Origin of the sequence: Pseudomonas sp. Root71 (assembly GCF_001429045.1) — a bacterium.
GTDB classification, from domain to species: domain Bacteria; phylum Pseudomonadota; class Gammaproteobacteria; order Pseudomonadales; family Pseudomonadaceae; genus Aquipseudomonas; species Aquipseudomonas monachiensis.
Map to the genome: position 1 here is coordinate 171,447 of NZ_LMHY01000012.1, position 54,777 is coordinate 226,223.

59 protein-coding genes and 1 pseudogene (2 of these 60 running past the window's edge) are annotated in these 54,777 nt (G+C 61.2%); 47 read left to right on the forward strand and 13 right to left on the reverse strand.

Annotation, left to right across the window (positions count from 1 at the left end; translation table 11 throughout):
* From fliG to ASD95_RS10920, 31 genes are all read left to right on the forward strand, one after another.
* Positions 1-679 carry the 3' portion of a flagellar motor switch protein FliG gene (gene fliG / locus ASD95_RS10770; protein ID WP_007983391.1) on the forward strand. It extends 341 nt beyond the left edge of the window, so 679 of the gene's 1,020 nt are visible here — the last part of the coding sequence; its start codon lies off the left edge, out of view; the stop codon is at positions 677-679.
* Between the two features lie 4 nt (positions 680-683).
* Positions 684-1,481: a flagellar assembly protein FliH gene (gene fliH / locus ASD95_RS10775; protein ID WP_056721572.1), complete on the forward strand. Its 798-nt coding sequence runs from the start codon at positions 684-686 to the stop codon at positions 1,479-1,481.
* A complete protein-coding gene (gene fliI, locus ASD95_RS10780) occupies positions 1,471-2,829 on the forward strand; it encodes a flagellar protein export ATPase FliI (RefSeq protein ID WP_056721574.1) in 1,359 nt (452 codons plus the stop codon). Before fliH ends, fliI begins: the two co-directional genes overlap by 11 nt.
* A 6-nt stretch (positions 2,830-2,835) precedes the next feature.
* The gene (gene fliJ, locus ASD95_RS10785) at positions 2,836-3,285 is read left to right on the forward strand and encodes a flagellar export protein FliJ (RefSeq protein ID WP_056721577.1); all 450 of its coding nucleotides are present in this window, start codon (positions 2,836-2,838) and stop codon (positions 3,283-3,285) included.
* Positions 3,286-3,374: 89 nt separating this feature from the next.
* Positions 3,375-3,674, forward strand: a complete 300-nt coding sequence (locus tag ASD95_RS10790; RefSeq protein ID WP_056721579.1) for an STAS domain-containing protein — start codon at positions 3,375-3,377, stop codon at positions 3,672-3,674.
* Between the two features lie 5 nt (positions 3,675-3,679).
* Positions 3,680-5,386, forward strand: a complete 1,707-nt coding sequence (locus tag ASD95_RS10795) for an ATP-binding SpoIIE family protein phosphatase (protein ID WP_056721581.1) — start codon at positions 3,680-3,682, stop codon at positions 5,384-5,386.
* Between the two features lie 30 nt (positions 5,387-5,416).
* Positions 5,417-5,767 carry an Hpt domain-containing protein gene (locus tag ASD95_RS10800; RefSeq protein ID WP_056721582.1) on the forward strand — a complete coding sequence of 117 codons (351 nt, stop codon included), beginning with the start codon at positions 5,417-5,419 and terminating at the stop codon, positions 5,765-5,767.
* 100 nt (positions 5,768-5,867) lie between these two features.
* Entirely contained in the window at positions 5,868-7,214 is a 1,347-nt protein-coding gene (locus ASD95_RS10805) for a flagellar hook-length control protein FliK (protein ID WP_056721585.1), read from the forward strand.
* Positions 7,215-7,449: 235 nt separating this feature from the next.
* The gene (gene fliL / locus ASD95_RS10810) at positions 7,450-7,953 is read left to right on the forward strand and encodes a flagellar basal body-associated protein FliL (protein ID WP_056721587.1); all 504 of its coding nucleotides are present in this window, start codon (positions 7,450-7,452) and stop codon (positions 7,951-7,953) included.
* A gap of 9 nt (positions 7,954-7,962) precedes the next feature.
* A complete protein-coding gene (fliM, locus tag ASD95_RS10815) occupies positions 7,963-8,931 on the forward strand; it encodes a flagellar motor switch protein FliM (RefSeq protein WP_008052878.1) in 969 nt (322 codons plus the stop codon).
* A 65-nt stretch (positions 8,932-8,996) separates the two neighbouring features.
* Complete coding sequence (fliN, locus tag ASD95_RS10820; protein WP_056721589.1) at positions 8,997-9,443, forward strand: flagellar motor switch protein FliN; 447 nt, start codon at positions 8,997-8,999, stop codon at positions 9,441-9,443.
* A gap of 30 nt (positions 9,444-9,473) precedes the next feature.
* A complete protein-coding gene (gene fliO, locus ASD95_RS10825) occupies positions 9,474-9,887 on the forward strand; it encodes a flagellar biosynthetic protein FliO (protein ID WP_409078514.1) in 414 nt (137 codons plus the stop codon).
* Entirely contained in the window at positions 9,887-10,645 is a 759-nt protein-coding gene (gene fliP / locus ASD95_RS10830; protein ID WP_008052881.1) for a flagellar type III secretion system pore protein FliP, read from the forward strand. The genes fliO and fliP overlap by 1 nt, the downstream gene beginning before the upstream one ends.
* Positions 10,642-10,911 (forward strand): flagellar biosynthesis protein FliQ, encoded by a 270-nt coding sequence (gene fliQ / locus ASD95_RS10835; RefSeq protein ID WP_056721593.1) that lies wholly within the window; start codon positions 10,642-10,644, stop codon positions 10,909-10,911. The genes fliP and fliQ overlap by 4 nt, the downstream gene beginning before the upstream one ends.
* 3 nt (positions 10,912-10,914) lie before the next feature.
* The gene (gene fliR, locus ASD95_RS10840; RefSeq protein ID WP_056721595.1) at positions 10,915-11,697 is read left to right on the forward strand and encodes a flagellar biosynthetic protein FliR; all 783 of its coding nucleotides are present in this window, start codon (positions 10,915-10,917) and stop codon (positions 11,695-11,697) included.
* Between the two features lie 3 nt (positions 11,698-11,700).
* Positions 11,701-12,840 carry a flagellar biosynthesis protein FlhB gene (gene flhB / locus ASD95_RS10845; RefSeq protein ID WP_056721597.1) on the forward strand — a complete coding sequence of 380 codons (1,140 nt, stop codon included), beginning with the start codon at positions 11,701-11,703 and terminating at the stop codon, positions 12,838-12,840.
* Positions 12,841-13,069: 229 nt separating this feature from the next.
* A complete protein-coding gene (flhA, locus tag ASD95_RS10850; RefSeq protein ID WP_056721599.1) occupies positions 13,070-15,199 on the forward strand; it encodes a flagellar biosynthesis protein FlhA in 2,130 nt (709 codons plus the stop codon).
* Positions 15,200-15,210: 11 nt separating this feature from the next.
* Complete coding sequence (flhF, locus tag ASD95_RS10855) at positions 15,211-16,539, forward strand: flagellar biosynthesis protein FlhF (RefSeq protein ID WP_056721601.1); 1,329 nt, start codon at positions 15,211-15,213, stop codon at positions 16,537-16,539.
* Between the two features lie 116 nt (positions 16,540-16,655).
* A complete protein-coding gene (gene fleN / locus ASD95_RS10860) occupies positions 16,656-17,486 on the forward strand; it encodes a flagellar synthesis regulator FleN (RefSeq protein WP_008001746.1) in 831 nt (276 codons plus the stop codon).
* Positions 17,483-18,223 carry an RNA polymerase sigma factor FliA gene (fliA, locus tag ASD95_RS10865; RefSeq protein WP_007894214.1) on the forward strand — a complete coding sequence of 247 codons (741 nt, stop codon included), beginning with the start codon at positions 17,483-17,485 and terminating at the stop codon, positions 18,221-18,223. The genes fleN and fliA overlap by 4 nt, the downstream gene beginning before the upstream one ends.
* A 167-nt stretch (positions 18,224-18,390) precedes the next feature.
* Positions 18,391-18,762, forward strand: a complete 372-nt coding sequence (locus ASD95_RS10870) for a chemotaxis response regulator CheY (protein WP_003183998.1) — start codon at positions 18,391-18,393, stop codon at positions 18,760-18,762.
* Positions 18,763-18,783: 21 nt separating this feature from the next.
* Positions 18,784-19,572 carry a protein phosphatase CheZ gene (locus ASD95_RS10875; protein ID WP_056721603.1) on the forward strand — a complete coding sequence of 263 codons (789 nt, stop codon included), beginning with the start codon at positions 18,784-18,786 and terminating at the stop codon, positions 19,570-19,572.
* Positions 19,573-19,626: 54 nt separating this feature from the next.
* Positions 19,627-21,894 (forward strand): chemotaxis protein CheA, encoded by a 2,268-nt coding sequence (locus ASD95_RS10880; protein WP_056721605.1) that lies wholly within the window; start codon positions 19,627-19,629, stop codon positions 21,892-21,894.
* A gap of 48 nt (positions 21,895-21,942) precedes the next feature.
* The gene (locus tag ASD95_RS10885) at positions 21,943-23,073 is read left to right on the forward strand and encodes a protein-glutamate methylesterase/protein-glutamine glutaminase (protein WP_056721607.1); all 1,131 of its coding nucleotides are present in this window, start codon (positions 21,943-21,945) and stop codon (positions 23,071-23,073) included.
* On the forward strand, positions 23,073-23,813 hold the full coding sequence (locus ASD95_RS10890) for a flagellar motor protein (protein WP_056721609.1): 741 nt from the start codon (positions 23,073-23,075) through the stop codon (positions 23,811-23,813). The genes ASD95_RS10885 and ASD95_RS10890 overlap by 1 nt, the downstream gene beginning before the upstream one ends.
* Before the next feature lie 12 nt (positions 23,814-23,825).
* Positions 23,826-24,716 (forward strand): flagellar motor protein MotD, encoded by an 891-nt coding sequence (motD, locus tag ASD95_RS10895; protein ID WP_056721611.1) that lies wholly within the window; start codon positions 23,826-23,828, stop codon positions 24,714-24,716.
* A gap of 43 nt (positions 24,717-24,759) precedes the next feature.
* Positions 24,760-25,548 carry a ParA family protein gene (locus ASD95_RS10900; RefSeq protein WP_056721613.1) on the forward strand — a complete coding sequence of 263 codons (789 nt, stop codon included), beginning with the start codon at positions 24,760-24,762 and terminating at the stop codon, positions 25,546-25,548.
* A 117-nt stretch (positions 25,549-25,665) separates the two neighbouring features.
* A complete protein-coding gene (locus ASD95_RS10905; protein ID WP_056722288.1) occupies positions 25,666-26,625 on the forward strand; it encodes a CheW domain-containing protein in 960 nt (319 codons plus the stop codon).
* A 76-nt stretch (positions 26,626-26,701) separates the two neighbouring features.
* On the forward strand, positions 26,702-27,187 hold the full coding sequence (locus ASD95_RS10910) for a chemotaxis protein CheW (RefSeq protein WP_007980742.1): 486 nt from the start codon (positions 26,702-26,704) through the stop codon (positions 27,185-27,187).
* Positions 27,188-27,580: a DUF2802 domain-containing protein gene (locus ASD95_RS10915; protein ID WP_056721615.1), complete on the forward strand. Its 393-nt coding sequence runs from the start codon at positions 27,188-27,190 to the stop codon at positions 27,578-27,580.
* 310 nt (positions 27,581-27,890) lie between these two features.
* Positions 27,891-28,388: a DUF6622 family protein gene (locus ASD95_RS10920; RefSeq protein ID WP_056721617.1), complete on the forward strand. Its 498-nt coding sequence runs from the start codon at positions 27,891-27,893 to the stop codon at positions 28,386-28,388.
* 155 nt (positions 28,389-28,543) lie between these two features.
* Here the strand turns inward: ASD95_RS10920 and ASD95_RS10925 are convergent, their stop codons facing one another.
* Complete coding sequence (locus ASD95_RS10925) at positions 28,544-28,873, reverse strand: EscU/YscU/HrcU family type III secretion system export apparatus switch protein (RefSeq protein WP_056721619.1); 330 nt, start codon at positions 28,871-28,873, stop codon at positions 28,544-28,546.
* Positions 28,870-30,444 carry a flagellar hook-length control protein FliK gene (gene fliK / locus ASD95_RS10930; protein WP_056721621.1) on the reverse strand — a complete coding sequence of 525 codons (1,575 nt, stop codon included), beginning with the start codon at positions 30,442-30,444 and terminating at the stop codon, positions 28,870-28,872. Before fliK ends, ASD95_RS10925 begins: the two co-directional genes overlap by 4 nt.
* Positions 30,445-30,643: 199 nt before the next feature.
* On the opposite strand from fliK, the gene ccmA reads away from it, so the two are divergent.
* The 12 genes and pseudogenes from ccmA (at position 30,644) to phnN (ending at position 38,857) form a co-directional block, all read left to right on the forward strand.
* Positions 30,644-31,279, forward strand: a complete 636-nt coding sequence (gene ccmA, locus ASD95_RS10935) for a cytochrome c biogenesis heme-transporting ATPase CcmA (protein ID WP_046037681.1) — start codon at positions 30,644-30,646, stop codon at positions 31,277-31,279.
* The gene (ccmB, locus tag ASD95_RS10940; protein WP_056721623.1) at positions 31,276-31,944 is read left to right on the forward strand and encodes a heme exporter protein CcmB; all 669 of its coding nucleotides are present in this window, start codon (positions 31,276-31,278) and stop codon (positions 31,942-31,944) included. Before ccmA ends, ccmB begins: the two co-directional genes overlap by 4 nt.
* A 90-nt stretch (positions 31,945-32,034) precedes the next feature.
* Complete coding sequence (locus ASD95_RS10945; protein WP_056721625.1) at positions 32,035-32,790, forward strand: heme ABC transporter permease; 756 nt, start codon at positions 32,035-32,037, stop codon at positions 32,788-32,790.
* On the forward strand, positions 32,787-32,963 hold the full coding sequence (gene ccmD / locus ASD95_RS10950; RefSeq protein WP_056721626.1) for a heme exporter protein CcmD: 177 nt from the start codon (positions 32,787-32,789) through the stop codon (positions 32,961-32,963). Before ASD95_RS10945 ends, ccmD begins: the two co-directional genes overlap by 4 nt.
* Positions 32,960-33,415 (forward strand): cytochrome c maturation protein CcmE, encoded by a 456-nt coding sequence (gene ccmE / locus ASD95_RS10955; RefSeq protein ID WP_056721628.1) that lies wholly within the window; start codon positions 32,960-32,962, stop codon positions 33,413-33,415. Before ccmD ends, ccmE begins: the two co-directional genes overlap by 4 nt.
* A gap of 3 nt (positions 33,416-33,418) precedes the next feature.
* Positions 33,419-35,407, forward strand: a complete 1,989-nt coding sequence (locus ASD95_RS10960) for a heme lyase CcmF/NrfE family subunit (RefSeq protein WP_056721630.1) — start codon at positions 33,419-33,421, stop codon at positions 35,405-35,407.
* Positions 35,404-35,940, forward strand: a complete 537-nt coding sequence (locus ASD95_RS10965; protein ID WP_056721631.1) for a DsbE family thiol:disulfide interchange protein — start codon at positions 35,404-35,406, stop codon at positions 35,938-35,940. The genes ASD95_RS10960 and ASD95_RS10965 overlap by 4 nt, the downstream gene beginning before the upstream one ends.
* Positions 35,937-36,410, forward strand: a complete 474-nt coding sequence (locus ASD95_RS10970) for a cytochrome c-type biogenesis protein (RefSeq protein ID WP_056721633.1) — start codon at positions 35,937-35,939, stop codon at positions 36,408-36,410. Before ASD95_RS10965 ends, ASD95_RS10970 begins: the two co-directional genes overlap by 4 nt.
* Complete coding sequence (gene ccmI / locus ASD95_RS10975; RefSeq protein WP_056721635.1) at positions 36,403-37,605, forward strand: c-type cytochrome biogenesis protein CcmI; 1,203 nt, start codon at positions 36,403-36,405, stop codon at positions 37,603-37,605. The genes ASD95_RS10970 and ccmI overlap by 8 nt, the downstream gene beginning before the upstream one ends.
* A gap of 14 nt (positions 37,606-37,619) precedes the next feature.
* Entirely contained in the window at positions 37,620-38,027 is a 408-nt protein-coding gene (locus ASD95_RS28570) for a hypothetical protein (protein WP_082562888.1), read from the forward strand.
* 60 nt (positions 38,028-38,087) lie between these two features.
* A pseudogene (locus tag ASD95_RS29120) lies at positions 38,088-38,270 on the forward strand (alpha-D-ribose 1-methylphosphonate 5-triphosphate diphosphatase); the annotation flags it as partial.
* Positions 38,271-38,290: 20 nt separating this feature from the next.
* Positions 38,291-38,857, forward strand: a complete 567-nt coding sequence (gene phnN / locus ASD95_RS10980; protein ID WP_056721637.1) for a phosphonate metabolism protein/1,5-bisphosphokinase (PRPP-forming) PhnN — start codon at positions 38,291-38,293, stop codon at positions 38,855-38,857.
* A 68-nt stretch (positions 38,858-38,925) separates the two neighbouring features.
* On the opposite strand, the gene ASD95_RS10985 is transcribed toward phnN, so the two are convergent.
* Both ASD95_RS10985 and ASD95_RS10990 read right to left on the reverse strand, forming a co-directional pair.
* Positions 38,926-39,807, reverse strand: coding sequence for a LysR family transcriptional regulator (locus ASD95_RS10985; RefSeq protein WP_056721639.1), 882 nt, complete (start codon positions 39,805-39,807; stop codon positions 38,926-38,928).
* 248 nt (positions 39,808-40,055) lie between these two features.
* On the reverse strand, positions 40,056-41,261 hold the full coding sequence (locus tag ASD95_RS10990) for an MFS transporter (protein ID WP_056721641.1): 1,206 nt from the start codon (positions 41,259-41,261) through the stop codon (positions 40,056-40,058).
* 235 nt (positions 41,262-41,496) lie between these two features.
* Here ASD95_RS10990 and ASD95_RS10995 point away from each other — a divergent pair, with 235 nt between their 5' ends.
* Entirely contained in the window at positions 41,497-42,126 is a 630-nt protein-coding gene (locus tag ASD95_RS10995; protein ID WP_056721642.1) for a hypothetical protein, read from the forward strand.
* Between the two features lie 84 nt (positions 42,127-42,210).
* Here the strand turns inward: ASD95_RS10995 and ASD95_RS11000 are convergent, their stop codons facing one another.
* The 8 genes from ASD95_RS11000 to gcl all read right to left on the reverse strand — a co-directional run bounded on the left by ASD95_RS11000 (position 42,211) and on the right by gcl (position 51,930).
* Positions 42,211-43,209, reverse strand: a complete 999-nt coding sequence (locus ASD95_RS11000; RefSeq protein WP_056721644.1) for a sulfate ABC transporter substrate-binding protein — start codon at positions 43,207-43,209, stop codon at positions 42,211-42,213.
* Between the two features lie 173 nt (positions 43,210-43,382).
* Complete coding sequence (locus ASD95_RS11005) at positions 43,383-44,207, reverse strand: ion transporter (RefSeq protein ID WP_056721646.1); 825 nt, start codon at positions 44,205-44,207, stop codon at positions 43,383-43,385.
* 21 nt (positions 44,208-44,228) lie between these two features.
* A complete protein-coding gene (locus ASD95_RS11010; RefSeq protein WP_056721648.1) occupies positions 44,229-45,143 on the reverse strand; it encodes an urea transporter in 915 nt (304 codons plus the stop codon).
* 203 nt (positions 45,144-45,346) lie between these two features.
* Positions 45,347-46,762 (reverse strand): pyruvate kinase, encoded by a 1,416-nt coding sequence (pyk, locus tag ASD95_RS11015; protein ID WP_056721650.1) that lies wholly within the window; start codon positions 46,760-46,762, stop codon positions 45,347-45,349.
* Positions 46,752-48,032 carry a glycerate kinase type-2 family protein gene (locus tag ASD95_RS11020; RefSeq protein ID WP_056721652.1) on the reverse strand — a complete coding sequence of 427 codons (1,281 nt, stop codon included), beginning with the start codon at positions 48,030-48,032 and terminating at the stop codon, positions 46,752-46,754. The genes pyk and ASD95_RS11020 overlap by 11 nt, the downstream gene beginning before the upstream one ends.
* 180 nt (positions 48,033-48,212) lie before the next feature.
* Positions 48,213-49,103 (reverse strand): 2-hydroxy-3-oxopropionate reductase, encoded by an 891-nt coding sequence (locus ASD95_RS11025; RefSeq protein ID WP_056721654.1) that lies wholly within the window; start codon positions 49,101-49,103, stop codon positions 48,213-48,215.
* A 131-nt stretch (positions 49,104-49,234) separates the two neighbouring features.
* Positions 49,235-50,017 carry a hydroxypyruvate isomerase gene (gene hyi, locus ASD95_RS11030; protein WP_046037664.1) on the reverse strand — a complete coding sequence of 261 codons (783 nt, stop codon included), beginning with the start codon at positions 50,015-50,017 and terminating at the stop codon, positions 49,235-49,237.
* Between the two features lie 137 nt (positions 50,018-50,154).
* A complete protein-coding gene (gcl, locus tag ASD95_RS11035) occupies positions 50,155-51,930 on the reverse strand; it encodes a glyoxylate carboligase (RefSeq protein ID WP_056721656.1) in 1,776 nt (591 codons plus the stop codon).
* Between the two features lie 281 nt (positions 51,931-52,211).
* Here gcl and ASD95_RS11040 point away from each other — a divergent pair, with 281 nt between their 5' ends.
* Positions 52,212-52,652, forward strand: a complete 441-nt coding sequence (locus ASD95_RS11040) for a GlcG/HbpS family heme-binding protein (protein ID WP_056721658.1) — start codon at positions 52,212-52,214, stop codon at positions 52,650-52,652.
* Between the two features lie 211 nt (positions 52,653-52,863).
* The gene (locus tag ASD95_RS28575) at positions 52,864-53,322 is read left to right on the forward strand and encodes an REP-associated tyrosine transposase (RefSeq protein WP_082562889.1); all 459 of its coding nucleotides are present in this window, start codon (positions 52,864-52,866) and stop codon (positions 53,320-53,322) included.
* 126 nt (positions 53,323-53,448) lie between these two features.
* Here ASD95_RS28575 and ASD95_RS11045 read toward each other — a convergent pair whose 3' ends face one another.
* Positions 53,449-54,057 carry a TetR/AcrR family transcriptional regulator gene (locus tag ASD95_RS11045; protein WP_015096199.1) on the reverse strand — a complete coding sequence of 203 codons (609 nt, stop codon included), beginning with the start codon at positions 54,055-54,057 and terminating at the stop codon, positions 53,449-53,451.
* 134 nt (positions 54,058-54,191) lie between these two features.
* Here ASD95_RS11045 and ASD95_RS11050 point away from each other — a divergent pair, with 134 nt between their 5' ends.
* Positions 54,192-54,777, forward strand: the 5' portion of a protein-coding gene (locus ASD95_RS11050) for a DUF808 domain-containing protein (RefSeq protein WP_056721659.1). The gene runs 329 nt beyond the window's last position; 586 of the gene's 915 nt are visible here — the first part of the coding sequence; its start codon is at positions 54,192-54,194; its stop codon lies off the right edge, out of view.

A 54,777-nucleotide genomic window follows, 5' to 3' on the forward strand; every position in this document is an offset into this window, starting at 1 on the left:
CAGCCTGAAATGGATGGAGCCGCGCGCCGTCGCCGACGTGATCCGTTATGAGCACCCGCAGATTCAGGCGATCGTGGTGGCGTATCTCGATCCGGACCAGGCCGGTGAAGTGCTGGGCAACTTCGACCACAAGGTGCGGCTGGACATCATTTTGCGGGTGTCCTCGCTGAACACCGTACAGCCAGCGGCCCTGAAAGAGCTCAACCAGATTCTCGAGAAGCAGTTCTCCGGCAACTCGAATGCCTCGCGCACCACCCTGGGTGGCATCAAGCGCGCGGCGGACATCATGAACTTCCTCGACAGCTCGATCGAAGGCCAGCTCATGGACTCGATCCGCGAAGTCGACGAAGACCTGTCCGGCCAGATCGAAGACCTCATGTTCGTATTCAACAACCTGGCCGACGTCGACGACCGAGGTATCCAGGCACTGTTGCGCGAAGTGTCCTCCGACGTGCTGGTACTGGCCCTCAAAGGGTCGGACGAAGGCGTCAAGGAAAAGATCTTCAAGAACATGTCCAAGCGTGCGGCCGAACTGTTGCGCGACGACCTGGAAGCCAAGGGCCCGGTGCGCGTCAGCGACGTGGAAACCGCGCAGAAGGAAATCCTCACCATTGCCCGCCGTATGGCCGAAGCCGGGGAAATCGTTCTCGGCGGCAAAGGCGGCGAGGAAATGATCTAACACCATGGTCAAGAATGATGATGCACCCACTGACCTGATCCGGGCCAGGGATGTCAGTGGCTTCGAGTCCTGGGCGCTGCCCAGTTTCGACCCGCCGGAACCCGAGCCAGAACCTGCGCCTGAACCCGAACCGCCGGAAATGGAAGAGGTGCCGCTGGAGGAGGTCCAGCCACTGACCCTGGAAGAACTCGAAAGCATTCGCCAGGAGGCCTACAACGAAGGCTTCGCGGTGGGTGAGAAGGAGGGCTTCCACAGCACCACGCTCAAGGTTCGCCAGGAAGCCGAACAGGCGCTGGCACCGAAGCTTGCCGGGCTGGAACAGTTGATGGCGCACTTGTTCGAGCCCATCGCCGGGCAGGACACCCAGATTGAAAAGTCCCTGGTCGAGCTCGTGCAGCACATCACCAGGCAAGTGATCCAGCGCGAACTGGCCATCGACTCGACGCAGATCGAACACGTCATGCGCGAAGCACTCAAGCTCTTGCCGTTGGGCGTGGGCAATGTGCGGCTGTACATCAATCCCCAGGACTTCGCACAGGTCAAAGCCCTGCGCGAGCGTCATGAGGAAACCTGGCGCATCGTCGAGGACGAATCGCTGTTGCCCGGCGGTTGCCGGGTCGAGACCGAACACAGCCGCATCGACGCCACGGTCGAAACCCGTGTCGTGCAGGTGATGGACAAACTGTTCGATCAATTGCACGAGCAGGCCTTGCACCCGGCCGCGCCGGACCTGAGCCTGGAACTGCCGATCGACAGCAAGCCTGCGGCCGCGCCAGAAGCGGATGCACCTGATGCGCCTTGAACGCACCAGCTTCGCCAAGCGCCTGGGCAGTTACGCCGAGGCGACTGAATTGGCCGGCGCGCCGATCCTTGAGGGCCGCTTGTTGCGCATGGTCGGCCTGACCCTCGAAGCCGAAGGTCTGCGCGCCGCCATGGGTAGCCGCTGCATGGTGATCAACGACGACAGCTATCACCCGGTGCAGGTCGAAGCCGAAGTCATGGGCTTCTCCGGCAGCAAAATCTTTCTGATGCCGGTCGGCAGCGTTGCCGGTATTGCACCCGGCGCCCGCGTTGTTCCCCTGTCCGATACCGGTCGCCTGCCCATGGGCATGAGCATGCTCGGGCGGGTGCTCGATGGCGCCGGTCGGGCGCTGGACGGCAAGGGCGGGATGAAGGCCGAGGACTGGGTGCCGATGGATGGCCCGACCATCAACCCGCTCAAGCGCGAACCGATCAGCGAGCCGCTGGACGTGGGCATCCGATGCATCAACGGCATGTTGACGGTGGGGCGCGGCCAGCGTCTCGGGCTGTTCGCCGGTACCGGTGTTGGTAAATCCGTGCTGTTGGGCATGATGACCCGCTTCACCGAGGCCGACATCATCGTCGTCGGGCTGATCGGTGAGCGGGGGCGTGAAGTTAAAGAGTTCATCGAGCACATCCTCGGTGAAGAAGGGCTCAAGCGTTCAGTGGTGGTAGCGTCTCCGGCGGACGATGCGCCGCTGATGCGTCTGCGCGCGGCCATGTACTGCACGCGCATCGCCGAATATTTCCGCGACAAGGGCAAGAACGTCCTGTTGCTCATGGATTCGCTGACCCGTTTCGCCCAGGCCCAGCGGGAAATCGCCCTGGCCATCGGTGAGCCGCCAGCGACCAAGGGCTATCCGCCGTCGGTATTCGCCAAGCTGCCGAAACTGGTGGAACGGGCCGGCAACGCGGAGAAAGGTGGTGGTTCGATCACTGCGTTCTACACCGTGCTGTCCGAAGGCGATGACCAGCAGGACCCGATTGCCGACTCGGCGCGGGGCGTGCTCGACGGGCACATCGTGCTGTCGCGGCGCCTGGCCGAGGAAGGGCATTACCCGGCCATCGATATCGAGGCCTCCATCAGCCGGGTCATGCCGGCGGTGGTGTCGCCGGAGCACATGATGCGCGCGCAGTACTTCAAGCAATTGTGGTCGCGCTATCAGCAGAGTCGCGACCTGATCAGCGTTGGCGCCTACGTCGCCGGTGGTGATCGCGAGACCGACCTGGCGATTTCCCTGCAACCGCAACTGGTCAAATACCTGCGCCAGGGCCTCAACGACAGCATCAGCCTGGGCGAAAGCGAAGCGTATCTGGCCTCGATCTTCGCGCCCGCGGCAGGTGGTTAAGCGGTCATGGCCCTGAGTCGGGCGGGACGGCTGGCGCCGGTGGTGGAAATGGCCGAAAAGACCGAGAAAACCGCGGTCCAGCGCCTGGGGCACTTTCAAGGGCAGGTTCGCCTGGCACAAAGCAAGCTCGCCGACCTCGAAGCCTTCCGTCTCGACTATCAGGAACAATGGATCGTGCGCGGCAGCGGCGGCGTCTCGGGCCAATGGTTACTGGGTTATCAGGGCTTTCTCGCGCAACTGGGCACGGCCATCGACCAGCAGCGGCAAAGCCTGGCCTGGCATCAGAACAACCTGAACAAGGCGCGGGAGACCTGGCAGCAGGCGTTTGCCCGGGTCGAAGGCTTGCGCAAGCTGGTTCAGCGCTATGCCGACGAGGCGCGGGCGCTTGAAGACCGGCGCGAACAGAAACTGCTGGATGAATTGTCCCAGCGCCTGCCGCGTGATAACCCCTATTGAACGTGCTTTCAAAAAACAGGCTGGCTTGCCCCCATCCTCTTCAGATGCTAAACCTTCTAAACGTTTGCCAATGACAAGGAAGCCATTAAATGTCGGTGATTACAGAAGTGTCCGAGGATGGACAAAGGCTGACGATCTCGATCAGGGGACGATTCGATTTCGCCAAGCATCAGGAATTTCGTCAGTCCTACGAAGATAAACAGCTATCGGCGGTCGTGGTCGACCTGAAGGATGCCACCTACCTCGACAGCTCGGCCCTGGGCATGCTGCTTTTGCTGCGCGATCACGCCGGTGGCGACGACTCCGATGTGCGCGTCGTCAACAGCAGTACCGACGTGCGCAAAATCCTCGCCATCTCCAACTTCGACAAACTGTTCGACATCAGTTGATTGCCATGCAGCCACTGGAACCGCTGACAATCCTGATTGCCGAGGACAGCGCCGCCGATCGCCTGCTGCTGTCGAGCATCCTGCGCCGCCAGGGGCACGACGTGCTGACGGCGGCCAACGGCGCCGAAGCGGTCGAGGTGTTTGGCCAACAACAACCGCACATGGTGTTGATGGATGCAATGATGCCGGTCCTGGACGGCTTCGAGGCGGCCCGGCAGATCAAGGCCCTGGCCGGGGAAACCCTGGTGCCGATCATCTTCCTCACGTCGTTGTCCGAAAGCGAAGCCCTGGCCCGTTGCCTGGAAGTCGGCGGTGACGACTTTCTGGCCAAGCCCTACAACCAGGTGATTCTCGCTGCCAAGATCAAGGCGATGGATCGCTTGCGGCGCTTGCAGGACACCGTGCTGCAACAGCGTGACCAGATCGCCCGGCACCACGACTACCTGCTCAACGAACAGCGCGTGGCCAAGGCCGTTTTCGACAAGGTGGCGCACTCCGGCTGCCTGAATGCAGCGCCGAATATCCGTTATCTGCAATCGCCCTATGCGCTGTTCAACGGCGACCTGTTGCTGGCCGCGTTCACCCCGGCCGGAGACATGCACGTGCTGCTGGGCGACTTCACCGGCCACGGTCTGCCGGCGGCGGTGGGCGCCATGCCCCTGGCCGAAGTTTTCTACGGGATGACCGCCAAGGGCTACGGCCTGGCGGAAACCCTGCGCGAGATGAATGCCAAGCTCAAGCGCATCCTGCCGGTGGACATGTTCTGCTGTGCCACCTTGCTGTGCCTGAGTTTTCAGCGCCGTTCGGTGGAAGTCTGGAACGGCGGCATGCCCGACGGTTACCTGCATCGCGTTGCCAGTGGCGAGCGAACGCCTCTGCCGGCGCGGCACCTGCCTTTGGGGGTGCTGAGCCCGGACTCCTTCGACGAGCGAACCGACGTGTATCCCATGGCCATCGGGGACCGGGTATTTCTCCTGTCCGATGGCGTGATTGATACCTGCGACGCCAATGATCAGTTGTTTGGCGTGCAGCGATTGCAGTGGGTGTTTGCCGCCAATCGCCAGCCGGATGCACTGTTCGAAGAGATCGAGCAGGCGCTGCGTCATTTCGGCGGAGAAGCACGCGATGATGTCAGCATGGTAGAAATCAGCCTGCTGGAGAAGGCGCAGATCACGCCGCCGGCGTTGGTCTACTCCGACAGCGGCCAGTCCTGCCCGCTGGACTGGTCGGTGAGTTTCGAGTTTCGCGCCGCCACGCTCAAGCGTTTCAATCCGTTGCCCTATCTGTTGCAACTGTTGCTTGAGGTGCATGGTCTTCGGGCTCAGAGCGGTGCGCTCTACAGTGTGCTGGCGGAGCTCTATTCCAATGCGCTGGAGCATGGCGTGCTGGGGCTGGATTCGAGCCTCAAGCGCGATGCCTCGGGATTTGCGCGGTATTATCAAGAGCGTAATACCCGGCTGGACGAACTGCAGGATGGCTATGTACGGTTACATTTGCAGGTGACGCCAACGGACGACGGCGGTTGCCTGGCCATTCACATCGAAGACAGCGGCAAGGGTTTCGATGTCGAGCGGGTGATGGCAAGACCTTTGGAAGACGTCCGCCTGTCGGGGCGAGGGGTCAGTCTGATCCGCCAGTTGGGGCGTAATGCCCGCTGGAGCGACAATGGTCGAAGTGCACGCGTGGAGTTTATCTGGGAGGCTCTGGCATAATCCGCGCATTCTTGATCAAGGAGTGAGCAAGTGGACGACACACATGTGGATCGCGACGTGCTGAGTGCATTGCAGGAAGTGATGGAAGGGGGCTATCCGGATCTGCTGGATATCTTTCTTGCGGACTCCGAAGAGCGCCTGAAAGTCTTGAGAACAGCTGACAGTGCCGCACGGCTCGTAGAAACCGCCCATAGCTTCAAGGGCAGCAGCAGCAATATGGGCGCCTTCCGGCTGACAGAGCTCTGCCATCAACTTGAACAGCGGGCTAAAGATTTGCCATGGGCCGCCGTTCAGGAGCTGGTCGGCGAAATCGATCGCGAGTTCGCCGGTATCCGACCTCTGTACGAAGCTGAACGACAGCGTTGCCCGGCGAAAATCTGAGCATCCGCTGCATTGGGTCTTCTTCAAGTGAAACTGGCTCGACCTTTGCAGTCAACTCATCCAACTGTACTTACGAGCCCCGTGCAGCGGAGACCGTTTCATGCCCGTTACCCCCGATATTCTGCTTCCGGCCTCCAGGCAAGCCAAGACTCAGGCTGGCTCCGCCAATCCTGCGGCGCTGACCGCTGAGCCCGGGGGCAAGGCCGCAAGCTTCGCTCATGTCTATGCCAGCCAGGCCCAGGGCAAGCCCAATGTGTTGGCGGATGCTCCGGTCAGGCCGGGTCGCGACGCAACCTGCGATGTTGCCGGAAAAAAAGACGCCAATGACGACAAGTCTGCCGTCGAGGAACCGGTGGTTGCCGATGGCGGCAAATCCTTGCCTGCCGACCATTCGGCGCAGACTGACGACAAGACCGCCGGCGATGATGCGTCAGATGCCGCCCCGGCTCCTGTCGTCGATGCCGCACCGCTCGATCCGGCGCTTGATCCTTCATTGCAATCCGTCGTACAGGCACCGGTGGCCTTCGCCGTGGTCGACGCTGTGCAACCTGTCGTTGACGCGCCGGTAGCCGCCACTGCTACGGCTACGGCGGCTCCAGTGCTGGCCACTGCCGACGGTGATTTCGATCCCTCGACCGATCCCCTAGACGCCTTGCCGGCGGTGCGCCTGGCGATGGAGCAGGGTGGTCACGTATCGGCCTCCAGCCAGGCGCAGCCCAAGGCTGCACCGACACAGGCGCAAGCCCAGGCTGACGTTGAGCAGACGTCGGCGCAAAACTTTGCCGCCGGCATGGCGACCATGCTGGATGTTCAGGGCGACAAGAGCAGCACCGGCCAGGGTGACGACAAGGCTTTCAGCGGCTTGATCGACGACGGCCTGAAGGACCTCAAGTCCGCCAGCAGCGACACCCGTGTCGATGATTTCGCCAACCGTCTGGCAGCGCTGACCCAGGCCGCCACACCGAAGACTGCCAATGCCTTGCCGGTGAACCAGCCGATTGCCATGCACCAGAGCGGCTGGACCGAAGAGGTGGTGAATCGGGTCATGTACCTGTCCAGCGCCAATCTCAAAGCGGCGGACATCCAGTTGCAGCCCGCTGAACTCGGACGCCTGGACATTCGGGTGAGCATGGTTCCCGATCAACAGACCCAGGTCACCTTCATGAGTGCGCATCCGGGAGTGCGTGAGGCGCTGGATGGCCAGGTCCATCGCTTGCGCGACATGTTCGCGCAGCAGGGAATGGGCCAGGTCGATGTCAACGTTTCGGACCAGTCCCGTGGTTCGCAGCAAGGGCAGGAACAGGCCGGGCAAAGCCAGAGCGGACGAACCAGTGCCAGCGGCGGTCGCCTCGACTCGATGGATGACGACATCACCCCGAGCGTCGCTGAAGTAGCGGCCAATACCAGCAGCGTGATCGGCTCCAGCGCGGTCGATTACTACGCCTGATCAGGCCATACACCAAACCCTGTGGGAGCGGGCTTGCTCGCGAATGCGGTCAGTCATTCAAAATCTCTGTCGACTGACACTGCCCCTTCGCGAGCAAGCCCGCTCCCACAGTGGTTTTGCGCCGTCTTCAAATTGTGCCAAGCCCACCCATCCCCGCTCCCAGCCGTTCTGGCATAACACTTGCTCCTGCCTTGCCGTGCGACTGTGAAAACCCGAATAGTGACGGATTATTGGCATGGCGAAGAGCGACGCAGCAGTAGTAAAAGACCCCGCAACCAAAGGCAAACTCAAGCTGATCATCGTGATCGTGGCGGCCCTGCTGCTGGCGATCGGTTTGTCCGTGGGGGCGACCTGGTACTTCATGCACGGCGCCCAGAGCAAGCCTGCCGCCGCAGTGGAGCAGGCTCCCGCCGGCAAGCAGCCAGCGATTTTCGAATCGATGGCGCCGGCTTTCGTGGCCAACTTCAACCAGAACGGTCGCCAGCGCTACATGCAAGTGAGCATCACCATGCTCGGTCGTAACCAGGCGGATCTGGATGCGCTCAAGGTCCACATGCCGGTGATCCGCAATAACCTGGTGATGCTGTTCTCCGGGCAGGACTTCGCGACCCTCGCCTCGCCGGTCGGCCAGGAAATGCTGCGACAGAAAGCCACCGCCAGTGTCCAGGAAGTGGCGCAGAAAGAGCTCGGCAAAGTGGTGATCGAACAGTTGCTTTTCACTAATTTCGTACTGCAGTAGGAACACGACATGGCCGTGCAGGACCTGCTGTCCCAGGATGAGATCGACGCGCTGTTGCATGGCGTCGACGATGGTCTGGTACAGACCGAAAACGCTGCCGAACCCGGCGCCGTCAAAAGCTATGACCTGACCAGCCAGGATCGCATCGTCCGTGGACGCATGCCGACCCTGGAAATGATCAACGAGCGTTTCGCCCGCTATACCCGCATCAGCATGTTCAATATGCTGCGGCGCTCGGCGGACGTGGCGGTCGGCGGCGTGCAGGTGATGAAGTTCGGCGAATACGTGCACTCGCTGTACGTGCCGACCAGTCTCAACCTGGTCAAGATCAAACCCCTGCGCGGCACTGCGTTGTTCATCCTCGACGCCAAACTGGTGTTCAAGCTGGTGGACAACTTCTTCGGTGGCGACGGCCGGCACGCCAAGATCGAAGGGCGTGAGTTCACGCCGACCGAACTGCGCGTGGTACGCATGGTGCTGGAACAGGCGTTCGTCGACTTGAAGGAAGCCTGGCAGGCGATCATGGAAGTCAACTTCGAGTACATCAACTCGGAAGTGAACCCGGCCATGGCCAACATCGTCGGCCCGAGCGAAGCCATTGTGGTGTCGACCTTCCACATCGAACTCGATGGCGGTGGCGGCGACCTGCACGTGACCATGCCGTACTCGATGATCGAGCCGGTGCGCGAAATGCTCGATGCCGGCTTCCAGTCGGACCTCGACGACCAGGACGAGCGCTGGGTCAACGCCCTGCGCCAGGACGTGCTGGACGTCGACGTGCCGATCGGTGCGACGGTGGCTCGTCGTCAGTTGCGCCTGCGCGACATCCTGCACATGCAGCCGGGGGATGTGATCCCGGTCGACATGCCGGAAGAAATGATCATGCGCGCCAACGGCGTGCCGGCCTTCAAGGTCAAGATGGGCTCGCACAAGGGCAACCTGGCGTTGCAAGTGATCGAGCCGATCGAGCGCCGTTGACCGGCGCTTGTACCCGTTTGCGACTAACCGAATTCTGATTTTTTGCTCGCCGAGGACACAGACAAATGAACACGCAAGACGACCAGGCCCTGGCCGATGAGTGGGCAGCAGCCCTGGAAGAAACCGGTGATGCCGGGCAGGCCGATATCGACGCCCTGCTGGCCGCCGACTCCGGCAATTCCGCATCCGGCCGCCTGCCAATGGAAGAGTTCGGCAGCGTGCCGAAAAACAACGAGCCGGTCACTCTCGACGGCCCGAACCTGGATGTGATCCTCGATATCCCGGTGTCGATTTCCATGGAAGTGGGCAGCACCGACATCAACATCCGTAACCTGCTTCAACTGAACCAGGGGTCGGTGATCGAGCTTGATCGCCTGGCCGGCGAGCCGCTGGACGTGCTGGTCAATGGCACGCTCATCGCCCACGGCGAAGTGGTGGTGGTCAACGAGAAGTTCGGCATCCGCCTGACGGACGTGATCAGCCCAAGCGAACGCATCAAGAAGCTGCGCTGAGTGAAAAAGGTTCTCGGGTTTGTATTGGCGATGCCGTTCAGCGTGCTGGCGGCCGAACCTGTCGCAACGGCGACCACGGCCGCTGCGCCGGCGGTGAGCAGCGGTGTGGCCGGCCAGTTGACGCAGTTGGTGTTCGGCTTGCTGCTGGTGCTGGGGTTGATCTTCTTCCTTGCCTGGTTGCTGCGTCGGGTCCAGCAGGCCGGCCCGGCCGGCAAGGGGCAGGTCATCGAGATTGTCGGCTCCCGCGCGCTGGGGCCTCGCGATCGCCTGATGCTGGTGCAGGTCGGCAACGAGCAGATCCTGTTGGGCCTGAGCCCCGGCAACATCACTGCGCTGCACGTCCTCAAGGAGCCGGTGCAAGTGCCGAGCACCGAGAAGCCGACGCCGGAATTTGCCCAGCGCCTGTTGGAAATGCTGGGTAAAGATCACAAGGATAAGAAGTAATGGGTGCGCTGCGCATCGTCTTGACGCTGACCCTGATGCTGGCCGCGCCGCTGGCATTCGCCGCCGATCCGCTGTCGATCCCGGCAATCACCCTGGGCACCAATGCGCAGGGTGCGCAGGAATACTCGGTCAGCCTGCAAATCCTGCTGATCATGACCGCGCTGAGTTTTATCCCGGCGTTTGTCATGCTGATGACCAGTTTCACCCGGATCATCATTGTCTTCTCGATCCTGCGCCAGGCCCTGGGCCTGCAGCAGACACCGTCGAACCAGATCCTCACCGGCATGGCGCTGTTCCTGACCCTGTTCATCATGGCGCCGGTGTTCGACCGGGTGAATCAGGATGCCCTGCAGCCGTACCTGGCGGAAAAGCTGACGGCCCAGGATGCGGTCGCCAAGGCGCAGGTGCCGATCAAGAACTTCATGCTCGCCCAGACTCGCACCAGCGATCTGGAGCTGTTCATGCGCCTGTCCAAGCGCACTGACATCGCGACGCCGGATCAGGCGCCGTTGACCATCCTGGTGCCCGCTTTCGTGACCTCCGAGCTGAAAACGGCATTCCAGATCGGCTTCATGATCTTCATCCCGTTCCTGATCATCGACCTGGTCGTGGCCAGTGTGTTGATGGCCATGGGGATGATGATGCTGTCGCCGCTGATCATTTCCCTGCCGTTCAAGATCATGTTGTTCGTGCTGGTCGATGGCTGGGCGTTGATCATCGGCACGCTGGCCAGCAGCTTCGGTGGTGTCTCGCCATGACCCCGGAAGTAGCGGTCGATATCTTCCGGGAAGCGCTGTGGCTGACCACCATGATGGTGGCGGTGCTGGTGATTCCGAGTCTGCTGATCGGCCTGCTGGTGGCGATGTTCCAGGCCGCCACCCAGATCAACGAACAGACCCTGAGCTTCCTGCCGCGCCTGCTGGTGATGCTGGTGACGCTGATCGTGGCTGGCCCGTGGCTGGTGCAGACTTTCATGGATTACATCCTGCAGCTGTACGGCAGTATTCCTCAGGTCATCGGCTAAACCATGTCACTGCTAGCGCTGACCGATACCCAGATCAGCACCTGGGTGGCGACATTCATGTTGCCGCTGTTTCGCGTCGGCTCCTTGCTGATGGTCATGCCGGTGTTCGGCACAACCCTGCTGCCTCGGCGCATCCGTCTGTATTTCGCGCTGGCCATTACCGTGGTCATCGTGCCGGGCCTGCCGCCGATGCCGCCGGTCAACCCTCTGGATTTAAGCGGGCTGTTGCTGATTGCCGAGCAGATTCTCATCGGTGCCGTGATGGGGTTTTCCTTGCAGCTGTTCTTCCAGGCATTTGTGGTTGCCGGGCAAATCGTCGCCATCCAGATGGGCATGGGCTTCGCCTCCATGATCGACCCGGCCAACGGCGTATCGACGGCGGTGATCGGGCAGTTTTTCACGATGCTGGTGACGCTGCTGTTCCTGTCCATGAACGGTCATCTGGTGGTGTTCGAGATCCTCACCGAGAGTTTCACCACGTTGCCGGTGGGAGGTGGCCTGATGGTCAATCACTACTGGGAGCTGGCCGGCAAGCTCGGCTGGGTGCTCGGTGCGGCGTTATTGCTGGTGCTGCCGGCGATCACCGCGTTGCTGGTGGTCAACATCGCGTTTGGCGTCATGACCCGGGCGGCGCCGCAACTCAATATTTTCTCTGTCGGCTTCCCGCTGATCCTGGTACTTGGGCTGTTCATTGTCTGGGTCGGTCTGGCGGACATTCTCAACCAGTATCAACCGCTGGCCACCGAGGCCTTGCAGTTGTTACGTGAAATGGCGCGGGCGAGCTGAGCCATGGCCGAGAGCGAAAGCGGTCAGGACAAAACAGAAGACCCCACGGAGAAGCGCAAACAGGACTCCCGTGAAAAGGGTGAGATAGCGCGGTCCAAGGAACTCAACACCCTGGCGATCATGCTGGTCGGTGCCTCGGCGCTGCTGATTTTTGGCGGCGCCATGGCGCAGGACATGATGGAGCTGATGCGCATCAACTTCTCGCTGCCGCGGGAAGTAATCCTGGATCAGCGCTCCATGGCCACCTACCTGATGCGCTCGGGGCAAATTGCCCTGTGGTCGATCCAGCCGGTGATGATCACCTTGGTACTGGCCGCCATCATCGGTCCGATTTCCCTGGGGGGCTGGCTGTTCGCGGCGAGTTCCATGGCGCCCAAGTTCAGCCGCTTGAACCCCGGCCCCGGCCTCAAACGCATGTTCTCCACCAAGTCGCTGGTCGAACTGCTCAAGGCCCTGGCCAAGTTCATCATTATCCTGTTCGTGGCGCTGGCGGTACTGTCATCGGACATCGACGACCTGCTGCGCATCGCCCATGAGCCCCTGGACATGGCGATCATTCACAGCCTGCAAGTCGTGGGCTGGAGCACCCTGTGGATGGCGTGCGGGCTGATCCTGATCGCGGTGGTGGACGTGCCGGTGCAGCTCTGGGAGAGCCACAAGAAACTGCTGATGACCAAGCAGGAAGTGCGTGACGAGCACAAGGACCAGGAGGGGCGGCCGGAGGTCAAGCAGCGGATTCGACAGCTGCAACGCGAGATGTCCCAGCGACGGATGATGGCCGCCATTCCCGAGGCCGACGTGGTCATCACCAACCCGACCCACTACGCGGTGGCCCTCAAATACGACCCGGAAAAGGGTAATGCGCCGGTACTGCTGGCCAAGGGTAGCGACTTCCTGGCCCTGAAGATCCGCGAGATCGCGGCGGCCAACGAGATTTTGCTGCTGGAATCGCCGGCGCTGGCGCGGTCGATTTACTACTCCACCGAGCTTGAGCAGGAAATTCCTGGCGGGCTCTACCTGGCGGTTGCACAGGTGTTGGCTTACGTTTATCAGATTCGACAGTACCGGGCGGGCAAGGGCAAGAGACCTGATCCGCTTAAGGATGACCTGCCGATTCCACCGGATCTGCGCCGCGATTCCTGAGTTTCGCGCTGCTGCTGATGGCCCCTTCGCGGGCAAGCCCGCTCCCACAGGTTCGGCGATAACTTGTGGGAGCGTGGCTTGCCCGCGAAGGCGTCAGTCCAGGCGATGCATATCCCCCTGAAAAAACACTCTATTTCTCCTGCCGCAAAAGTTGGAAAGCTTCTTGCAGTAGCCGCCCTGCGCCTGCTTCAGGCGTCAAAAGTTTGCTTTAAAGGAACGGGGAAAACCGGTGGATCGCTCTCAGTTAATCAACAGTGCCCGCACAAACGTTGCCGACCTCAGTCGGGGCAATCTGGGCGTGCCGCTGTTGCTGCTGGTCATGCTGGCGATGATGATGTTGCCGGTGCCGCCGTTCCTGCTGGACGTGTTCTTCACCTTCAACATAGCCCTGTCCATCGTCGTGCTGCTGGTGTGCGTCTACGCCTTGCGGCCGCTGGATTTCGCGGTGTTTCCGACCATTCTGTTGGTGGCGACACTGTTGCGCCTGGCGTTGAACGTGGCCTCCACGCGGGTGGTGATGCTCCACGGTCAGGACGGCCATGCCGCCGCCGGTAAGGTGATCCAGGCCTTCGGCGAGGTGGTGATCGGCGGTAACTACGTGGTGGGTATCGTGGTCTTCGCGATCTTGATGATCATCAACTTCGTCGTGGTGACCAAGGGCGCGGGGCGGATTTCCGAGGTGAGCGCGCGTTTCACTCTCGATGCGATGCCCGGCAAGCAAATGGCGATCGACGCCGACCTCAACGCCGGCCTGATCGATCAGGCCCAGGCCAAGGCCCGTCGTTCGGAAGTGGCCCAGGAAGCCGAGTTCTACGGATCCATGGACGGTGCCAGCAAATTTGTCCGTGGTGACGCCATCGCCGGCCTGTTGATCCTGTTCATCAACCTGATCGGCGGCATGGCGGTCGGTATCTTCCAGCACGGCATGACCTTCGGCGACGCCGGCAAGGTGTATGCGCTGCTGACCATCGGTGACGGTTTGGTGGCGCAATTGCCATCACTGTTGTTATCGACAGCAGCGGCGATCATGGTGACCCGTGCTTCCGGTTCGGAAGACATGGGCAAGCAAATCAATCGCCAGATGTTCGCCTCGCCCAAGGCGCTGGCGGTGGCAGCGGGCTTGATGGCGGTCATGGGCCTGGTGCCCGGCATGCCGCATTTCTCGTTCCTGAGCATGGCGGCGCTGGCGGCCGGTGGCGCTTACCTGTTCTGGAAAAAGCAGAACGTCGCCAAGGTGCAGGTCCTGCAAGAGGTCAAGCGCCAGCAGGAGTTGCTGCCGTCGCCGGCCCGCGCCCAGGAAACCAAGGAGCTTGGCTGGGATGACGTGACGCCGATCGATATGATCGGCCTGGAGGTGGGTTATCGCCTGATTCCGTTGGTGGACCGCAACCAGGGCGGCCAGTTGCTGGCGCGAATCAAGGGCGTACGCAAGAAACTGTCCCAGGACCTGGGCTTCCTGATGCCCACGGTGCATATCCGCGACAACCTCGACCTGGCCCCAAGTGCCTATCGCCTGACCCTCATGGGGGTGATCCTGGCCGAAGCGGAGATTTACCCGGATCGCGAACTGGCGATCAACCCGGGGCAGGTCTACGGCACGCTCAACGGCATTACCGCCAAAGATCCGGCTTTCGGCCTGGAGGCGGTCTGGATCGAAATCAGCCAGCGCGCCCAGGCGCAATCCCTCGGTTATACGGTGGTCGATGCCAGTACAGTAGTGGCTACCCACTTGAACCAGATACTCTACAAGCATTCCAGTGAACTGATCGGTCACGAAGAAGTGCAGCAACTCATGCAATTGCTGGCCAAAAGCTCGCCGAAGCTGGCCGAGGAGCTGGTGCCGGGCGTGGTTTCGCTGTCGCAGCTGCTCAAGGTGCTGCAAGCGCTGCTGGCCGAACAAGTGCCGGTGCGCGACATCCGCAGCATTGCCGAGGCGATCGCCAACAATGCCGCCAAGAGTCAAGATACCGCCGCGCTGGTGGCTGCCGTGCGGGTTGGCGTATCCCGCGCAATCGTCCAAAGCATTGTAGGCACTGAGTCGGAGCTGCCAGTCATCACGCTGGAGCCCAGGTTGGAACAAATATTGCTCAATAGTCTGCAGAAGGCAGGACAAGGCTCGGAAGAGGGCGTTCTGCTGGAGCCAAGCATGGCTGAGAAGCTGCAACGTTCGTTGATTGACGCGGCGCAGCGTCAGGAGATGCAAGGTCAGCCGGTGATTCTGCTGGTGGCCGGTCCGGTTCGCGCGATGCTCTCGCGATTTGGCCGGCTCGCAGTCCCGGGTTTGCATGTGTTGGCTTACCAGGAAATCCCTGACAACAAGCAAGTGACCATCGTTGCGACAGTAGGGCCCAACGGCTGAGGTAGTGGTTTATGCAAGTTAAGCGTTTTTTCGCCGCCGATATGCGTCAGGCCATGAAGCTGGTTCGCGATGAGCTGGGCGCTGATGCGGCCATTATTGGCAACCGCCGGATCGCCGGGGGTGTCGAGCTGACGGCTGCGCTGGATTACAAGCTGTCGGCGCTGGCGCCGCGGGTTCCGAACATGGAACTCGAAGACGAGCTGCGCAAGACTCAGTCGCGGATCGTCACCGCCCAGGCCGAATTGAGTCTGCGTGGCGATGGCGAGAGCGACAATGCAACCAATCGCCAGTTGTTCGCCGGCTTGCCGTTGACCGCCGCCGAGCCGCTGATCGAACCGACCTACGCCGAACCCCGTCGTCCTGTACCGGCCGTTGCGCCAGCGTCCGCTGGCGTGGACCCGCGGGCGTTCGACTCGATGCGTTTCGAGCTCAACAGCCTGCGCGAACTCATGGAAGTGCAACTCGGCTCCCTGGCCTGGAATCAGCTGCAAGGCAGCCGTCCGGACCAGGCCAACCTCTGGCGTCGCCTGCAACGCATCGGCCTGTCCGGCCCGCTGTCGCGTGACCTTTTGGCGATGATCACCGAAATCGAAGAACCCCGTCAGGCCTGGCGCATGTTGCTCGCGCACCTGGCGCGCATGATCGTTACCCCGGAAGTCGAGCCGCTGGAAGAGGGCGGTGTGATTGCCATGGTCGGCCCTGCCGGCATGGGCAAGACCACCACCCTGGCCAAGCTGGCTGCCCGCTACGTGCTCAAGTACGGCGCGCAGAACATTGCGCTGGTGAGCATGGACAGCTTCCGCATCGGTGCCCAGGAGCAGCTCAAGACCCTGGGGCGCATTCTCAATGTGTCGGTGACCCACGTCGATCCGGGCCAGTCCCTGGTGCAGGCGCTGGAGCCATTGCTGCGCAAGCGCGTGGTGCTGATCGATACCGCGGGCCTTCAGGCCAGCGATCCGGCCCTGCGCATGCAGCTCGAAAGCCTGGCCGGTCGCGGCATCCGCTCGAAAAATTATCTGGTCCTGGCAACCACCAGCCAGAAACAGGTTCTAACGGCCGCTTATCACAGTTACAAGCGTTGTGGGCTCGCAGGCTGCATCCTGACTAAACTGGATGAAACGGCAAGTCTGGGCGAGGTGTTGAGCCTTGCCATCAGTCATGAACTGCCGGTGGCTTACCTGACCGATGGCCCGCGGATCCCGGATGATTTGCATCTGCCGCGTCGTCACCAGTTGGTCAGCCGCGCCGTGAGCGTACAAATGCAGGAAGAACCCAGCGAAGAAGCCATGGCTGACATGTTCGCTGACATCTACCACAGTCCGACCAAGCAGGTTGGCTGAGGTAAAAATGAACAGTTTTTGTACCTACATCGATGGTCTGCCATGCATTGTTCCGTTTGTGAACGCGCAGCCAGTAATGTGGCCTCCGTCTATGCAAGACAAGGTAAAGAAATAACATGGGCAGCATGCATCCCGTACAGGTGATCGCGGTGACCGGCGGCAAAGGTGGCGTCGGGAAAACTAATGTGTCAGTGAACTTGTCCCTGGCTTTGGCCGAGCTTGGCCGGCGCGTCATGCTGTTGGACGCCGACCTTGGACTGGCGAACGTCGACGTTCTGCTGGGCCTGACACCCAAACGTACCCTGGCCGACGTGATCGAAGGCCGCTGCGAACTGCGCGATGTACTGCTGCAGGGACCCGGCGGCATCCGTATCGTTCCGGCCGCATCCGGCACTCAGAGCATGGTGCATCTGAGCCCCGCGCAACACGCCGGCCTGATCCAGGCCTTCAGTGATATTGGCGACAACCTCGACGTACTGGTGATCGACACCGCTGCGGGCATTGGTGACTCGGTAGTCAGTTTCGTCCGCGCAGCCCAGGAAGTGCTGCTGGTGGTGTGCGACGAGCCGACCTCGATCACCGATGCCTACGCCTTGATCAAGTTGCTGAACCGCGACTACGGCATGAACCGCTTCCGCGTCCTGGCCAACATGGCCCAGAGCCCGCAGGAAGGACGCAACCTGTTCGCCAAGTTGACCAAGGTCACGGATCGCTTCCTCGACGTCGCCCTACAATACGTTGGTGCGGTGCCTTACGACGAAAGCGTGCGCAAGGCCGTGCAGAAGCAGCGCGCCGTCTACGAGGCCTTCCCGCGTTCCAAGTGCTCGCTGGCGTTCAAGGCCATCGCGCAGAAGGTCGATACCTGGCCGCTGCCGGCCAACCCGCGCGGACACTTGGAGTTTTTCGTCGAGCGGCTCGTGCAGCAGACAGCAGGACCTGTTCTATGACAGCCAGCGGCTACAACCTCTACAAGAAGTCGGCACGCGATGCGCAGTACGAGCTGATCGAGCGTTACGCGCCGCTGGTTAAACGCATTGCCTACCACTTGCTGGCGCGTTTGCCGGCCAGTGTCCAGGTCGAAGACCTGATCCAGGCCGGGATGATCGGCCTGCTTGAAGTGTCGACCAAATATGACGCCAGCAAAGGCGCCAGTTTCGAGACGTACGCGGGCATTCGAATCCGCGGCGCCATGCTCGATGAAGTGCGCAAGGGGGACTGGGCGCCACGTTCGGTTCACCGCAATACGCGCATGGTCAGCGATGCCATTCGCTCGATTGAAGCGAAAACCGGCCGTGACGCTAAAGATCACGAAGTTGCGGCCGAACTCCAATTGAGTCTCGACGATTACTACGGGATTTTGAACGACACCCTGGGCAGCCGGCTGTTCAGTTTCGACGATCTGTTGCAGGACGGCGAACACGAAGGGCTGCACGAGGATGGCGCGAGTGCTCATCTCGAGCCGTCACGCGACTTGGAGGATGAACGCTTCCAGGCGGCGCTGGCGGATGCGATTGCCAATTTGCCGGAGCGTGAGCGACTGGTGTTGGCGCTGTACTACGACGAAGAGTTGAACCTCAAGGAAATCGGTGAGGTCCTGGGGGTCAGCGAATCGCGGGTCAGCCAGTTACACAGCCAGTGCGCGGCCCGTTTGCGGGGGCGTTTGGGGGAGTGGCGAGCGCGCTGAAGGCAGTGTGGGGACACTGCGAACGAGGCTGGTGTGGTGTTGAACTGCGCCGGTCGCGATCTGTTGTGCTCCAGACAGTCATTGAGTGCTTTGCCGGATTGATTGAAATGGCGCGTCCAGGTGCTGGGCGCGTTTAAGACTGCTTGGAGGTCGAATTGGACAAGAACATGAAAATCCTCATCGTTGATGACTTCTCAACGATGCGGCGGATCATCAAGAACCTGCTGCGTGACCTTGGGTTCACCAACACCGTCGAGGCCGACGATGGCACTACCGCCATTCCGGTGCTCAACAGCGGAAGCATCGACTTTCTGGTAACGGACTGGAACATGCCTGGCATGACCGGTATCGATCTGCTGCGCCACGTGCGTGCCGATGAAAAGCTCAAGCACCTGCCGGTGCTGATGGTGACCGCTGAAGCCAAGCGCGAGCAGATCATCGAAGCGGCCCAGGCCGGCGTTAACGGCTATGTGGTCAAGCCCTTCACGGCCCAGGCGTTGAAAGAAAAAATCGAGAAGATTTTCGAACGCATCGGTTGATGAGTGCGCCACGGGGGAGCTATGGGCAATAACGAAACTTCATTGGGCGATTTTGAATCGACCCTGAAAAAACACGCCGTCGAATTGGTCGAGAGCCTTGAGAAAGGCAAGTTCGGCGACGCGGTGCAATTGATCCATGAGCTCAACCAGACCCGTGACCGCGGCCTGTATCAGGAAGTGGGCAAGCTCACTCGCGAGCTGCATAGCGCGATCGTCAATTTCCAGATTGACCCGCACATGCCGCAAGCCGAAGAAGTGTCGCAGATCACCGACGCCACCGAGCGCCTGGGGTATGTGGTCAAGCTGACCGAGGCGGCGGCCAACCGCACCATGGATCTGGTGGAAAATGCCACGCCGCTGGTCAATGGCCTGGCCGATGAAGCCAAGGTGTTGAGCGCGGACTGGGGGCGCTTCATGCGTCGCGAAGTCGGCGCCGAAGAGTTTCGTGAACTGGCCCGGCGGGTCGACGGCTTCCTGACGCGCAGCGGCACGGACAATCGCGCGGTGTCGGGCAACCTCAACGACATCCTGCTCGCCCAGGATTACCAGGACCTCACAGGCCAGGTGATCAAGCGTGTGACCCAGTTGGTCACCGAAGTCGAAAGCAACCTGCTCAAGCTCGTGCTGATGGCCAGCCAGGTGGACCGCTTTGCGGGCATCGAACATGACCGTGAAGCGATGCTTGCTGAAAAAGATCCACAAAAACATCTCTCTCAGGGTGAAGGTCCGCAGATTCATGCCGATAAAAGAGAAGACGTTGTGTCCGGTCAGGACGATGTGGACGATTTGTTATCCAGCCTGGGATTTTAGAGTTTTAGAATTTTAGGTTTTTTGGGTTTTTAGACCTGTAGGAGCACCCCCTTAATGAGCTTCGGCGCCGATGAAGAGATCCTTCAGGATTTCCTGGTTGAGGCCGGCGAGATTCTAGAGCAACTGTCCGAGCAACTGGTCGAGCTGGAAAGCCGTCCGGATGATGCGGATCTGCTCAATGCAATTTTTCGCGGTTTTCACACTGTAAAAGGGGGCGCCGGCTTCCTCCAGCTCAACGAGCTGGTGGAGTGCTGCCACATCGCCGAGAACGTGTTCGACATCCTGCGCAAGGGTGAGCGTCGCGTCGACTCGGAACTGATGGACGTGGTTCTCGAAGCCCTGGACGCGGTGAACAGCATGTTCAGCGAGGTCCGCGAACGCAGCCCGATCACGGCCGCGACACCGCAACTGCTCGCGGCGCTGGCCCGGTTGGCCGAGCCGCAATCGGCTGACGAAGTGGCGCCTGCGCCCGTCGCCGAGGTGATTGAAGAACCGGTGGCCGAATCCGGTTCCGACGACATCACCGACACCGAATTCGAACAACTGCTGGACTCGCTGAACGCCGTCAAGGCCCAGGCCGAGGCCCCGACGGTTGCTCCAGCGCCCGCCGGCAATGCCGCTGGCAGCGACGAAATCACCGATGCCGAGTTCGAGTCGTTGCTCGATCAACTGCACGGTAAAGGCCAGTTCGCCGTTGACGCGGTTGTCCCGGCGACCGCTGCGCCAGAAGTGCCGAAAGCGGCTGGCGACAGTTCCGATATTACTGACGACGAATTCGAAGCACTGCTCGACCAACTGCACGGCAAGGGTAACTTTGCTGTCGAGGCTTTGGAGTCGGCCATTGCTTCGGTGCCTGCACCTGCGGCACCAAGCGCGGTGGCGGCCGGCAGCGATCTGATTTCCGATCACGAGTTCGAAGCGCTGCTCGACGAATTGCACGGCAAAGGCAAGTTCACTGAAGTGGGCGCAACGGCTGGAACGGCAACCGGCGCCAACGCCTCGGTTGTGGCACCTGCCGCCAAGGCAGCCGCGCCGAAACCCGTGGCGAAGGCTCCTGAGCCAAAAGCCGAAACACCGGCCCCTGTGGCCGCCGCCGCACCGGCTGCTGCCCGCGCCCCGGCCGCGCCTGCTGCGGAAAAACCGGCGAGCGAAGCCGAGACCACCGTGCGTGTCGATACCGCGCGTCTCGACGAGATCATGAACATGGTCGGCGAGTTGGTGCTGGTGCGTAACCGCCTGGTCCGCCTGGGTCTCAACAGCGGCGACGAAGCCATGTCCAAGGCCGTGTCGAACCTCGACGTGGTCACCGCCGACCTGCAAACCGCGGTCATGAAGACCCGGATGCAACCGATCAAGAAAGTCTTCGGACGCTTCCCGCGCCTGGTCCGCGACCTGGCTCGCCAGCTCAAGAAAGAGATCAACCTGGAACTGGTCGGTGAAGAAACCGACCTCGACAAGAACCTCGTCGAGGCCCTGGCCGATCCGTTGGTCCACTTGGTGCGCAACGCAGTCGACCACGGCATCGAATCTCCGGAAGAGCGCGAAGCCTCGGGCAAGGCCCGTGGCGGCAAGGTCATCCTGGCGGCCGAGCAGGAGGGCGATCACATCCTGCTGTCGATCTCCGATGACGGCAAAGGCATGGACCCGAATGTCCTGCGCTCCATCGCGGTTAAACGCGGTGTGATGGACAAGGATGCCGCCGATCGCCTGAGCGACACCGAATGCTACAACCTGATCTTCGCCCCGGGTTTCTCGACCAAGACCGAGATCTCCGACGTGTCGGGTCGCGGCGTGGGCATGGACGTGGTGAAAACCAAGATTTCCCAGCTCAACGGCTCGATCAACATCTACTCGGCCAAGGGCCAGGGTTCGAAGATCGTTATCAAGGTGCCGCTGACCCTGGCGATCATGCCGACGCTGATGGTGATGCTCGGCAACCAGGCGTTCGCGTTCCCGCTGGTGAACGTCAACGAGATCTTCCACCTCGACCTGTCGACCACCAACGTCGTGGACGGCCAGGAAGTGGTGATCGTGCGGGACAAGGCGCTGCCATTGTTCTATCTCAAACGCTGGCTGGTCAGCTCCGCCGCTCACGAAGAGCAGCGCGAGGGCCATGTGGTGATCCTTTCGGTGGGCACGCAGCGGATCGGCTTTGTCGTCGATCAACTGGTGGGCCAGGAAGAAGTGGTCATCAAGCCATTGGGCAAAATGCTCCAGGGAACTCCGGGCATGTCCGGCGCCACCATTACCGGTGACGGCCGCATCGCGCTGATTCTCGATGTTCCGAGCATGCTCAAGCGTTACGCCACACGGCGTATTTGATTCTGGTGGAGCGGGGCGCCTGGCCTCGCTCCATCTAATGGAGTGTTTATGGCAGTCAAAGTCCTGGTGGTGGACGATTCGGGGTTTTTCCGCCGCCGCGTCTCGGAAATTCTTTCAGCGGATTCCAATATCCAGGTCGTCGGCACGGCGACCAACGGCAAAGAGGCGATTGATCAGGCGCTGGCCCTCAAGCCCGACGTGATCACCATGGACTACGAGATGCCGATGATGGACGGCATCACTGCCGTGCGGCACATCATGCAACGCTGCCCGACCCCGGTCCTGATGTTCTCATCGCTGACCCACGAAGGCGCCCGGGTCACCCTCGATGCGCTGGATGCCGGCGCGGTGGACTTCCTGCCGAAGAATTTCGAAGACATCTCGCGCAACCCCGAGAAGGTCAAGCAACTGCTGTGCGAAAAGATCCTGAGCATCTCGCGCAGCAATCGTCGCGTCAGCACTTACAGCGCTCCGGCGCCTGTGGCCGCACCCGCTCCAACACCCGCGTCTTCCAGTATCGGCAGTTACGGCAGCAGCGCGCCCGTGCGTCCGGCGCCAGCACCGATCCCTGCGCGGACCCATGGGGCCACGGCGTCGTCGCCCGCGCCGAAACGCAAAGCCTACAAACTGGTGGCCATCGGTACGTCCACTGGCGGCCCGGTCGCGCTGCAGCGGGTCTTGACCCAATTGCCGGCCAACTTCCCGGCCCCGATCGTGCTGGTCCAACACATGCCGGCCGCCTTCACCAAGGCCTTCGCCGAGCGCCTGGACAAGCTCTGCCGCATCAGCGTCAAGGAAGCCGAGGATGGCGATATCCTGCGTCCGGGCCTGGCGCTACTGGCGCCGGGTGGCAAGCAGATGATGATCGACGGCCGTGGCGCGGTGAAAATCCTCCCGGGTGACGAACGTCTCAACTACAAGCCGTGCGTGGACATCACCTTCGGTTCGGCAGCCAGGACCTACGGTGACAAAGTTCTGGCGGTGGTCCTGACCGGCATGGGCGCCGACGGCCGCGAAGGCGCGCGCCTGCTCAAGCAGGGCGGCAGTTCGATCTGGGCGCAGGACGAAGCCAGTTGCGTGATCTACGGCATGCCGATGGCCATCGTCAAAGCTGAACTCGCCGACGCGGTGTACAGCCTCGACGACATTGGCAAGCACCTGGTCGAGGCCTGTATCTGATGGATGTTCTAAGCCTGATTGGCATCATCATGGCCTTTGTCGCCATCATCGGCGGCAACTACCTTGAAGGCGGTCACCTTGGCGCCCTGGCCAACGGTCCGGCAGCGCTGATCGTGCTCGGCGGCACCATTGGCGCCGCGCTGCTGCAATCGCCGATGAGCGCCTTCAAGCGCGCCATGCAGATCCTCACCTGGATCCTGTTCCCGCCCCGTGTCGACCTGGCCGGTGGCATCGACCGCGTGGTGAACTGGAGCCTGACCGCCCGCAAGGAAGGCCTGCTGGGCCTCGAAGGCATCGCTGACGCCGAGCCCGACAACTACGCACGCAAAGGTCTGCAACTGCTGGTTGACGGCGCCGAGCCGGAAGCGATCCGCAGCATTCTGGAAGTGGATTTCTACACCCAGGAAAGCCGCGACATCGAAGCGGCCAAAGTCTTCGAAAGCATGGGCGGTTACGCGCCGACCATCGGCATCATCGGTGCGGTGATGGGCCTGATTCATGTCATGGGCAACCTCGCTGATCCATCGCAACTGGGCAGCGGTATTGCCGTGGCGTTCGTCGCCACCATCTACGGCGTGGCCAGTGCCAACCTGGTGCTGCTGCCGATCGCCGCCAAACTCAAATCCATTGCGCTGCGCCAGTCGCGTTATCGCGAAATGCTGCTGGAAGGGCTCCTGTCGATCGCCGAAGGTGAAAACCCACGCTCCATTGAGTTGAAGCTTCAGGGCTTCATGGATTAAGGGAATAAACTCATGGCCCGTCGTCGGCATCAGGAAGAACACGTTAACCACGAGCGCTGGCTGGTGTCCTATGCGGATTTCATCACCTTGCTGTTCGCCTTTTTCGTGGTGATGTACTCGATCTCGTCGATCAATGAAGGCAAGTACAAGGTCATTTCCGAGGCGCTGATCGGGGTCTTTACCGATTCCGATCGTTCGCTCAAGCCCATCCCGATCGGTGACGAGCGGCCGAAGACCGTGACCCCGGCCAAGCCGCTGGTCAAGGACAGTGACCAGGTCGATGCCGGCGTCTCCGGCGCCAGCGATCCGCTCAAGAGCATTGCCGACGACATCAGTGCGGCGTTCGGTGACCTGATCAGCTCCAACCAGATGACCGTGCGCGGCAACGAGTTGTGGGTCGAGATCGAACTCAATTCCAGCCTGTTGTTCGGCAGCGGCGACGCCATGCCCAGCGACATCGCGTTCAACATCATCGACAAGGTCGCGGCGATCCTGAAACCGTTCGACAACCCGATCCATGTCGAAGGTTTCACCGACGATCAACCGATCCGCACCGCGCAGTACCCGACCAACTGGGAGCTGTCCTCGGCCCGCTCGGCGAGCATCGTGCGCATGCTGGCGATGCAGGGAGTGAACCCCGGTCGCCTGGCTTCGGTGGGTTACGGCGAGTTTCAGCCGGTGGCCAACAACGCCACCGCTGAAGGCCGCGCCCGCAATCGTCGCGTGGTGCTGGTGGTATCGCGCAACCTCGATGTTCGCCGCAGCCTGACCGGCACCGGAACCGCCCATGCGCAACCGGATGCCGCATTGAAGCGTGCTGGCACACAAACTGCACCGACCCCGGTCAAGTCGCCGGTACGAGAGAACGCCGTCAATTCTCCGTCACCCGCATTAACACGTTGAGCTATTTCTCGGTCGATCCGTTCGGCCGGGAGGAACAATCCGAATGAGAGTCTGGGCAGTCGCCAATCAAAAGGGTGGTGTCGGTAAAACCACTTCCTCCATCGCTTTAGCCGGTTTACTGGCGGAGGCGGGCAAGCGCGTGGTCGTGGTCGATCTCGACCCCCACGGCTCGATGACCAGCTACTTCGGCTACGATCCCGACGCCCTGGAGCACAGCAGCTACGACCTGTTCCTGCACAAGGGCAACGTGCCCCAAGGCCTGCCGGGTCAACTGCTGCTGTCGACCAGTGACGAACGCATCTCCCTGTTGCCCTCCAGCACCGCGCTGGCCACCCTTGAGCGCCAGTCGCCGGGGCAGAGCGGTTTGGGCCTGGTGATTGCCAAGAGCCTGGCGCAATTGTGGCAGGACTTCGATTACGCCGTGATCGACAGCCCGCCCTTGCTTGGCGTGCTGATGGTCAATGCCTTGGCGGCGAGCCAGCAGCTGGTGATCCCGGTGCAGACCGAACACCTGGCGGTCAAGGGCCTGGAGCGCATGGTCAACACCTTGGCGATGATCAACCGTTCGCGCAAACAGGCGTTGCCCTTCACCATCGTGCCGACCCTGTTTGACCGACGCACCCAGGCGTCCCTCGGAACCTTGCGCGTGCTGCGCGACAAATTCCCCGAGGAAATCTGGCAAGGCTACATCCCGGTGGACACGCGCCTGCGCGATGCCAGCCGCGCCGGTCTGACGCCTTCGCAGTTCGACGGCAAGAGCCGTGGCGTTCTCGCTTACCGCGCGTTGCTCAAGCATTTGCTGGCGGCGCAACTTGTCGCGCAGGTGGCGTGACATGAGCCCAATTCCCGTAGGAGCTGCCGCAGGCTGCGATCTTTTGATCTTGCTTGGCGGAGCCCTTGATATCGCTAAAAGATCGCAGCCTGCGGCAGCTCCTACAGGGGGATGCCGATGAATCGGCCATTGAAGCTCACATCGCGCCCGCAACTGGCGTTGCAGTCGTACCTGGACAGCCTGCTGCAAGACGCGACCGAGGACATGGCGCCTGAGATTGAGGCGCTGGCCGAAGTTGTCGAAGCGGTGAAAGTCATCGAAGAGCAAGCCGTGCTGGACGAGTTCCAGGCTGCGGTGCTCGAGGAGCAGGTCCGGGATGCACAGAAGTCCGCAGTGGCTGCCGCGCCGGTTGTTGCGCCTTTGGCAAAGACTCCCGTAGCCGTGGCCGAAGCCCCGGAACCCGTTCTGGCACCGGTTTCGACCCTTGCGCCACTGTTGCAAACCCTGGTGGTTCCCGTCATTGACGTGCCGGTAGAGCTGGTGACACCGCAGATCGAGGAGCCTCAGGCGCTGGTGCCGCCAGTCGTTGAAGTGCACCTGCCGCCGAGCAATACGCCGCCACCGGTGGAAACCGATGGTCGGCCGTCCTGGGCTGCCGAACCCTTCGAATGCCTGTTGTTCGATGTTGCCGGCTTGACCCTGGCGGTGCCGCTGGTGTGCCTGGGGTCGATTTACTCCCTGGCCGGCCACGAGTTGACGCCGTTGTTCGGTCAGCCGGAGTGGTTCCTGGGCATCCTGCCGAGCCAGGCCGGCAACCTCAAGGTGCTCGATACCGCGCGTTGGGTCATGCCCGACCGTTATCGCGACGATTTCAAGCAGGGCCTGCAATACGTGATTTCGGTGCAAGGCTACGAGTGGGGGCTGGCGGTGCATCAGGTCAGCCGCTCGTTGCGTCTGGACCCGAATGAAATCAAATGGAGAAGTCATCGAGGTCAGCGGCCATGGCTCGCCGGCACGGTGATTGAACACATGTGCGCCTTGCTCGACGTCGCCTCGTTGGCCGAGCTGATCGCCAGTGGCGGGGCAAAGCACATGTCCGGCAGCAAGCCGGGCCACAAACCGACATCAGTCAAATAAACAAAACAGGCGACGTCACTCTGATGATGTTGCACGGAACACACACCGCCAGGGCGGTTTCTTGAGGGGGCAGGGTATGAATGACAAGGCAACGGCGGCAAAGGGTTCCGAAGATCCGATCCTGCAATGGGTCACCTTCAAGCTGGATAACGAGACCTACGGCATCAACGTGATGCGCGTTCAGGAAGTCCTGCGTTACACCGAAATCGCCCCGGTCCCGGGTGCCCCGAGCTATGTGCTGGGCATCATCAACCTGCGCGGCAACGTCGTCACCGTGATCGACACTCGCCAGCGCTTCGGCCTGATGAATGCCGAAATCAGCGACAACACCCGTATCGTCATCATCGAAGCCGACAAGCAAGTGGTCGGGATCATGGTCGACAGCGTGGCCGAAGTGGTTTACCTGCGTCAGTCGGAAATCGAAACCGCGCCGAACGTGGGTAACGAAGAGTCCGCCAAGTTCATTCAAGGCGTGTGCAACAAGAACAACGAATTGCTCATCCTGGTCGAGCTCGACAAGATGATGAGCGAAGAAGAATGGTCGGAACTGGAGAGTATCTGATTGATTCTCGAGGTGGCGGTCATTGTCCTGTTCCTGTTCTGGGCAGGCACGCTGGCAATGTTCCTGGCGTACATTCGCGGTCAGAAGCAGATCGTCGCGCAACAGGCCAAGGTTGATGCGCTGCGCGATCAGCGCATCAAGGACCTGGCCAAGCGCGTCGACGACTACCAGAACGGCAACGTGCGCATGGGCGAAGACCTGCATGAACTGCGGGCGATCGTGGCGCCATTGCCGGACAAACTCGCTCAGCTGGAACAACGCGACCCCACAAGCCTGTCGTTTGCCCAGGCGGCGCGACTGGTCGGGATGGGCGCCAGCGTCAACGAACTGACCCAGTCCTGCGGCTTGACCCAGGCTGAAGCGGAGTTGATGAGCAAGCTGCACAAGAACTGAGTGTTGCGATCAGGCTGAAATCGCTTTCGTCGGAACGCCGCCCGGAGCAAGCCCGCTCCCACACTGGATCAATGTCGTACACAAAATTTGTGTCACAGAAGACCAAATGTGGGAGCGGGCTTGCTCGCGAAGGCGTCTTGGAATGCGCAGCAATCTTCCCCGCGATCCGACTCATTCCTCTCTATCTTCAGACAGGGATTACGCTGTCGTAGTCTCCTGCCTATAACATTCTCAGATCCCACCGTCTTGTGATCGCAAACAGCGATCAGTAGTTTGATCTGCTCAAACATACACAGTGCCAGGAAGGCTTATGATCGACATTTTGCGTGGTACACCGCTGTGGGTTTATGCGGTGTTTTTTATTCTGAGCTACTACGGTGTCAGCGCCTGTTTCAGGAGCCACGTATCGAAAAGGTCATTGCAGATATCGCCCGTGATATTCGTGGCGTTGTCCCTCGCATCGCTCAATCCCTCCCAGGAAATTGCAATCCAGCTTTCAGTCTATACATTGGGATTGCTTGCGGGGTGGTTGCTGGCACTGCGTTTTTTCTCGTACAACAATGTGCAGTGCGAGGGGCAACATCTGGTTCTACCCGGTACGATCAAGGTACTGATTGTGTATTGGGGCTTTTTTGCCTGGCGTTATTACGAAGGTTACCAGGCGGCCATGTACCCGGAACTGGCCAATGAAATGTCGGCGGTCGCGGGGGCGGCGCTGGGGGCAGGGCTCATCAATGGTTTGATTGTTGGTCGCAGTTTCAAGCTATTGCGTTTTTTCAGGTTTGAACACGTGACGCCTCGGAGTTGATGAGCAAGTTGCGCAAGAACTGAGTTTTACAGTTTCTTGAGATTGCTATCGCGAGCAAGCTCGCTCCCACAGTAGTTGTATCTCGTACACAAAATACGTGTTCACTGAAGATCAAATGTGGGAGCGAGCTTGCTCGCGATGGCGGCCTTGAAAACTCAGTAGTCTTCCCCGCGTTCGGTAACATCCTTCTCCACCATCAGCGCATCCGGTTCCTGCCCCGCCGGAAACTTCCCCTTCAAATTCCACGCAAACGCAATGATCTCGGCAATCGTCAGATAGAGTTCCTGCGGAATGCTGTCCCCCAACTCCATCCTCGCCAGCAGCCTCACCAGCTCTGCGTTTTCGTAGATTGGCACTTCGCAGTCGCGGGCAATGCGCAGGATTTCTTCCGCCAGCGCTTCGTCGCCCTTGGCGGTGAGGGTGGGGGCGTGGGTGCCGTCGTATTTGAGGGCGATGGCCTGGCGTGGGGCGTTGGGGTTTTTCATGCGGTTTCGTCGACCCAGCGTTGTTCGAGGCGGGTTTGCGGGCCTTGGGGTGGTGTGCCGAGGTGGCAATCGAGGTCGCCGACGTTCAGGCCGGCGGACAGCAAGCGGTCACGCAGCCCGCTCAGGTTGCTTTCAATCAGGCTGGCGGTGTAAGGCCGTTCTGCCCAGAGCTGGCTGGAGAGGCTGCCCTTGATCAGTTGCGCCTGGATTTGCAGCGGCCCTAAAGGCTCCATGGCGAAGGCCAGTTCCACACGCCACAGCTGTTGTTTGGGGTCGCGTTCTTCGCGACGTTCCTTGGGCTGTTCTTTTTCGGGTGAGTCTTCACGCTGGAACTTGACCTGCAAGGGCACGATGTCCTGCATGTTGCGCATCGGGATTTCCAGTTGCCAGGTGCTCATCAGCCGTCCGTCGGCAGTTACGCCGGTTTGTTCCAGGCTCGACAGTTGATGGCTTTGCAGGCGTGAAACCGCGGCGGCGGCCAGGCGCAGCAGGTGTTCGAGGTCGTTTTCGCCGTCGGCGCCTTGCAACTGGCGTTCGGGCAGCGGGAAGCCGGTCGGCGACGGCTTGGCACTGACCTGGCCGAGCATGCCCAAAGCATTGCGGACAAAGTTCGGCATGGCCTGGGCCAGGGTGTTGGCGGCGATGATCGCGCCGAGGCTGGTGTTGGCCGGCAAGCCCTGACTCAACTGCGCAACCAGTTTGAGCAGGTCGCCTTTCATGTCCGGCGCGAGCGTCGGGTTTTGCCCGGTGAGCAGTTTGCTTTCGAGAAACACACCGCTGCTGGCCAGGGCCTGGGCCAGGCCCTTGGGGGTGCTCAACTGTTGAACATCCGGCAGGCCAGCGAGCAACCGGGCAGCGGCGCTGCGCAATTCAACGGATGTCTGGTCCGAGGGCGCAAGGTTCTGCAGGCGCTTGAGCAAGCCATCCAGCGATCCCTGGCGGCTTTGCTGGTCGACCAGTTGCCGGGTCACCGCCAGTTGTTCCTGTCGGTTGCCCAGGGGCACGAATTTCACGGTCTGGGCGTCTTGCACCTGCGCGCTCAACAAGGTGCCAATGCGCAGGGGCCGGGGGCTGTCGATGCTCAGGGTGCTGCCGTTCAGTGCGGTGTTGAGCAGGCCCACCATCGAGCGAAACACCATGGGCTGGCCGGGCACCTGGGGCAGCACTTGCGAGGTCAGCACCTTGCCCTGCAGCAGGGTGCCAACGGGCAGTTGCGCGGTGTCGAGGCGGGTGAGGGTGGTGACGTTGGAGGCAATGGCCTGTTGTACCGTCACGGCCAGGTTGCCGGCCGAGGGCTGGCTGACGACCAGCGTGGTGCCCTGGGCCAGCGGTTGATTACTGGTGGTCTGGACCGTGGTCTGGCGGCCGCTGTCGAGGGTGACCTTGAGCAGCATCTGGAAAGTCTGGTCCGCCTGCTTGAGCGACAACACTTCGGCCTGGGCGGTTTGACCGACGCTGATCAGCCCCTCCACCGGCGTCAGCAACTTGAGCAACTCACCGCTGACCACCTGCGGGCGCGAAGTCGCCGGGAGGGTTTGCGGTAGCGGGAGGATGTTCATTTCGCCTGTCATACGCGGTCACAACCTGAGGAAAATGCACTCTTTAGAGTAAGGCATGGCATGTATAATGCCGCGCCGTTGTATCCAAAAATGGCGAAAACTTTGCAATTGTTTGACGCAGCTCTCTAGAACAAGACGTCATTGCATCTATGCTGCATCTCTTTAACGGCCGCGCCAGAGCCGACTTGAACCGTATAAGGCCCGTGATCCCTTGACCAGTCCTGTCCTGCAAACCGTTGCCCTTGCCTGTGAGCGAGACCTTCGGCTGCTCTTCGAAAATCTCGATTTGAGACTGGCCAGTGGCGAAATGATGCAAATCAGCGGCCCCAACGGCAGTGGCAAGACCAGCCTGTTGCGCCTGCTCTCGGGGCTGATGCAGCCGACCGCCGGTCAGGTGCTGCTCAACGGCCAGCCGCTGAACGAACAACGCGGTGAGCTGGCGCGCAACCTGCTGTGGATCGGCCACGCTGCCGGGATCAAGGATTTGCTGACGCCGGAAGAGAACCTGAGCTGGCTGTGCGCCTTGCATCATCCGGCGACCCACGAGGCGATCTGGCAGGCGCTGGCCGCGGTCGGCCTGCGTGGTTTCGAGGATGTGCCTTGTCACACCCTGTCTGCCGGTCAGCAGCGACGCGTCGCCCTGGCGCGCCTTTACCTGGACAGTCCGCCGCTGTGGATCCTCGATGAACCCTTTACCGCCCTCGACAAGCAGGGCGTGGCACAGCTTGAATCTCATCTGGCCGGCCACTGCGAACGCGGCGGCATGGTGGTGTTGACCACCCACCACACGCTGAGCCGGATGCCGGCCGGTTATCGAGACATTGATCTGGGGAGCTGGGCCGTATGAGTGTTTTCGGCCTGCTGGTCGCCCGTGAGGCCCGTCTGCTGTTTCGCCGTCCGGCGGAACTGGCCAATCCGCTGGTGTTCTTCGCCATTGTCGTTTCGCTGTTCCCGCTGGCGGTCGGACCTGAGTCTCAATTGTTGCAAACCTTGTCTCCGGGACTGGTCTGGGTCGCGGCGCTTTTATCGGTTTTGCTCTCGCTGGACGGGCTTTTCCGCAGTGATTTCGAGGATGGATCCCTCGAACAGTGGGTCCTTTCGCCGCACCCCATGGCTCTTCTGGTTTTGGCCAAGGTGCTGGCACACTGGGCTTTTTCCGGCCTGGCACTGGTTTTGCTCGCGCCTTTGCTGGCGCTGATGCTCGGTTTGCCTGCCGCCTGTCTGCCAGTGTTGCTGCTTTCGTTGCTGCTCGGTACACCGGTACTGAGCCTGCTCGGTGCAGTGGGCGCGGCGCTGACGGTGGGCTTGAAACGCGGTGGCCTGCTGCTGGCACTGCTGATTCTGCCGTTGTACATCCCGGTGTTGATCCTCGGCAGTGGCGCCTTGCAGGCTGCCTTGCAGGGAATGCCGGCGACCGGTTATCTCCTGTGGCTTGGCAGCCTGACCGCCCTGGCGATAACCCTGACACCTTTTGCAATAGCTGCTGGCCTGAAGATCAGCGTCGGCGAATAATAACGAGGCCTGGTCATTTTTTGATCACTTCTTTTGACGGAAGGCAGGCCCTGGCTCTTCACAGTAAAGAGCAACCGTGATGGAAACAGTATGAACTGGACGTGGTTTCACAAGCTTGGCTCGCCCAAATGGTTTTACGGTATCAGCGGCAAACTGCTGCCCTGGCTGAGCGTCGCGGCGTTGCTGCTGATCGGTGTTGGCGTGGTCTGGGGCCTGGCTTTTGCGCCGCCGGACTACCAGCAGGGCAACAGCTTCCGCATCATCTATATCCACGTCCCGGCCGCCATGCTGGCCCAGTCCATCTATGTGATGCTGGCGGTGTGCGGCATCGTCAGCCTCGTGTGGAAGATGAAACTGGCCGACGTCGCCCTGCAATGCGCGGCGCCCATCGGTGCGTGGATGACCGCCGTGGCGCTGGTCACCGGGGCGATCTGGGGCAAGCCGACCTGGGGCTCGTGGTGGGTCTGGGATGCACGCCTGACGTCCATGCTTATCCTGCTGTTCCTGTACTTCGGTCTCATTGCGCTGGGCAACGCGATCAGCAATCGTGACAGCGCGGCCAAGGCTTGCGCGGTGCTGGCGATCGTCGGCGTGATCAACATCCCGATCATCAAATACTCGGTGGAGTGGTGGAACACCCTGCACCAGGGCGCGACCTTCACCCTCACCGAAAAGCCGGCGATGCCCGCCGAGATGTGGCTGCCATTGCTGCTGACGGCGTTGGGTTTCTACTGTTTCTTCGGCGCGGTCCTGCTGCTGCGCATGCGTCTTGAAGTGCTCAAGCGCGAAGCCCGCGCCAGTTGGGTCAAAGCCGAAGTGGAAAACAGCCTGGAGGTCGCTCGATGAGTTTTGCTTCATTCGGCGACTTCATCGCCATGGGTCATCATGGCCTGTATGTCTGGTCAGCCTATGGCATCTGCCTGGCGGTACTGACCCTCAACGTGGCGGTGCCGATCCTGGCCCGCAAGCGGTATCTGCAACAAGAGGCGCGTCGTCTGCGCCGGGAGAACGGCAAGTGAATCCGCTGCGCAAAAAGCGTCTTATCATCATTCTCGCGATCCTGGTCGGGGTCGGCGCTGCCGTCGGCCTGGCCCTGAGTGCCCTGCAGCAGAACATCAACCTGTTTTACACGCCGACCCAGATCGCCAACGGCGAAGCCCCGCAGGACACGCGTATCCGTGCCGGCGGCATGGTCGAGGCCGGCTCCTTGCAGCGCTCCGGCGACTCGCTGGACGTGAAGTTCGTGGTCACCGACTTCAACAAATCCGTGACCATCACTTATCGCGGCATCCTGCCGGACCTGTTCCGCGAAGGGCAGGGCATCGTCGCCTTGGGCAAGCTCAATGCCGATGGCGTGGTGGTGGCCGATGAGGTGCTGGCCAAGCACGATGAGAAGTACATGCCGCCAGAAGTGACCAAGGCCCTGAAAGACAGCGGCCAGTCGGCACCCACTCCCGTGAAAGAGGGCTAACTGATGACAGCTGGAATCTTCATTCCCGAGTTGGGCCACCTGGCCATGATCCTGGCGCTGTGTTTCGCGCTGGTTCAGGCCGTGGTGCCATTGGTCGGTGCCTGGCGCGGTGACCGCTTCTGGATGAGCCTGGCCCAGCCGGCCGCGTGGGGGCAGTTTGCATTCTTGCTGTTCGCCTTCGGTTGCCTGACCTACGCCTTCATGGTCGACGACTTCTCCGTGGCTTATGTGGCCAACAACTCCAACAGCGCCTTGCCGTGGTACTACAAATTCAGCGCCGTGTGGGGTGCCCACGAAGGCTCCCTGTTGTTGTGGGCCTTGATTCTCGGCGGCTGGACCTTCGCGGTGTCGGTGTTTTCCCGGCAGTTGCCGCAGGTCATGCTGGCCCGCGTGCTGGCGGTGATGGGCATGATCAGCACCGGTTTCCTGCTGTTCCTGATCATGACCTCGAACCCGTTCAAGCGCATCCTGCCGCAAATGCCCACTGACGGCGCCGACCTCAACCCGCTGCTGCAAGACATCGGCCTGATCGTTCACCCGCCGATGCTGTACATGGGCTACGTCGGTTTCTCGGTGGCCTTCGCCTTCGCCATCGCCGCGCTGATGGGCGGTCGCCTGGATGCCGCGTGGGCGCGCTGGTCGCGTCCGTGGACCATCGTGGCCTGGGCGTTCCTCGGCATCGGCATCACCCTCGGTTCGTGGTGGGCGTACTACGAACTCGGCTGGGGCGGCTGGTGGTTCTGGGACCCGGTGGAAAACGCCTCGTTCATGCCATGGCTGGTGGGCACCGCGCTGATCCACTCGTTGGCGGTCACGGAAAAACGTGGCGTGTTCAAGAGCTGGACCGTGTTGCTGGCCATCGCCGCATTCTCCTTGAGTCTGCTGGGTACCTTCCTCGTGCGTTCCGGCGTGCTGACATCGGTGCACGCCTTTGCCTCCGATCCGGAGCGCGGGGTGTTCATCCTGATTTTCCTGCTGTTCGTGGTCGGTGGTTCGCTGACGCTGTTCGCCCTGCGCGCGCCGGTGGTCAAGAGCCAGGTGGGCTTCAACCTCTGGTCCCGGGAAACCCTGTTGCTGGGCAACAACCTGGTACTGGTGGTGGCCGCGTCGATGATCCTGCTCGGCACCTTGTATCCGCTGATTCTGGACGCCATGACCGGCGCCAAGCTGTCGGTCGGCCCGCCGTACTTCAACGCGCTGTTCATTCCGTTGATGGCATTGCTGATGGTGGTGATGGCGGTCGGCGTGATCGTGCGCTGGAAAGACACCCCGGTGAAATGGCTGGTGAGCATGCTCACCCCGGTCCTGCTCGGCAGCGCTGCGCTGGCGGTAGTGGCCGGCGTCGCCTATGGCGATTTCAACTGGGCCGTGCTCGCGACCTTCATGCTAGCCGCCTGGGTGTTGCTGGCCGGCGTGCGTGACATCTTCGACAAGACTCGCCACAAAGGCCTGATCAAAGGTTTGCCGACCCTGACCCGCAGCTACTGGGGCATGCAGGTCGCGCACCTGGGTATTGCCGTGTGTGCGCTGGGTGTCGTGCTGTCGAGCCAGAACAGTGCCGAGCGCGACCTGCGCCTGGCGCCGGGCGAATCCATGGACCTGGGCGGCTATCAGTTCGTCTTCGAAGGCGCCAAACACTTCGAAGGCCCGAACTTCACTTCCGACAAGGGCACCGTGCGGGTGATCAAGGGCGGCAAGGAAATCAGCGTGCTGCACCCGGAAAAACGCCTTTATACCGTGCAGAACTCGGTGATGACCGAAGCGGGCATCGACGCCGGTTTCACCCGCGACCTTTATGTCGCCCTCGGTGAACCACTGGGTAACGGTGCCTGGGCCGTGCGCGTGCACGTCAAGCCGTTCGTGCGCTGGATCTGGTTTGGTGGTTTGCTGACCGGCTTCGGCGGGTTGCTGGCGGCGCTGGATCGGCGTTATCGGGTCAAGGTCAAAAGCCGCGTGCGTGAAGCACTGGGCATGTCGGGAGCCACTGCATGAAGCGTTGGTTGATGTTGTTGCCACTGGCGATTTTTCTGGTGGTCGCTGTATTCCTTTACCGTGGGTTGTACCTGGATCCGGCCGAGCTGCCTTCGGCCATGATCAACAAGCCGTTCCCGGAGTTTTCCCTGCCGTCGGTGCAGGGCGACAAGACCCTGACCCGCGCTGACATTCTGGGCAAGCCGGCGCTGGTCAACGTCTGGGGCACCTGGTGTATTTCCTGCCGGGTCGAGCACCCGGTGTTGAACAAGCTGGCCCAGCAGGGCGTGGTGATCTACGGCATCAACTACAAGGACGTCAATGCCGACGCCTTGAAGTGGCTGAAAGACTTCCACAACCCGTATGCGCTGGACATTCGTGACGACGAAGGCTCGCTGGGCCTGAACCTCGGCGTGTACGGCGCACCGGAAACCTTCTTCATCGATGCCAGGGGCATCATCCGTGACAAGTTCGTCGGCGTGATCGACGAGCAGGTCTGGCGTGAAAAACTGGCGGGCAAGTACCAGGCGCTGGTCGACGAGGCCAAGCCATGAAGCGCTGGATCGCTGCCGTTGTCCTGGGCCTGAGCCTGGCGAGTGTGGCCCACGCGGCCATCGACACCTACGAGTTCGCCAAGGAAGGTGACCGCGAACGCTTTCGCGAGCTGACCAAGGAGCTGCGTTGCCCCAAGTGTCAGAACCAGGACATCGCCGATTCCAACGCACCGATTGCCGCCGACCTGCGCAAAGAGATTTTCCGCATGCTCGGCGAGGGCAAGGACAACCAGCAGATCATCGACTTCATGGTCGATCGCTACGGTGATTTCGTCCGCTACAAGCCTGCACTGAACGCCAAGACCGCCTTGCTCTGGTTCGGCCCCGCCGGCCTGCTGCTGGGCGGTGTCGTGATCATCGCGGTGATCGTCCGCCGTCGTCGCGTGCAACGCGCCGGCACCCCGGGCTCGCTTTCTGCCGAGGAGCGCTCGCGCCTCGACCACCTGTTGGATAAAACCAAGAATGATTGATTTCTGGCTCGCTGCAGGTCTGCTGCTTCTGGTTGCCCTGAGTTTTCTGTTGATCCCGGTGCTGCGCAGCCGTCGCGCCCAGCGCGAAGAGGATCGTACCGCCCTGAACGTCGCGCTGTATCAGGAGCGTGTGGCTGAGTTGCAGACTCAGCAGGAAGAGGGCGTGCTCGATGCGGCGCAAATGGACGCCGGTCGCGCCGAAGCCGCCCGTGAATTGCTGGCGGACACCGAAGGCGCTGACGCGCCGCGGGTGTCGCGTCTGGGCAAACCCTTGCCCTTGCTGGCGGCCATTCTGGTGCCGGTGCTGGGCCTGGGCCTGTATCTGCATTTCGGTGCCAGCGACAAGGTCGAGCTGACCCGCGAATTTTCCCAGGCACCCCAGTCGATGGAAGAGATGACCCAGCGCCTGGAGCGTGCGGTCGCCGCTCAGCCGGATTCCGCTGAAGGCATGTACTTCCTCGGTCGTACCTACATGGCTCAGGATCGCCCGGCGGACGCGGCGAAGATGTTCGAACGCACCGTCAACCTGGCCGGTCGCCAGCCCGAGTTGCTCGGTCAATGGGCCCAGGCCCAGTACTTCGCCGATGGCAAGAAGTGGTCGGACAAGGTCCAGGCCCTGACCGACGAAGCGCTCAAGGCCGACCCGAAAGAAGTCACCAGCCTTGGCCTGCTGGGCATTGCCGCGTTCGAAAGCGAGCGTTATCAGGACGCCATCGATTACTGGAATCGGCTGTTGGCGCAGTTGCCGCCGGAAGATAAATCCCGCGAAGCGCTGCAAGGCGGGATTACCCGGGCCACGGAGAAGCTGGTGGCCAGTGGCGGCAAGGTTGCGCAAGCACCGGCAGCGAAGACCGCGGCGTTGCTCAAGGTCAGCGTCGACCTGGCAGCGGACCTCAAATCCAAGGTCCAGCCCGGCGACAGCGTGTTCATCTTCGCCCGTGCGATCTCCGGTCCTCCGGCCCCGCTGGCGGTCAAGCGCATGACCGTGGCCGACCTGCCGGTGACCGTCGAACTGGGCGATGCCGATGCAATGATGCCGCAATTGAAACTGTCGAACTTCCCTGAAGTCCAACTGGTTGCGCGCATTTCCCGTGCCGGCAAACCGACCGCCGGCGAATGGATAGGTCGCAGCCAACCCCTGGCCAGCAGCACCACCGCGCCGCAAACACTGACCATCGACAGCCCGGATAAATAACAGGAAGCGCCACCATGACCGCCATTGCTCGTATTGCCCTGCTCAGCGCTGTTTTGGGGTTAAGCGCTTGTGCGGTCCAGCCACCAACGGAACATCAGGCACCAACACCGTTCCCGCCGTCGCAGCCGAGCCCCACGCCATCGACGTCGCCCGTACCGAGCAAACCGACCGTCCCGGCCAAACCCTCCAAGCCGTTGCCGCGCACCTCTGCCAGCTTCGCGCCACCACCGGGGGGCAATAGCCATTGGGATCCGAAGCTTGGGGTGTATGTGCTGGATGACCAGCCCAATACCTTTTATCGCCAGCGTACCTATTACCGCTGGGATAGCGGCTGGAGTAGGTCGATCAGTCCGAACGGGCCGTGGGAAGATACTGACATCCACGGTGTACCGGGTGGCCTGGGACGGAAATTCGGGCAGTAATGCAAAAAAAGGCGACCATCGGGGGCGCCTTTTTTGTGGGCGTTGAAGTTGTGCTTTCACGGCAGGAGTATGTTGATGGGCGCACCGAACATCGTGCGCGGCCGGTCGCACTCGGGTAACGTGGCCGCCGCAGAGCTGGCCGCCGGGCTGAACGATCATGGCGAGATTGCGACGGGCCTGCGGGCCGAACTGCTGCAGGCACGCAGTCAGGACGGTTTGCCGGTGGTCCAACAAGTGTGGTGACAAGCGAAGAGGGGGTTTTGATGGCAGGCAGGTTGATCTATCTCATCGGGCCTTCAGGTTCGGGCAAGGACAGCCTGCTGGATGCCGCGCGAACGCGGTTGGCCGAACGCGGCTGCCGTATCGTGCGCCGGATCATTACCCGCTCGGCCGAAGCCGTGGGCGAGGCGGCGCTGGGCGTCAGTGCCCAGCAATTCGCCGACATGGAAGCCCGGGACGCGTTTGCCCTGAGCTGGCACGCCAATGGGTTGTCCTATGGCATCCCACGGGAAATCGACGATTGGCTGGCCGCTGGCCAGGACGTACTGGTCAATGGCTCGCGGGGGCATTTGCAGAATACGCACCTGCGCTATCCGGATGTGTTGGTGTTGTTGCTGAGCGTGGACCAGGCGGTGCTGCGTGAACGACTGCTCAAGCGCGGGCGTGAATCGGTTAGCGAGATCGATCAGCGCCTGGCACGCAATGCCCGATTCAACGAGCGGCTGCTGGCGGAAGATTCTGCCGTGCACCTGCTCGACAACTCCGGGCCGCTGGAGCTTACGGTCGAACGCTTGCTGGCCTGCATTGACGAGCAAGCTCCTCGCGCCTGACGTTGCCGGGCACCGGTGATGCCCGGCAAGTGCCAGCCTGCGATCTGTTGATTTTGATTCAACGGTTTTTACCCCGCCAACAACCCCTGCACATACTCCACAAACGCCCGAGCCTTGGCACTGGCCATTCTCCCAGTGGGGAACACCGCCCACAGGTCCAGGTTCGGCAGTGCCCAGTCCTTCATCACTTCCCGGACCGAGCCGTCGGCCAGTTCCGGTGCGAACATCCATTGCGAAGCCATCGTCAGCCCTTGATGGGCCAGCACGGCTTCACGCAGGCCTTCGGCGGCATTGACGCGGATTCGGCCGCTGATGTTCACCGATTGCTCCTCGCCTGCCTTGTTGAATTGCCAACTGGCGCTGCCACCGAGGGTGTAGAGGATGGCCTGATGCTTGCGCAGGTCGGCGGGGCAGGTGGGCTCGCCGTGTTTTTCAAAGTAGGCGGGTGTGCCCAGTACCATGCGCCGGCATTCGGCGATCTTGCGGGCGGTCAGGCCCGAGTCGTTCAACACGCCCATGCGCAGGGCGATATCGACGCCTTCCTCCACCAGATTGACGTTGCGATCATCGAGCATCAGGTCGATGTCCAGCGCCGGGTTTTGCTCCAGGAAGGGCCCCAGGTGCGGAACGATGTGCAGCCGGCCGAAGGTGACAGGCGCGCAGATGCGCAGGTTGCCACTGAGCCCGTCGGCGCAGCCCCGTGCGGCATTATCGGCCTCGTCGGCTTCTTCGATGGCGCGCTTGGCCCGTTCGAAGAAGGCCAGCCCGGCTTCGGTGGGCGTGAGGCCCCGGGTCGAACGCAGCAACAGCCGCACCGCCAACCGCGATTCGAGTTGCGCGATGGTTTTCGATACGGCCGGCTGGCCGATATTCAAGCGCCGGGCCGCGGCGGAAAACGAACCGGTTTCCACCACGTAGACGAAGGTTTCCATTGAGCCGAGGCGGTCCATTGAGGGTCCTTGTGCAAACTCCGGAAGTTATCGGAAGCCTCCTGTGGGAGATTCTATGGTTGAGGGAAACCCCTCAACTGGCTTTTGGCTGATATTCGCTTTGCCCTTTCAGCAAGGCGAATAGCATCCAGCATCGCTTCAGGCGTTGAGTGTAATCGGGGTTGACCCCGGCATAACGGATCATCGTTGATCCTGGATAGGCACGGGCGCAACACAGGTGTGCGGTATGGCATTCGTTTTTTTGTGATTTACGCTGTCACCAACGAACCCTTTTGCGAAACACTCAAGAACCGCAGCAACGCCAACAGTGGAAACGCGCTGCCGACGATCACGATCCACAACCAGCCACCGTGCTCGTACACCGCGCTGGCCACCGAAGAGCCGAAGGCGCCGCCGATAAAGATGCTGGTCATGTACAGCGCATTCAGGCGGCTGCGGCTTTTGCCGTCGAGGGCGTAGACCGCGCGCTGGCCGAGGACCATGTTCATCTGCACGCAGAAGTCGAGCACCACGCCGGTCACCGCCAGGCCGATGACGCTGTAGGCCGGATGGATAAACGCCGGCATGAAACTCAGGCTGGCGAACAGCAGGGCCAGCAATGAGGCGATGCGGGTGTGGCCGGCATCGGCCAGGCGTCCGGCGATGGGGGCGGCGATGGCGCCGATGGCGCCCACCAGGGCGAAAATCGCGATCTCGCTTTGCGACAAACCGTGATTGCGCGCCAGCTCCAGGGGCACGGCGGTCCAGAACAGGCTGAAGGTGGCAAACATGCAGCCCTGGTAAAACGCCCGCTGACGCAGTACCGGTTGTTTGCGCAACAGCGTCCACAACGAGCCCAGCAACTGGCCGTAGGACGCGCTGTGATCAGGTTCACGCTTGGGAATGGTCACGGCCAGCACGATGCTGATGGCCGCCATCAACACCGCGGCTATCATGAACATCGCCCGCCAGCCCAAATGGTCGGCCACCACGCTGGACACCGGTCGGGCCAGCAGAATGCCGAGCAGCAATCCGCCCATGATCCCGCCTACCACACGGCCACGGGTTTCTTCCGGCGCCAGGTGTGCGGCCAGCGGAATCAGGACCTGCACCGACACCGAACTGAACCCCACCAACAGCGAAATCAGCAAGAACACGTTCGGCTGATCGGTAAACGCCGCCCCCAGCAGGCTGACAATCGCCACCAGGGTGGTGATGATCATCAACCGGCGGTTCTCCAGCAGATCCCCCAGCGGCACCAGGAAAAACAGCCCCAGCGCATAGCCGATCTGGGTCAGGGAGACGATCAGGCTGGCCATGGCGTTGCTCAGGCCGATGTCCGGGGCGATCAGGCCGATGATCGGTTGGGCGTAGTAGATGTTGGCGACAATCGCGCCGCAACAGAAGGCGAACAGCAGCACCATCCCTGGGGTCATTGTCGCGGTGCCGTGGGGCACCTGGGTCGCTGGGTTCATAACGGGTCTCGCTGTACGGAAAGGAATGCGCGCAGGCTAATAGGCTGACTGAAACGGCGGAAGTGGGATTGGAGTGATAACAGTCATTCCATTGCGCAATGACTGACGAACGCGTGTGTCGCCCGTCGAAGAGCCTTGCGTCAGAACGATGTAAGTGAATGATACATTCACTTACATCTTATTCGATGGCGTGCTTATGTTCTCTCTTCCTGTCTCACCACCGGAGGGTCGTCCCATGAAGGTGAAGTTTCGTCAGCTGATTCGTCGCGCTTGTGTCGTTACCTTGATCAGCGTCTTCGGCGTTGGCCTGGCCGATGCCGACGATGCTCCGGGCACGCGCATCGGGGTGCGCGGCGAGATCACCGGCGTCAGCGCGGACATTCTGAAAGTCCATGCCAACAGCGGTGAAAACGTGATGATCAACCTGACCAAGGACACCAAGGTCCGCGCCGTGACCCTGGCCAACATCGAAGACATCAAGCCTGGCAGCTACATCGGCTCGGCGGCTGTTCCCCAGGAGGATGGCACCCTCAAGGCCCTGGAGGTCCATGTCTTCCCTCCGGAGCTGGCCGGTAGTGGCGACGGTCATCGGCCGTTTGACCTGGTCAAGGGCAGCAGCATGACCAACGGCAGCGTCGGCGACCTGGTGGTGAGCAATGGCCGGGTGCTGACCGTCAACTACAAGGGCGGCCAACAGAGGATTCTGGTGCCCGAAGACGTACCCATCGTCAACCTGATACCGGCCGATCGCAGCCTGTTGAAGGTGGGTGTGAAGATCGTGACCTTTGTGACTCAGGGCGCTGATGGCACGCTCACGGCTCAATCCATTTCGGCGGGCAAGGATGGCGTGACGCCGCCGATGTAGCCGGCGCGTGGCAACCTGAGCTGAAAATGACCGCCACAAAAAAGGCGACCCGCACGGGTCGCCTTTTTCGTTAGCGTCCAGTCATCACTGACCGCTGTAGATCTGGTCGAAAACCCCGCCATCATTGAAGTGGGTCTTCTGCACGGTGCGCCAGTCGCCGAAGGTTTTCTCGACCGACAGGAAGTCCACTTTCGGGAAGCGGTCGGTGTACTTGGCCAGCACGGCCGGGTCGCGCGGGCGCAGGTAGTTCGCCGCGGCAATCTCCTGGCCTTCCGGTGACCACAGGTACTTCAGGTATTCCTCGGCCGCCGCACGGGTGCCTTTCTTGTCGACGGTCTTGTCGACCACCGACACCGGTGGCTCGGCTTCGGCGGAAACGCTTGGGTAGATGACTTCGAACTGATCGCGACCGAACTCGCGGGCAATCATTTCCGCTTCGTTCTCGAAGGTCACCAGCACATCGCCGATCTGGTTGGTCATGAAGGTGGTGGTGGCGGCACGGCCGCCGGTATCGAGTACTGGCGCTTGCTTGAACAGCTTGCCGACGAAGTCTTTGGCCTTGTTCTCGTCGCCGCCGTTTTTCAGCACGTAGCCCCAGGCCGAGAGGTAGGTGTAGCGACCGTTACCGGAGGTTTTCGGGTTCGGGACGATAACCTGGACGCCGTCCTTGAGCAGGTCGGGCCAGTCTTTCAGGGCTTTCGGGTTGCCCTTGCGCACAATGAACACGGTGGCCGAGGTGAACGGTGCGCTGTTGTTCGGCAGGCGTGTGACCCAGTTTTCCGGGACCAGTTTGCCGTTGTCCGCCAGGGCGTTGATGTCGGTGGCCATGTTCATGGTGATGACATCGGCCGGCAAACCGTCGATGACCGAACGCGCCTGTTTGCTGGAGCCGCCGAAGGACATCTGCAGGACGATGTTTTCGTTGTGCTCGGCTTGCCAGTGTTTCTGGAACGCAGTGTTGTAGTCCTTGTAGAAATCTCGCATCACGTCGTAGGAAACGTTGAGCAGGGTCGGTGCAGCCTGGGCGATGTTGCCCAGGGCCAGGCCAGCGGCGAGAAGCGAGGCGCCAAAGAGTTTTTTCACTGCGAATTCCTTTTGATGTAGGAGCTGCCGCAGGCTGCGATCCTTTGGCTTTGATTTTCAAGATCAAAAGATCGCAGCCTACGGCAGCTCCTACGGGTTATTTATTAGTTATCAACGATGTGTCGACTATAGCCGGGCTCATATAGTCCTTTAAAGATTAAAAAGCTCTTTGCTTATTCCAGTTTTTTGAACAGTGCATTGCCACAACGGGAGCAGAAAGACGCCTCGGGTTCATGGCTGTCTTTGGCGCACACCGGGCAGTCGCGATGCAACTGGCCGCCACGCATGGCCGTGGCCAGTTCGGCGGTGAAGATCCCGGTGGGCACGGCGATGATCGAGTAACCGGTGATCATCACCATCGATGAAATGACCTGGCCCAGTGCGGTCTTGGGCACGATGTCGCCGTAACCGACGGTGGTCAAGGTCACGATAGCCCAGTAAATGCCCTTGGGAATGCTGGTGAAGCCATGTTGCGGGCCTTCGACCACATACATCAGGGTGCCGAACACGATGACCAGTGTGCAGACGCTGAGCAGGAACACGAGGATTTTCTGCTTGCTGCCACGCAGGGCATCAAGCAGGTAGTGGGCTTGCTTGAGGTACGGGCCGAGCTTGAGCACGCGGAAGATCCGCAGCATCCGGATCACCCGGATGATCAGCAGGTACTGGGCATCGCTGTAGTACAGCGCGAGGATGCCGGGCACGATGGCCAGCAGGTCCACCAGTCCATAGAAACTGAAGGCATAGCGCAGGGGCTTGGGTGAGCAGTACAGGCGCAGGATGTACTCGCCGAGGAAGATCACCGTGAAGCCCCACTCGATGTACGCAAGCACGCTGGCGTAGTTCTGGTGGACGTCATCGATGCTGTCCAGGATCACCACCACCAGGCTGGCGAGGATGATCAGCAGCAAGGTGGAGTCGAAGCGTCGACCGGCAACGGTGTCGGTCTGGAAAATAATCACGTACAGGCGGTTACGCCACGTGTCGTTGCTGTTCATGCACATCGCCTTGGCCGCAAATCAGCGCAGCCTAGGTTGATTCTCCCCGGGAGCGCAAGGCGCGCTTTCGACCGTGGCTTTGCCGAGCATTTGAACAACGCTGCGAATCAGCCAGCCGGCAAGAATGAACGGCGCGGTCAGCGTAGGCAGACCGATGGCGGCAAACACCGGCGTCAGCAACAGCGCCAGGCCGATGCCAAGCAGCGGCAGCCACGGTTGGCGACGCCGGGAGCTGAAGGCGAGGGCGGCCAGCACGGCGTTATAGCCACCGAGGCCGAGCAGTGCGGTATAGAAATCGTGGTTCAGCAGGCTCCAGCCCATACCAGCGACCGAGGCCAACAATGCCCAGCAGAATGCGCGGCGATCAGCGATCAGCAAACCGGCGGCAATCATCGCACCCGCCAGCGGATGACCGAGGAACATCACCTGACCAATGCCTTTGAGTGGCGCGGCAAGCATGTTCAGGGTGCTGACTTCGATCAAATGCGGCTCAGTCGAGGGCGTGGCGAAGCACAGCAGCAACCAGCCGAGCCCGACGAAGGGCGCGGTGTAGGCCGGCAGGCATTGGCTGAACCGGACGCGCTTGAGCCACTGTTGGGTGACCATCGCGCTCAGGCCACCGGCGGCCAGGATCAGTGGCGGCATCATCGCCGACCAGGGGAAATACAGGCTCAGTAACAGTCCGAGCAGGACGCCGTTGTAGCTGAACAACCCGGCCTGGCGATCAGCCTTGGCATAGTTGCGGCGTTGCGCGGTGAGCAGCCCGGCGACACCACCGAGCAAGGCGCCGCCAAGCAAGGCGGGCGCAGTAAACAGGATGGCCAGGACGCACAGCAGGCCGCACAGCGGATTGCGCTGGAGAAAGATCTGGCTGAAGCCGTTGAGCAATGCTTCGGCCCAGTCGGGGCAGTGGGTGTTGAAGTGAATGGCAGGCATTTTGAAATCTAGGGCAGTGGAAAATCAAAGGTGTTGCACAAACTCTGTGGCGAGGGAGCTTGCTCCCGCTGGGTCGCGAAGCGACCCCAACTCCGGTGAATGCGGTTTCTCTGTGGAACCCGTCATGCCGAAAGACGACTGCTACGCAGCCGAGCGGGACGATGCGGCGATCCGACAAGCTCCCTCGCCACAAAAAGCGTTCGTTAGATCAATGTCTCGATGCGCAAAGAGTTAGTCGACCCCGGCTGGCCAAACGGCACACCTGCGGTGATCAACAGCGTGTCGCCACGCTGCGCCATGCCCTGGGCCTGGGCAATTTCCAGTGCCGTCGAGCAGACTTCATCGACCTGACGCAGACGATCGTTGACCACCGAGTGCACACCCCACGCCACGCTCAGGCGACGGGCGGTCTGTAGGTTCGGTGTCAGGTTGAGGATCGGCACCGTCGGCCGCTCCCGCGCCGCACGCAGGCTCGATGCGCCGGACTCGCTGTAGTTCACCAGCACTGCCACCGGCAGCACGTTGCTGATACGGCGAATGGCGCAGCTGATCGCGTCGGAAACAGTCGCCTCGGCTTTCGGTCGGCTGACGTCGAGTTGAGTCTGGTAGTCCGGACCGTTTTCCACCTGGCGGATGATCTTGCTCATCATCTGCACGGCTTCGAGCGGGTATTCGCCGGACGCGGTTTCCGCCGACAGCATCACCGCGTCCGCCCCTTCGGCCACCGCGTTGGCGACATCGGTGACTTCGGCGCGGGTTGGCGCCGGTGAGAAGCGCATCGACTCCAGCATCTGGGTCGCCACCACCACCGGTTTGCCGAGTTGGCGGCAGGTGCTGATGATGTTCTTCTGGATCTGCGGCACGCTTTCGGCCGGCACTTCTACGCCCAGGTCACCCCGGGCGACCATGATCGCGTCGCTCAATTCGGCGATCTCGCGCAGTTGTTCGACGGCCGAGGGCTTCTCGATCTTGGCCATCAGGAACGCCTTGTCGCCGATCAGGGAGCGAGCTTCGCGGATGTCATCGGGACGTTGTACGAACGACAGCGCCACCCAGTCCACGCCCAGTTCCAGGCCGAAGGTCAAGTCGCGGCGATCCTTGGCGGTCAGCGGGCTCAGGTCGAGCACCGCTTGCGGTACGTTCACGCCTTTGCGGTCCGACAGTTCGCCGCCATTGAGCACTGTGGTGTCGATGGCGTCGGCGTACTTTGTCACGACCCGCAGACGCAGCTTGCCGTCGTCCAGCAGCAGGTCCATGCCCGGTTCCAGCGCGGCGATGATTTCCGGGTGGGGCAGGTTGACCCGGCGCTCATCGCCCGGCGTGGTATCGAGGTCCAGGCGCAAGGCCTGGCCGCGCACCAGTTGCACCTTGCCGTCGGCGAACTTGCCGACCCGCAGTTTCGGGCCTTGCAGGTCCATCAGGATGCCCAATGGATAATTGAGCTGGCGCTCGACTTCACGAATCCACTGGAAACGCTGGGCGTGGTCGGCATGATCGCCATGGCTGAAGTTCAGGCGGAAGATGTTGACCCCGGCCAGCACCAGTTCACGGATGGCGTCGATGCCGTCGGTGGCCGGGCCGAGCGTGGCGAGGATTTTGACCTTTTTATCAGGCGTCATGTTTAGTGCTCTCAAGGATCAGAATGGCGCGGAAGTCGTTGACGTTGGTACGGGTCGGTTCGGTGACGATCAGAGCGTCCAGCGCCTCGAAGTAGCCGTAGCCGTTGTTGTTGTCCAACTCGTCGCTGGCGCTCAGGCCCAGGGCGGCAGCACGGGCGTAACTGTCCGGGGTCATGATCGCGCCGGCGTTGTCTTCGGAGCCGTCGATACCGTCGGTGTCACCGGCCAGTGCATAGACGCCGGGCAGGCCCTTGAGGCTGTCGGTCAGGCTCAGCAGGAATTCGGCATTGCGCCCGCCACGGCCATTGCCGCGCACGGTCACGGTGGTTTCTCCGCCGGAAAGAATCACGCAGGGCGCCGCCAGCGGCTGGCCGTGCAGGACGATTTGTCGGGCGATGCCGGCGTGGACTTTCGCCACCTCGCGGGATTCGCCTTCGAGGTCGCCGAGGATCAGCGGGCTGAACCCGGCCTGACGGCATTTCACCGCCGCCGCTTCAAGGGATTGCTGCGGGCGGGCGATCAACTGGAAATGATTGCGGGCCAGGCTCGGGTCACCGGGTTTGACGGTTTCCGACTCGGGGCTTTGCAGCCAGGTGCGCACCGAAGCCGGAACCTCGATGGCGTAGCGCTTGAGAATGGCCAGCGCTTCGGCCGACGTGCTCGGGTCGGCTACGGTAGGGCCGGAGGCGATGACCGTTGCGAGGTCGCCCGGTACATCGGAAATCGCATAGGTATAAACAGTGGCAGGCCAGCAGGCTTTGCCCAGGCGACCGCCCTTGATCGCCGAGAGGTGCTTGCGCACGCAGTTCATCTCGCCGATGGAGGCGCCGGATTTGAGCAGGGCTTTGTTGATCGACTGCTTGTCGGCCAGGGTGATGCCTTCGGCCGGCAGTGCCAGCAGGGCAGAGCCACCACCGGAGAGCAGGAAGATCACGCGGTCGGATTCGTTCAGGTCGCTGACCAGTTCCAGCACACGCTTGGCCACGGCCAGGCCAGCGGCATCTGGTACCGGATGCGCGGCTTCGACCACTTCGATTTTTTCGCAAGGCGCGCCGTGACCGTAACGGGTCACCACCAGGCCGCAGACTTCACCCTGCCAGCAGCGCTCGACCACTTGGGCCATGGCGGCTGCGGCTTTGCCGGCGCCAATGACGATCACGCGACCGCTGCGGTCGGCAGGCAGATGGGCTTCGAGGACTTGTTGCGGATGCGCCGCGTCGATGGCTGTGGCAAACAGCTCGCGCAGCAATTGTTGCGGATCGACCGACATGGCGGGCTCCCGGAATTCTTGTCATTTGAAGGAACGCAGCCTGGGCAAGCTCTGGGTGGAACACCCTTGCAACTGGATGAACCTGTTCCTGTAGGAGCTGCCGCAGGCTGCGATCTTTTAGCGGGTAGTGCGGTGGAGAGTCGGGCCTGAGGATCAAAAGATCGCAGCCTTCGGCAGCTCCTACTTGTCGCGAATCGAGAAGTTCGCCATGTGTTCCAGACCCTTGATCAGCGCCGAGTGGTCCCAGTTGCTGCCGCCGATGGCCGCGCAGGTGCTGAACACTTGCTGGGTGTTGGCGGTGTTCGGCAGGTTGATGTTCAGCTCCTTGGCGCCTTGCAGGGCCAGGTTCAGGTCCTTCTGGTGCAGGCTGATGCGGAAGCCTGGATCGAAGGTGCCCTTGATCATGCGCTCGCCGTGCACTTCGAGGATCTTCGAGGACGCGAAACCGCCCATCAGTGCTTCACGCACCTTGGCTGGATCGGCACCGTTTTTCGAAGCGAACAGCAGGGCTTCAGCTACGGCCTGGATGTTCAGGGCCACGATGATCTGGTTGGCCACCTTGGCGGTTTGACCGTCGCCGTTGCCACCGACCAGGGTGATGTTCTTGCCCATCGCCTGGAACAACGGCAGGGCGCGTTCGAAGGCGTCGGCATCGCCGCCGACCATGATGCTCAGGGTCGCAGCCTTGGCGCCGACTTCACCACCGGACACCGGAGCGTCGAGATATTGCGCGCCTTTTTCGTTGATCTTGGCCGCGAACGCCTTGGTGGCGGTCGGCGAGATCGAGCTCATGTCGATCACGACTTTGCCTTTGCCCACGCCGGCAGCGATGCCGTCGGCACGGAACAGCACGTCATCGACCTGCGGGGTATCCGGCACCATGACGATGATGAATTCGGCTTCCTGGGCAACTTCTTTCGGGTTCGCCAGGGCAACGGCGCCAGCGGCGACCAGGTCGGCAGGCGCAGGGTCGTGGTGGGCCGACAGGAACAGGCTGTGACCGGCTTTTTGCAGGTTCGCCGCCATTGGGTGGCCCATGATGCCGGTGCCGATAAATCCGATTTTAGCCATGAGAAAGTCCTCTTGTTTTTATAAACAGCCGTAGGAGCTGCCGCAGGCTGCGATCTTTTGATTTTGCTTTTGAAGGTCAAGATCAAAAGATCGCAGCCTTCGGCAGCTCCTACAGTGATAAATGTGTTTGATCAGATCGCGTTATGGGTCTTCAACCAGCCCAGGCCCGCTTCAGTGGTGGTCAGCGGCTTGTATTCGCAACCGACCCAGCCCTGGTAACCGATGCGGTCCAGGTGTTCGAACAGGAAGCGGTAGTTGATTTCACCGGTGCCTGGTTCGTTGCGCCCCGGGTTGTCCGCGAGCTGCACGTGGTTGATCTCGCCCAGGTGCGATTGCAGGGTGCGGGCCAGATCGCCTTCCATGATTTGCATGTGATAGATGTCGTATTGCAGGAACAGGTTGGCGCTGCCGACCTGCTCGCGAATCGACAGGGCTTGCGCCGTGTTGTTCAGGTAGAAACCCGGGATGTCACGGGTGTTGATCGCTTCCATCACCAGCTTGATACCCGCCGCTTGCAGCTTGTCGGCCGCGTACTTGAGGTTGGCGACGAAGGTTTTCTCCACGGTGGCATCGTCAAAGCCCTGCGGACGAATACCGGCCAGGCAGTTGACCTGGGTGTTGCCCAGCACTTGCGCGTAAGCGATGGCCAGGTCGACACCGGCACGGAACTCTTCGACCCGGTCCGGCAGGCACGCGATACCGCGCTCGCCCTTGGCCCAGTCACCGGCCGGCAGGTTGAACAGCACTTGGGTCAGACCGTGTGCGTCGAGCTGGGCCTTGATTTCGGCGGAGCTGAAGTCGTACGGGAACAGGTATTCGACACCACTGAAGCCGGCCTTGGCGGCCGCTTCGAAACGGGCGAGAAAGTCCTGTTCGGTGAACAGCATGGACAGGTTGGCTGCGAAACGCGGCATGGTGGTCTCCTGTATGTGTTTGATGTCCTCTGTGGGCGCGGGCTTGCTCGCGAAGGCGGTGGTTCAGTCAACATTGATGTCGACTGACACTCCCTCTTCGCGGGCAAGCCCGCTCCCACAGGGGGAGCGGTCAGCAGTTAATCGAGCAACGAAATCGCAGTCGGTGCGTCGTCGCCGACCAGCGCCAGGTCTTCGAATTCGTTGACGGCGTTGATCTCGGTACCCATGGAAATGTTGGTCACGCGCTCCAGGATGATCTCGACGATCACCGGAACCTTGAACTCTTCGATCAGCTCCTGGGCCTTGCGCAGGGCAGGCTGGATCTGGGACGGTTCGAATACGCGCAGGGCCTTGCAGCCGAGGCCTTCGGCAACTGCGACGTGGTCGACACCGTAGCCGTTGAGTTCCGGCGCGTTCAGGTTGTCGAAGGACAGCTGCACGCAGTAGTCCATGTCGAAACCGCGCTGCGCCTGACGGATCAGGCCCAGGTACGAGTTGTTCACCACAACATGGATGTACGGCAGCTTGAACTGCGCGCCCACCGCCAATTCCTCGATCATGAACTGGAAGTCATAGTCCCCCGACAGGGCCACGACTTTACGGTTCGGATCGGCCTTGACCACGCCCAGCGCTGCCGGAATGGTCCAGCCCAACGGGCCTGCCTGGCCGCAGTTGATCCAGTGGCGCGGCTTGTAGACGTGCAAGAACTGCGCGCCGGCAATCTGCGACAGACCGATGGTGCTGACGTAGCAGGTGTCTTTGCCGAACACCTGGTTCATTTCTTCGTAGACGCGTTGCGGCTTGACCGGAACGTTGTCGAAGTGAGTCTTGCGCTGCAGGCTGGCTTTACGCTGCTGGCAGTCTTGCAGCCAGGCGCTGCGGTTCTTCAGCTTGCCGGCGGCTTGCCATTCGCGAGCGACTTCGATGAACACGGTCAGCGCGGCAGCGGCGTCGGAAACGATGCCCAGGTCCGGGGTGAACACGCGGCCGATCTGGGTCGGTTCGATATCAACGTGAATGAACTTGCGGCCTTCGGTGTAGACGTCGACGGAACCGGTGTGACGGTTGGCCCAACGGTTACCCACGCCCAGAACCACGTCGGATTTCAGCATGGTTGCGTTGCCGTAGCGGTGCGAGGTCTGCAGACCCACCATGCCCACCATCAGCGGGTGATCGTCCGGGATGGCGCCCCAGCCCATCAAGGTCGGGATAACCGGAATACCGGTCAGCTCGGCGAACTCCACCAGCAGGTCGGCGGCGTCGGCGTTGATGATACCGCCACCGGCCACCAGCAATGGACGCTCGGCCTGATCCAGCATCGCCAAGGCTTTTTCCACCTGAACGCGGGTAGCGCTCGGCTTGGCCAATGGCAGTGGCTGGTAGGCGTCGATGTCGAATTCGATTTCGGCCATCTGCACGTCGAACGGCAGGTCGATCAGCACTGGGCCAGGACGGCCGGAGCGCATTTCATAGAAAGCCTTCTGGAACGCATAAGGCACCTGGCCCGGTTCCATGACGGTGGTCGACCACTTGGTGACTGGCTTGACGATGGTGGTGATATCGACAGCCTGGAAGTCTTCCTTGTGCATACGGGCGCGGGGTGCCTGGCCGGTAATGCAGAGGATTGGAATCGAGTCGGCCGAGGCGCTGTAGAGCCCGGTGACCATGTCGGTGCCGGCAGGGCCGGAAGTACCGATGCACACGCCGATGTTGCCGGCCTTGGTGCGGGTGTAGCCCTCGGCCATGTGCGAGGCGCCTTCAACGTGGCGAGCGAGTACGTGATCGATGCCGCCGACCTTTTGCAGGGCGGAGTACAGCGGGTTGATGGCGGCACCCGGGATGCCAAAAGCGGTATCGACCCCTTCACGGCGCATCACCAGAACGGCGGCTTCGATTGCTCTCATTTTGCTCATGGTTTTGTGCCTCTTTACGTTTTGTAATTGTATACAAGTGGCTTTGCGCAGAGTGTATTCACGGCGGACGGCGCAGGTCAATCCATTTTCTCAAGCGCTTGTTTCATTCGTCGGAAGCCCGTTCTACTGTGGCTTTTCGTCGCATGTGGCGCCTTTCGAGAATTATTGTATACAAAAAAATAATTCATTGTGTTCTATTTGTTGCATCGGGCTGCGACGCAAGCGCGCGCACTTGTGCCGCAGCCCACCGACTTTCCGAAAAACAAAATGAGGACGGCACCATGAGCGCTTTAACCTTGAAAGTCGCAGTCAACCTGGTCAACGAGGCCATCACTGCAGGGCGTGCAATCGCTGCGGCACCCTTGACCATTGCGGTACTGGATGCCGGCGGGCATCTGATCGCCCTGCAACGCGAAGACGGCGCCAGCCTGCTGCGCCCGCACGTCGCCATCGGCAAGGCCTGGGGCGCCATCGCGCTGGGCAAGGGTTCGCGCCTGCTGGCGCTGGACGCCCAGCAACGCCCGGCGTTTATCGCCGCGTTGAACAGCCTGGGGCAGGGCAGCGTCGTGCCGGCACCGGGTGGTGTGCTGGTTCGCGATCAGGACGGGAACGTGCTGGGGGCGGTGGGGATCAGCGGCGATCTGTCGGATGTCGACGAGCAGTGCGCGATCAATGCCATCGAGGCGTTGGGGTTGGTGGCGGATGCTGGGGTGGCGGCTTGATCTACGCTGACTGAACTACCGCTTTCGCGAGCAAGCCCGCTCCTACCATGATCGAAGGTGCTCACATATTTTATGTACACCATCAGACCCTGTGGGAGCGGGCTTGCCCGCGATGGCTATCGACAGGACACATCCAGCTAAAAGTCTGCACGACCATCCAGTATTTCCGGGGCTAGCCTTCTCATGACTTCATCATGAGAGTGGCAAAGGAATGTCCGATTCACCTGCTTCACATCGTCTGCGTACGGGTCGCTATGCCGAACCCAATCGAATCTATTTACTGACGACCAATACGCTTGGCCGTGAGCCGGTTTTTGCCGATTACGCTTTGGGCAGATTGGTGGTGCATCAGTTTCGGCAGGCACAAAGCCTGGGATTGGCAAATTCATTGGCTTGGGTTGTCATGCCTGACCATTTCCACTGGTTGGTGGAATTGGAGAAATGCTCACTCAGTAGTTTGATGCGGCAAACCAAGTCACTGACAACGCGGGAGGTGAACCTTTCCAGTGCCAGGCACGGGCCACTCTGGCAACAGGGATATCACGACCGAGCACTGAGGCGAGATGAGGATTTGGTGAAGATGGCGCGATATGTTGTGGCCAACCCGTTGCGGGCTGGGCTTGTAGAGCGTCTTGGCAACTATCCGTTGTGGGATGCGATTTGGGTCTGATCCACTCCCGAGTTGCCGCCATCGCGGGCAAGCCCGCTCCCACAGGGATATGTGTCGTTCACAGAATTTGAATTCAACACTGAAAATTGTTGGAGCGAGCCTGCTCGCGAATGGCCTTGATACGGTCTACCGCTCAGGCTCACATCCCTTCAACACCAACCGGATAATCGTCTGCGCCGCCGCTTCATAATCTTCTTCATCCAGCCGTGCCTTGCCGGTGATGGCGGTGATTTGCCAGTCGAAGTCGGCGTAGGTCTGGGTCGCGGCCCAGATGCTGAACATCAGGTGGTTGGGGTCGATGGGGGCGATTTGCCCGCGGTCGATCCAGGTCTGGATGCACTCGATGTTGTGTTTGGCCTGGCCATTGAGCTGTTCGACCAGATCGCTGCTCAGGTGGGGGGCGCCGTGCATGATTTCGCTGGCGAACACCTTGGAGGCGAATGGCAGGTCACGAGAGATGCGGATCTTCGAGCGAATGTAGCCGCTGAGCACTTCACCGGGCTCGCCGTCCGGATTGAATGGTGTCGAGGCCTGCAGGATGGGCTCGATGATGCTTTCCAGAACCTCACGGTAGAGGTTTTCCTTGGACTTGAAGTAGTAATAGACGTTGGGCTTGGGCAATCCCGCCTTGGCTGCGATGTCGCTGGTTTTGGTCGCAGCGAAGCCTTTGTCGGCGAATTCCTCACTGGCGGCACGCAGGATCAGTTGTTTGTTGCGCTCGCGGATAGTGCTCATAAACCGGGTGATTCCTTGCCTGTTCTGGCGGTTGCGCATGGTATCACCGGCCTCGCGCGGCGCTCAAGAATGCACCGTAGGCTCTTATGTCGCGCTATGCTGCTGCGCATTCATTGCAGAAGGAAACCCGATTCATGGCAGGAAGCAGTTTGCTGGTGCTGATTGACGACATCGCGACCGTGCTGGACGACGTGTCTTTGATGACCCAAATGGCCGCCAAGAAAACGGCCGGTGTACTCGGTGACGATCTGGCACTCAATGCCCAGCAAGTCAGTGGCGTGCGTGCCGAGCGGGAAATCCCGGTGGTCTGGGCGGTCGCCAAGGGGTCGTTCATCAATAAACTGATCCTGGTGCCATCGGCGCTGGCCATCAGTGCGTTCATTCCGTGGCTGGTCACACCGCTGTTGATGGTCGGTGGCGCCTATCTGTGCTTCGAAGGTTTCGAAAAACTTGCCCACAAGTTCCTGCACAGCAAGGCTGAAGATGTCGCCGAGCATGCGCAGTTGGTCGAGGCGGTGGCCGATCCTGCCATCGACCTGGTGGCGTTCGAGAAGGACAAGATCAAAGGCGCGATCCGCACCGATTTCATTCTTTCGGCGGAAATCATCGCCATCACCCTCGGCACCGTGGCCGGCGCGCCATTGACCCAGCAAATCATCGTGCTGTCGGGCATTGCCATTGTCATGACTGTCGGCGTGTACGGATTGGTGGCGGGTATCG

What these genes read in the sequence shown, in the direction of transcription:
- fliH (WP_056721572.1), top strand. Translation starts at nt 684, where the DNA reads ATGGTCAAGAATGATGATGCACCCACTGACCTGATCCGGGCCAGGGAT.
- fliI (WP_056721574.1), top strand. Translation starts at nt 1,471, where the DNA reads ATGCGCCTTGAACGCACCAGCTTCGCCAAGCGCCTGGGCAGTTACGCC.
- fliJ (WP_056721577.1), top strand. Translation starts at nt 2,836, where the DNA reads ATGGCCCTGAGTCGGGCGGGACGGCTGGCGCCGGTGGTGGAAATGGCC.
- ASD95_RS10790 (WP_056721579.1), top strand. Translation starts at nt 3,375, where the DNA reads ATGTCGGTGATTACAGAAGTGTCCGAGGATGGACAAAGGCTGACGATC.
- ASD95_RS10795 (WP_056721581.1), top strand. Translation starts at nt 3,680, where the DNA reads ATGCAGCCACTGGAACCGCTGACAATCCTGATTGCCGAGGACAGCGCC.
- ASD95_RS10805 (WP_056721585.1), top strand. Translation starts at nt 5,868, where the DNA reads ATGCCCGTTACCCCCGATATTCTGCTTCCGGCCTCCAGGCAAGCCAAG.
- fliL (WP_056721587.1), top strand. Translation starts at nt 7,450, where the DNA reads ATGGCGAAGAGCGACGCAGCAGTAGTAAAAGACCCCGCAACCAAAGGC.
- fliM (WP_008052878.1), top strand. Translation starts at nt 7,963, where the DNA reads ATGGCCGTGCAGGACCTGCTGTCCCAGGATGAGATCGACGCGCTGTTG.
- fliN (WP_056721589.1), top strand. Translation starts at nt 8,997, where the DNA reads ATGAACACGCAAGACGACCAGGCCCTGGCCGATGAGTGGGCAGCAGCC.
- fliO (WP_409078514.1), top strand. Translation starts at nt 9,474, where the DNA reads ATGCCGTTCAGCGTGCTGGCGGCCGAACCTGTCGCAACGGCGACCACG.
- fliP (WP_008052881.1), top strand. Translation starts at nt 9,887, where the DNA reads ATGGGTGCGCTGCGCATCGTCTTGACGCTGACCCTGATGCTGGCCGCG.
- fliQ (WP_056721593.1), top strand. Translation starts at nt 10,642, where the DNA reads ATGACCCCGGAAGTAGCGGTCGATATCTTCCGGGAAGCGCTGTGGCTG.
- fliR (WP_056721595.1), top strand. Translation starts at nt 10,915, where the DNA reads ATGTCACTGCTAGCGCTGACCGATACCCAGATCAGCACCTGGGTGGCG.
- flhB (WP_056721597.1), top strand. Translation starts at nt 11,701, where the DNA reads ATGGCCGAGAGCGAAAGCGGTCAGGACAAAACAGAAGACCCCACGGAG.
- flhF (WP_056721601.1), top strand. Translation starts at nt 15,211, where the DNA reads ATGCAAGTTAAGCGTTTTTTCGCCGCCGATATGCGTCAGGCCATGAAG.
- fleN (WP_008001746.1), top strand. Translation starts at nt 16,656, where the DNA reads ATGGGCAGCATGCATCCCGTACAGGTGATCGCGGTGACCGGCGGCAAA.
- fliA (WP_007894214.1), top strand. Translation starts at nt 17,483, where the DNA reads ATGACAGCCAGCGGCTACAACCTCTACAAGAAGTCGGCACGCGATGCG.
- ASD95_RS10870 (WP_003183998.1), top strand. Translation starts at nt 18,391, where the DNA reads ATGAAAATCCTCATCGTTGATGACTTCTCAACGATGCGGCGGATCATC.
- ASD95_RS10875 (WP_056721603.1), top strand. Translation starts at nt 18,784, where the DNA reads ATGGGCAATAACGAAACTTCATTGGGCGATTTTGAATCGACCCTGAAA.
- ASD95_RS10880 (WP_056721605.1), top strand. Translation starts at nt 19,627, where the DNA reads ATGAGCTTCGGCGCCGATGAAGAGATCCTTCAGGATTTCCTGGTTGAG.
- ASD95_RS10885 (WP_056721607.1), top strand. Translation starts at nt 21,943, where the DNA reads ATGGCAGTCAAAGTCCTGGTGGTGGACGATTCGGGGTTTTTCCGCCGC.
- ASD95_RS10890 (WP_056721609.1), top strand. Translation starts at nt 23,073, where the DNA reads ATGGATGTTCTAAGCCTGATTGGCATCATCATGGCCTTTGTCGCCATC.
- motD (WP_056721611.1), top strand. Translation starts at nt 23,826, where the DNA reads ATGGCCCGTCGTCGGCATCAGGAAGAACACGTTAACCACGAGCGCTGG.
- ASD95_RS10900 (WP_056721613.1), top strand. Translation starts at nt 24,760, where the DNA reads ATGAGAGTCTGGGCAGTCGCCAATCAAAAGGGTGGTGTCGGTAAAACC.
- ASD95_RS10905 (WP_056722288.1), top strand. Translation starts at nt 25,666, where the DNA reads ATGAATCGGCCATTGAAGCTCACATCGCGCCCGCAACTGGCGTTGCAG.
- ASD95_RS10910 (WP_007980742.1), top strand. Translation starts at nt 26,702, where the DNA reads ATGAATGACAAGGCAACGGCGGCAAAGGGTTCCGAAGATCCGATCCTG.
- ASD95_RS10920 (WP_056721617.1), top strand. Translation starts at nt 27,891, where the DNA reads ATGATCGACATTTTGCGTGGTACACCGCTGTGGGTTTATGCGGTGTTT.
- ASD95_RS10925 (WP_056721619.1), bottom strand. Translation starts at nt 28,873, where the DNA reads ATGAAAAACCCCAACGCCCCACGCCAGGCCATCGCCCTCAAATACGAC.
- fliK (WP_056721621.1), bottom strand. Translation starts at nt 30,444, where the DNA reads ATGACAGGCGAAATGAACATCCTCCCGCTACCGCAAACCCTCCCGGCG.
- ccmB (WP_056721623.1), top strand. Translation starts at nt 31,276, where the DNA reads ATGAGTGTTTTCGGCCTGCTGGTCGCCCGTGAGGCCCGTCTGCTGTTT.
- ASD95_RS10945 (WP_056721625.1), top strand. Translation starts at nt 32,035, where the DNA reads ATGAACTGGACGTGGTTTCACAAGCTTGGCTCGCCCAAATGGTTTTAC.
- ccmD (WP_056721626.1), top strand. Translation starts at nt 32,787, where the DNA reads ATGAGTTTTGCTTCATTCGGCGACTTCATCGCCATGGGTCATCATGGC.
- ASD95_RS10960 (WP_056721630.1), top strand. Translation starts at nt 33,419, where the DNA reads ATGACAGCTGGAATCTTCATTCCCGAGTTGGGCCACCTGGCCATGATC.
- ASD95_RS10965 (WP_056721631.1), top strand. Translation starts at nt 35,404, where the DNA reads ATGAAGCGTTGGTTGATGTTGTTGCCACTGGCGATTTTTCTGGTGGTC.
- ASD95_RS10970 (WP_056721633.1), top strand. Translation starts at nt 35,937, where the DNA reads ATGAAGCGCTGGATCGCTGCCGTTGTCCTGGGCCTGAGCCTGGCGAGT.
- ccmI (WP_056721635.1), top strand. Translation starts at nt 36,403, where the DNA reads ATGATTGATTTCTGGCTCGCTGCAGGTCTGCTGCTTCTGGTTGCCCTG.
- ASD95_RS28570 (WP_082562888.1), top strand. Translation starts at nt 37,620, where the DNA reads ATGACCGCCATTGCTCGTATTGCCCTGCTCAGCGCTGTTTTGGGGTTA.
- phnN (WP_056721637.1), top strand. Translation starts at nt 38,291, where the DNA reads ATGGCAGGCAGGTTGATCTATCTCATCGGGCCTTCAGGTTCGGGCAAG.
- ASD95_RS10985 (WP_056721639.1), bottom strand. Translation starts at nt 39,807, where the DNA reads ATGGACCGCCTCGGCTCAATGGAAACCTTCGTCTACGTGGTGGAAACC.
- ASD95_RS10990 (WP_056721641.1), bottom strand. Translation starts at nt 41,261, where the DNA reads ATGAACCCAGCGACCCAGGTGCCCCACGGCACCGCGACAATGACCCCA.
- ASD95_RS10995 (WP_056721642.1), top strand. Translation starts at nt 41,497, where the DNA reads ATGAAGGTGAAGTTTCGTCAGCTGATTCGTCGCGCTTGTGTCGTTACC.
- ASD95_RS11005 (WP_056721646.1), bottom strand. Translation starts at nt 44,207, where the DNA reads ATGAACAGCAACGACACGTGGCGTAACCGCCTGTACGTGATTATTTTC.
- ASD95_RS11010 (WP_056721648.1), bottom strand. Translation starts at nt 45,143, where the DNA reads ATGCCTGCCATTCACTTCAACACCCACTGCCCCGACTGGGCCGAAGCA.
- pyk (WP_056721650.1), bottom strand. Translation starts at nt 46,762, where the DNA reads ATGACGCCTGATAAAAAGGTCAAAATCCTCGCCACGCTCGGCCCGGCC.
- ASD95_RS11020 (WP_056721652.1), bottom strand. Translation starts at nt 48,032, where the DNA reads ATGTCGGTCGATCCGCAACAATTGCTGCGCGAGCTGTTTGCCACAGCC.
- ASD95_RS11025 (WP_056721654.1), bottom strand. Translation starts at nt 49,103, where the DNA reads ATGGCTAAAATCGGATTTATCGGCACCGGCATCATGGGCCACCCAATG.
- hyi (WP_046037664.1), bottom strand. Translation starts at nt 50,017, where the DNA reads ATGCCGCGTTTCGCAGCCAACCTGTCCATGCTGTTCACCGAACAGGAC.
- gcl (WP_056721656.1), bottom strand. Translation starts at nt 51,930, where the DNA reads ATGAGCAAAATGAGAGCAATCGAAGCCGCCGTTCTGGTGATGCGCCGT.
- ASD95_RS11040 (WP_056721658.1), top strand. Translation starts at nt 52,212, where the DNA reads ATGAGCGCTTTAACCTTGAAAGTCGCAGTCAACCTGGTCAACGAGGCC.
- ASD95_RS28575 (WP_082562889.1), top strand. Translation starts at nt 52,864, where the DNA reads ATGTCCGATTCACCTGCTTCACATCGTCTGCGTACGGGTCGCTATGCC.
- ASD95_RS11045 (WP_015096199.1), bottom strand. Translation starts at nt 54,057, where the DNA reads ATGAGCACTATCCGCGAGCGCAACAAACAACTGATCCTGCGTGCCGCC.